General features: G+C 71.3%; 55 protein-coding genes (1 of these 55 only partly in view). 36 read left to right on the forward strand and 19 right to left on the reverse strand.

What is annotated here, in order from left to right; translation table 11 throughout:
* The 8 genes from Q392_RS12735 to Q392_RS12765 form a co-directional block, all read left to right on the forward strand.
* Positions 1–811, forward strand: partial view of a methyltransferase domain-containing protein gene (locus tag Q392_RS12735; protein ID WP_038207569.1) — the 3' portion only. Its footprint begins 98 nt before the window's first position; the window shows 811 of its 909 coding nt (coding positions 99–909); its start codon lies off the left edge, out of view; it ends in the stop codon at positions 809–811.
* 142 nt (positions 812–953) lie between these two features.
* Positions 954–1,430: a DUF2244 domain-containing protein gene (locus tag Q392_RS12740; protein ID WP_038207571.1), complete on the forward strand. Its 477-nt coding sequence runs from the start codon at positions 954–956 to the stop codon at positions 1,428–1,430.
* A 67-nt stretch (positions 1,431–1,497) separates the two neighbouring features.
* On the forward strand, positions 1,498–2,667 hold the full coding sequence (gene coxB, locus Q392_RS12745; RefSeq protein WP_038207573.1) for a cytochrome c oxidase subunit II: 1,170 nt from the start codon (positions 1,498–1,500) through the stop codon (positions 2,665–2,667).
* A 34-nt stretch (positions 2,668–2,701) separates the two neighbouring features.
* Positions 2,702–4,342 carry a cytochrome c oxidase subunit I gene (gene ctaD, locus Q392_RS12750; RefSeq protein WP_038207577.1) on the forward strand — a complete coding sequence of 547 codons (1,641 nt, stop codon included), beginning with the start codon at positions 2,702–2,704 and terminating at the stop codon, positions 4,340–4,342.
* 28 nt (positions 4,343–4,370) lie between these two features.
* Positions 4,371–4,481: a cytochrome oxidase small assembly protein gene (locus tag Q392_RS33635; protein ID WP_211260236.1), complete on the forward strand. Its 111-nt coding sequence runs from the start codon at positions 4,371–4,373 to the stop codon at positions 4,479–4,481.
* Between the two features lie 4 nt (positions 4,482–4,485).
* Positions 4,486–5,106 (forward strand): cytochrome c oxidase assembly protein, encoded by a 621-nt coding sequence (locus tag Q392_RS12755; protein ID WP_038207579.1) that lies wholly within the window; start codon positions 4,486–4,488, stop codon positions 5,104–5,106.
* Positions 5,103–5,294 (forward strand): DUF2970 domain-containing protein, encoded by a 192-nt coding sequence (locus Q392_RS12760; protein ID WP_038207582.1) that lies wholly within the window; start codon positions 5,103–5,105, stop codon positions 5,292–5,294. The genes Q392_RS12755 and Q392_RS12760 overlap by 4 nt, the downstream gene beginning before the upstream one ends.
* Before the next feature lie 75 nt (positions 5,295–5,369).
* Positions 5,370–6,251 (forward strand): cytochrome c oxidase subunit 3, encoded by an 882-nt coding sequence (locus tag Q392_RS12765; RefSeq protein WP_038207585.1) that lies wholly within the window; start codon positions 5,370–5,372, stop codon positions 6,249–6,251.
* A gap of 88 nt (positions 6,252–6,339) precedes the next feature.
* Here Q392_RS12765 and Q392_RS12770 read toward each other — a convergent pair whose 3' ends face one another.
* From Q392_RS12770 to tsaE, 3 genes are all read right to left on the reverse strand, one after another.
* Positions 6,340–6,645 carry a glycine zipper domain-containing protein gene (locus Q392_RS12770; protein WP_051953394.1) on the reverse strand — a complete coding sequence of 102 codons (306 nt, stop codon included), beginning with the start codon at positions 6,643–6,645 and terminating at the stop codon, positions 6,340–6,342.
* A 165-nt stretch (positions 6,646–6,810) separates the two neighbouring features.
* The gene (locus Q392_RS12775) at positions 6,811–8,250 is read right to left on the reverse strand and encodes an N-acetylmuramoyl-L-alanine amidase (protein ID WP_051953396.1); all 1,440 of its coding nucleotides are present in this window, start codon (positions 8,248–8,250) and stop codon (positions 6,811–6,813) included.
* A gap of 61 nt (positions 8,251–8,311) precedes the next feature.
* The gene (tsaE, locus tag Q392_RS12780) at positions 8,312–8,836 is read right to left on the reverse strand and encodes a tRNA (adenosine(37)-N6)-threonylcarbamoyltransferase complex ATPase subunit type 1 TsaE (protein WP_038207589.1); all 525 of its coding nucleotides are present in this window, start codon (positions 8,834–8,836) and stop codon (positions 8,312–8,314) included.
* Between tsaE and queG the strand changes: the two genes are divergently transcribed.
* Positions 8,819–9,997, forward strand: coding sequence for a tRNA epoxyqueuosine(34) reductase QueG (queG, locus tag Q392_RS12785; protein WP_084217038.1), 1,179 nt, complete (start codon positions 8,819–8,821; stop codon positions 9,995–9,997). The genes tsaE and queG overlap by 18 nt on opposite strands.
* Here the strand turns inward: queG and Q392_RS12790 are convergent.
* Positions 9,910–10,824, reverse strand: a complete 915-nt coding sequence (locus Q392_RS12790; protein WP_084217039.1) for an AEC family transporter — start codon at positions 10,822–10,824, stop codon at positions 9,910–9,912. The genes queG and Q392_RS12790 overlap by 88 nt on opposite strands.
* Before the next feature lie 137 nt (positions 10,825–10,961).
* Between Q392_RS12790 and Q392_RS12795 the strand changes: the two genes are divergently transcribed.
* The 4 genes from Q392_RS12795 (at position 10,962) to Q392_RS12810 (ending at position 14,230) form a co-directional block, all read left to right on the forward strand.
* Positions 10,962–11,939, forward strand: coding sequence for a tripartite tricarboxylate transporter substrate binding protein BugE (locus Q392_RS12795; protein ID WP_038207592.1), 978 nt, complete (start codon positions 10,962–10,964; stop codon positions 11,937–11,939).
* Between the two features lie 146 nt (positions 11,940–12,085).
* The gene (xerD, locus tag Q392_RS12800) at positions 12,086–12,991 is read left to right on the forward strand and encodes a site-specific tyrosine recombinase XerD (protein WP_038207595.1); all 906 of its coding nucleotides are present in this window, start codon (positions 12,086–12,088) and stop codon (positions 12,989–12,991) included.
* Positions 12,966–13,754 carry a DUF72 domain-containing protein gene (locus tag Q392_RS12805; RefSeq protein WP_038207598.1) on the forward strand — a complete coding sequence of 263 codons (789 nt, stop codon included), beginning with the start codon at positions 12,966–12,968 and terminating at the stop codon, positions 13,752–13,754. The genes xerD and Q392_RS12805 overlap by 26 nt, the downstream gene beginning before the upstream one ends.
* Positions 13,751–14,230 (forward strand): MaoC family dehydratase, encoded by a 480-nt coding sequence (locus Q392_RS12810; protein ID WP_038207601.1) that lies wholly within the window; start codon positions 13,751–13,753, stop codon positions 14,228–14,230. Before Q392_RS12805 ends, Q392_RS12810 begins: the two co-directional genes overlap by 4 nt.
* Here the strand turns inward: Q392_RS12810 and Q392_RS12815 are convergent.
* Entirely contained in the window at positions 14,196–15,017 is an 822-nt protein-coding gene (locus tag Q392_RS12815) for a ferritin-like domain-containing protein (RefSeq protein WP_038207604.1), read from the reverse strand. The genes Q392_RS12810 and Q392_RS12815 overlap by 35 nt on opposite strands.
* 51 nt (positions 15,018–15,068) lie before the next feature.
* On the opposite strand from Q392_RS12815, the gene Q392_RS12820 reads away from it, so the two are divergent.
* Both Q392_RS12820 and hslO read left to right on the forward strand, forming a co-directional pair.
* Entirely contained in the window at positions 15,069–15,593 is a 525-nt protein-coding gene (locus Q392_RS12820) for a gamma carbonic anhydrase family protein (protein ID WP_038207606.1), read from the forward strand.
* 5 nt (positions 15,594–15,598) lie between these two features.
* The gene (gene hslO, locus Q392_RS12825) at positions 15,599–16,585 is read left to right on the forward strand and encodes an Hsp33 family molecular chaperone HslO (RefSeq protein WP_038207609.1); all 987 of its coding nucleotides are present in this window, start codon (positions 15,599–15,601) and stop codon (positions 16,583–16,585) included.
* Between the two features lie 10 nt (positions 16,586–16,595).
* Here hslO and Q392_RS31310 read toward each other — a convergent pair whose 3' ends face one another.
* The 6 genes from Q392_RS31310 to Q392_RS12855 are packed head-to-tail and all read right to left on the reverse strand — an operon-like array spanning position 16,596 to position 21,529.
* A complete protein-coding gene (locus Q392_RS31310) occupies positions 16,596–17,078 on the reverse strand; it encodes a hypothetical protein (protein ID WP_051953398.1) in 483 nt (160 codons plus the stop codon).
* A gap of 15 nt (positions 17,079–17,093) precedes the next feature.
* Positions 17,094–17,372, reverse strand: coding sequence for a septum formation initiator family protein (locus tag Q392_RS12835; protein WP_038207612.1), 279 nt, complete (start codon positions 17,370–17,372; stop codon positions 17,094–17,096).
* A gap of 33 nt (positions 17,373–17,405) precedes the next feature.
* A complete protein-coding gene (eno, locus tag Q392_RS12840; RefSeq protein ID WP_038207615.1) occupies positions 17,406–18,692 on the reverse strand; it encodes a phosphopyruvate hydratase in 1,287 nt (428 codons plus the stop codon).
* A 25-nt stretch (positions 18,693–18,717) separates the two neighbouring features.
* A complete protein-coding gene (locus Q392_RS12845) occupies positions 18,718–19,008 on the reverse strand; it encodes a DUF1330 domain-containing protein (RefSeq protein ID WP_038207618.1) in 291 nt (96 codons plus the stop codon).
* Positions 19,005–19,862, reverse strand: coding sequence for a 3-deoxy-8-phosphooctulonate synthase (kdsA, locus tag Q392_RS12850; protein WP_038207629.1), 858 nt, complete (start codon positions 19,860–19,862; stop codon positions 19,005–19,007). The genes Q392_RS12845 and kdsA overlap by 4 nt, the downstream gene beginning before the upstream one ends.
* Positions 19,859–21,529, reverse strand: coding sequence for a CTP synthase (locus Q392_RS12855; protein ID WP_038207631.1), 1,671 nt, complete (start codon positions 21,527–21,529; stop codon positions 19,859–19,861). The genes kdsA and Q392_RS12855 overlap by 4 nt, the downstream gene beginning before the upstream one ends.
* A gap of 96 nt (positions 21,530–21,625) precedes the next feature.
* Between Q392_RS12855 and coaBC the strand changes: the two genes are divergently transcribed.
* The 4 genes from coaBC to Q392_RS12875 all read left to right on the forward strand — a co-directional run bounded on the left by coaBC (position 21,626) and on the right by Q392_RS12875 (position 24,431).
* A complete protein-coding gene (coaBC, locus tag Q392_RS12860; RefSeq protein WP_038207637.1) occupies positions 21,626–22,855 on the forward strand; it encodes a bifunctional phosphopantothenoylcysteine decarboxylase/phosphopantothenate--cysteine ligase CoaBC in 1,230 nt (409 codons plus the stop codon).
* A complete protein-coding gene (locus tag Q392_RS12865; RefSeq protein WP_038207643.1) occupies positions 22,852–23,277 on the forward strand; it encodes a hypothetical protein in 426 nt (141 codons plus the stop codon). The genes coaBC and Q392_RS12865 overlap by 4 nt, the downstream gene beginning before the upstream one ends.
* A gap of 29 nt (positions 23,278–23,306) precedes the next feature.
* Complete coding sequence (gene dut, locus Q392_RS12870; protein ID WP_038207649.1) at positions 23,307–23,753, forward strand: dUTP diphosphatase; 447 nt, start codon at positions 23,307–23,309, stop codon at positions 23,751–23,753.
* A 156-nt stretch (positions 23,754–23,909) separates the two neighbouring features.
* A complete protein-coding gene (locus Q392_RS12875; protein WP_038207654.1) occupies positions 23,910–24,431 on the forward strand; it encodes an outer membrane lipoprotein in 522 nt (173 codons plus the stop codon).
* A 101-nt stretch (positions 24,432–24,532) separates the two neighbouring features.
* Here the strand turns inward: Q392_RS12875 and Q392_RS12880 are convergent, their stop codons facing one another.
* A complete protein-coding gene (locus Q392_RS12880; protein WP_038207660.1) occupies positions 24,533–25,057 on the reverse strand; it encodes an FKBP-type peptidyl-prolyl cis-trans isomerase in 525 nt (174 codons plus the stop codon).
* A gap of 19 nt (positions 25,058–25,076) precedes the next feature.
* On the opposite strand from Q392_RS12880, the gene Q392_RS12885 reads away from it, so the two are divergent.
* On the forward strand, positions 25,077–26,204 hold the full coding sequence (locus tag Q392_RS12885) for a JmjC domain-containing protein (protein WP_038207768.1): 1,128 nt from the start codon (positions 25,077–25,079) through the stop codon (positions 26,202–26,204).
* A complete protein-coding gene (locus Q392_RS12890) occupies positions 26,194–26,697 on the forward strand; it encodes a hypothetical protein (protein WP_038207667.1) in 504 nt (167 codons plus the stop codon). The genes Q392_RS12885 and Q392_RS12890 overlap by 11 nt, the downstream gene beginning before the upstream one ends.
* A 1-nt stretch (position 26,698) precedes the next feature.
* Here Q392_RS12890 and Q392_RS12895 read toward each other — a convergent pair whose 3' ends face one another.
* The 6 genes from Q392_RS12895 to Q392_RS12915 form a co-directional block, all read right to left on the reverse strand.
* Positions 26,699–27,478, reverse strand: a complete 780-nt coding sequence (locus tag Q392_RS12895) for an MBL fold metallo-hydrolase (protein WP_038207674.1) — start codon at positions 27,476–27,478, stop codon at positions 26,699–26,701.
* A gap of 190 nt (positions 27,479–27,668) precedes the next feature.
* A complete protein-coding gene (gene bamC / locus Q392_RS12900; protein ID WP_038207677.1) occupies positions 27,669–28,763 on the reverse strand; it encodes an outer membrane protein assembly factor BamC in 1,095 nt (364 codons plus the stop codon).
* 110 nt (positions 28,764–28,873) lie between these two features.
* A complete protein-coding gene (dapA, locus tag Q392_RS12905; RefSeq protein WP_038207680.1) occupies positions 28,874–29,764 on the reverse strand; it encodes a 4-hydroxy-tetrahydrodipicolinate synthase in 891 nt (296 codons plus the stop codon).
* A 39-nt stretch (positions 29,765–29,803) separates the two neighbouring features.
* Entirely contained in the window at positions 29,804–30,406 is a 603-nt protein-coding gene (locus Q392_RS12910; protein ID WP_038207683.1) for a class I SAM-dependent methyltransferase, read from the reverse strand.
* A complete protein-coding gene (locus Q392_RS32800) occupies positions 30,403–30,564 on the reverse strand; it encodes a hypothetical protein (RefSeq protein WP_157007978.1) in 162 nt (53 codons plus the stop codon). The genes Q392_RS12910 and Q392_RS32800 overlap by 4 nt, the downstream gene beginning before the upstream one ends.
* Positions 30,565–30,585: 21 nt before the next feature.
* Positions 30,586–31,797 carry an MFS transporter gene (locus Q392_RS12915; RefSeq protein WP_211260237.1) on the reverse strand — a complete coding sequence of 404 codons (1,212 nt, stop codon included), beginning with the start codon at positions 31,795–31,797 and terminating at the stop codon, positions 30,586–30,588.
* A 189-nt stretch (positions 31,798–31,986) separates the two neighbouring features.
* On the opposite strand from Q392_RS12915, the gene Q392_RS12920 reads away from it, so the two are divergent.
* The 6 genes from Q392_RS12920 (at position 31,987) to Q392_RS12945 (ending at position 39,347) form a co-directional block, all read left to right on the forward strand.
* A complete protein-coding gene (locus Q392_RS12920) occupies positions 31,987–33,963 on the forward strand; it encodes a DNA topoisomerase IV subunit B (protein ID WP_038207689.1) in 1,977 nt (658 codons plus the stop codon).
* 64 nt (positions 33,964–34,027) lie between these two features.
* Complete coding sequence (locus Q392_RS12925; protein ID WP_084217040.1) at positions 34,028–34,909, forward strand: lytic transglycosylase domain-containing protein; 882 nt, start codon at positions 34,028–34,030, stop codon at positions 34,907–34,909.
* A 20-nt stretch (positions 34,910–34,929) separates the two neighbouring features.
* The gene (parC, locus tag Q392_RS12930; RefSeq protein ID WP_038207691.1) at positions 34,930–37,299 is read left to right on the forward strand and encodes a DNA topoisomerase IV subunit A; all 2,370 of its coding nucleotides are present in this window, start codon (positions 34,930–34,932) and stop codon (positions 37,297–37,299) included.
* 1 nt (position 37,300) lies between these two features.
* A complete protein-coding gene (locus Q392_RS12935) occupies positions 37,301–37,492 on the forward strand; it encodes a hypothetical protein (RefSeq protein WP_038207694.1) in 192 nt (63 codons plus the stop codon).
* Positions 37,493–37,603: 111 nt separating this feature from the next.
* A complete protein-coding gene (locus Q392_RS12940; protein ID WP_157007981.1) occupies positions 37,604–38,782 on the forward strand; it encodes a GGDEF domain-containing protein in 1,179 nt (392 codons plus the stop codon).
* Between the two features lie 178 nt (positions 38,783–38,960).
* Positions 38,961–39,347, forward strand: a complete 387-nt coding sequence (locus tag Q392_RS12945; protein WP_038207696.1) for a hypothetical protein — start codon at positions 38,961–38,963, stop codon at positions 39,345–39,347.
* A 29-nt stretch (positions 39,348–39,376) separates the two neighbouring features.
* Here the strand turns inward: Q392_RS12945 and Q392_RS12950 are convergent, their stop codons facing one another.
* Entirely contained in the window at positions 39,377–40,444 is a 1,068-nt protein-coding gene (locus tag Q392_RS12950) for an MBL fold metallo-hydrolase (RefSeq protein WP_038207699.1), read from the reverse strand.
* A 365-nt stretch (positions 40,445–40,809) separates the two neighbouring features.
* Here Q392_RS12950 and Q392_RS34045 point away from each other — a divergent pair, with 365 nt between their 5' ends.
* The 9 genes from Q392_RS34045 to Q392_RS12995 all read left to right on the forward strand — a co-directional run.
* Positions 40,810–44,457 (forward strand): patatin-like phospholipase family protein, encoded by a 3,648-nt coding sequence (locus Q392_RS34045; RefSeq protein WP_211260238.1) that lies wholly within the window; start codon positions 40,810–40,812, stop codon positions 44,455–44,457.
* Between the two features lie 146 nt (positions 44,458–44,603).
* Positions 44,604–45,803, forward strand: coding sequence for an imelysin family protein (locus Q392_RS12960; RefSeq protein WP_038207705.1), 1,200 nt, complete (start codon positions 44,604–44,606; stop codon positions 45,801–45,803).
* Between the two features lie 38 nt (positions 45,804–45,841).
* The gene (locus tag Q392_RS12965) at positions 45,842–47,257 is read left to right on the forward strand and encodes a di-heme oxidoreductase family protein (RefSeq protein WP_038207710.1); all 1,416 of its coding nucleotides are present in this window, start codon (positions 45,842–45,844) and stop codon (positions 47,255–47,257) included.
* Between the two features lie 23 nt (positions 47,258–47,280).
* Positions 47,281–48,336 (forward strand): imelysin family protein, encoded by a 1,056-nt coding sequence (locus Q392_RS12970; protein WP_038207712.1) that lies wholly within the window; start codon positions 47,281–47,283, stop codon positions 48,334–48,336.
* Positions 48,329–49,432: a DUF1513 domain-containing protein gene (locus Q392_RS12975; RefSeq protein ID WP_157007983.1), complete on the forward strand. Its 1,104-nt coding sequence runs from the start codon at positions 48,329–48,331 to the stop codon at positions 49,430–49,432. The genes Q392_RS12970 and Q392_RS12975 overlap by 8 nt, the downstream gene beginning before the upstream one ends.
* 121 nt (positions 49,433–49,553) lie before the next feature.
* Positions 49,554–51,695: a TonB-dependent siderophore receptor gene (locus tag Q392_RS12980; protein WP_051953404.1), complete on the forward strand. Its 2,142-nt coding sequence runs from the start codon at positions 49,554–49,556 to the stop codon at positions 51,693–51,695.
* 32 nt (positions 51,696–51,727) lie between these two features.
* Positions 51,728–52,948: a PepSY-associated TM helix domain-containing protein gene (locus Q392_RS12985; protein ID WP_084217043.1), complete on the forward strand. Its 1,221-nt coding sequence runs from the start codon at positions 51,728–51,730 to the stop codon at positions 52,946–52,948.
* On the forward strand, positions 52,945–53,148 hold the full coding sequence (locus Q392_RS12990) for a hypothetical protein (RefSeq protein ID WP_038207717.1): 204 nt from the start codon (positions 52,945–52,947) through the stop codon (positions 53,146–53,148). The genes Q392_RS12985 and Q392_RS12990 overlap by 4 nt, the downstream gene beginning before the upstream one ends.
* A gap of 83 nt (positions 53,149–53,231) precedes the next feature.
* Positions 53,232–54,129, forward strand: an 898-nt coding sequence (locus tag Q392_RS12995) for a TonB-dependent receptor (protein WP_038207720.1), incomplete at its 3' end; no start/stop codon positions are given.

Raw genomic sequence — 54,129 nt, forward strand, 5'->3', positions numbered from 1 at the left:
CGAGGAGGTGGGCCGGCGCATGGAGGAGCGGCTGCAGTGGATCACCGCGCGTCCCGCGCGCTGGGCCGACTGGTCGCCCCTGCGCGGCGGGCTGCAGGCGCATGCGCGCGTGGCGGCGCGCTACCCGCAGGCGCAGCGCCACGTGATCGAGCCGGCGCTAGCGCTGCAGCCGGCGACCGCGCAGGCCCTGGCCGCGCCCTGGTGGAGCGCGCGCCGCTGGCGCGGCGGCGACCCGTTCGCGCCGCCGCCGGCGTCCGGCGTCGACCTGCTGTGGGCCAACATGGCCCTGCATGCCGAGGCCGACCCCGAGGCGCTGATCGCCCGCTGGCACCGCCTGGTCGCCGTCGACGGCTTCCTGATGTTCTCCTGCCTCGGCCCCGACACCGTGCGCGAGCTGCGCGCGCTGTACGCGTGCCTGGGCTGGCCGCCGGCGGGCCACGAGTTCACCGACATGCACGACTGGGGCGACATGCTGGTCCACGCCGGCTTCGCCGAGCCGGTGATGGACATGGAGCGCATCGTGCTGACCTGGTCCACGCCCGAGGCGGCGCTGGCCGAGCTGCGCACGCTGGGCCGCAACCTGCATCCCGCGCGCTTCGGCGCCCTGCGCGGCCGGCATTGGAAGCGCGCATTGCTCAATGCCCTGGCCGGCCTGGCCGTGCCCGGCGAGCACGACGGCCGCATCGCCATGACCTTCGAGGTCGTCTACGGCCATGCCTTCCGGCCGGTCCCGCGTGCCAGGGTGGCTGGCGAGACCGCCGTGCCATTGGATGATCTGCGCGCCATGCTCGGGCGCAACCGGCCCGGCTGAGCGAAGACGCTCACGATGCCCACGCTACAATGATTCGTTGCGTGTACCCCGGGGGATGGTCCCCCGACCAGAGCCCGCCGCATGCCCGTGTTGTGCTTGTGCGTCCGGCCCTGCGCGCCCCATCGATCCGCTGAACTCGTACGTGCCGAATCCCGTGTTCCGCTTCGCCACCGTTTCGGGCCAGACCATCCACTGGTTCCTGAAGCGCAACTGCTCGATCACGCCGAGCCAGCTGGGCTGGCTGTACGCGTCGTTGTGCGTGGTGTCGCTGGCCATCGGCTTCGGCTTCTGGGTTCGCGGCGCACGCCTCGTGCTGCCCTTCGCCTGGCTGGAGCTGGCGGCGGTCGGCGTGGCCTTCCTCTTCTACGCCCGCCATGCCACCGACGGCGAACGCATCGCCCTGCAGGAAGGCCGGCTGGTCGTCGAGCTCGAAAACGGCGGCAGCTGCGAGCGCACCGAATTTCTTTCGCATCAGGTCCGCATCGAACCCCAGGCAGGCGACCGCTCGCTCATCGAGTTGTCGGGTCCGGGGTGTGCGGTGCGGGTGGGCCGCTACGTGCGGCCCGAGTTGCGCCCGGCGCTGGCGAGGGAGATCCGCATGGCCCTGCGCGGCGCCTGAGGCGCGCGGGCCGGCGGGGAGACAAGGCCGGTGGATTCAGTTTGGAAGCATTGAACAAGTGAACACGATGAAGAGCATTTGGACCAAGCCGGCGGGCCTGCTGCTGGCGGCCGGCGCGGCATTCAGCGGCGCGGCGCATGCAGTCAACGACCTGCCCGGCGGCCCGGCCGTGCGCCAGCTCAATCTTCCGGTGGGCGTGACCAAGGTGTCCCAGGAGCAGTACACGCTGCACTGGGGCCTGATGATCCTGTGCACGGTGATCTTCATCGGCGTGTTCTCGGTCATGTTCTATTCGATCTGGAAGCACCGCAAGTCGGTGGGCCACAAGGCCGCCAACTTCCACGAATCGGTGGTGGTGGAAGTCGTCTGGACCATCGTCCCCTTCATCATCGTGATCCTGATGGCGCTGCCGGCCACCAAGCTGCTGGTGGCGCAGAAGGACACCACCAATGCCGACCTCACCATCAAGGTGACCGGCTACCAGTGGAAGTGGGGCTACGACTACCTCAAGGGCGAGGGCGAGGGCCTGTCCTTCATCTCCACGCTGCTGCCCGAGCATCGCCGCCTGTCCGACGAGGGCGCGCGCGGCGAGGTGCCCGACAACTACCTGCTGGCGGTTGACAACCCGCTGGTGGTGCCCGAGAAGCAGAAGATCCGCATCATCACCACCGCCAACGACGTGATCCACGCCTTCGCGGTGCCGCAGTTCGGCATCAAGCAGGACGCCATCCCCGGCTTCGTGCGCGACACCTGGTTCCGCGCCGAGCAGACCGGCGACTTCTACGGCCAGTGCCAGGAGCTGTGCGGCAAGGAGCACGCCTACATGCCGATCCACGTGAAGGTGGTGTCCGCGGCCGACTACACCGCCTGGGTCGACCAGAAGAAGAAGGAAGCCGCCGCCAAGCAGGACGACCCGAACAAGGTCTGGACGCTGCCCGACCTGCTGGCCCGCGGCGAGAAGGTCTATGCCGCCAACTGCGCGGCCTGCCACCAGGCCAACGGCAAGGGCGCCGGCCCGATCAAGCCGCTGGACGGCTCGCAGGTGGTGCTGGACGCCGACCACACCAAGCAGATCCACGTGCTGCTCAACGGCCAGAACAACGGCGCCATGCCCTCCTGGAAGCAGCTGAGCGACACCGACCTGGCGGCCGTGGCCAGCTACACCAAGAACAGCTGGTCCAACAAGACGGGCCAGATCGTGCAGCCGGCCGAGGTGCTGGCCGAGCGCGGCAAGTAAGCCGCGGTGACGAGATAGAGCAAGGAAGAGACCCATGAGCGCAGTCCTCGATCCCCACGGTCACGCCGCCCCCGGCGGTCACGCGCACGACGACCACCACGACCACCATGCACCCACCGGCTGGCGCCGCTGGGTGTTCGCCACCAATCACAAGGACATCGGCACGCTGTACCTGCTGTTCAGCTTCACCATGCTGATGATCGGCGGCCTGCTGGCGATGCTGATCCGCGCCGAGCTGTTCCAGCCCGGCCTGCAGCTGGTCAACCCCGAGCTGTTCAACCAGTTCACCACCATGCACGGCCTGATCATGGTGTTCGGCGCCATCATGCCGGCCTTCGTGGGCTTCGCGAACTGGATGATCCCGCTGCAGATCGGCGCCAGCGACATGGCCTTCGCGCGGATGAACAACTTCAGCTTCTGGCTGATGATCCCCGCGGCCATCATGCTCGTGGCCTCGTTCTTCATGCCCGGCGGCGCCCCCGCCGCGGGCTGGACGCTCTACGCGCCGCTGACCCTGCAGATGGGCCCCTCGATGGATGCCGGCATCTTCGCGATGCACATCCTGGGCGCGTCGTCCATCATGGGCTCGATCAACATCATCGTCACCATCCTCAACATGCGCGCCCCCGGCATGACGCTGATGAAGATGCCGATGTTCTGCTGGACCTGGCTGATCACCGCCTACCTGCTGATCGCGGTGATGCCCGTGCTGGCCGGCGCCATCACCATGACGCTGACCGACCGCCACCTCGGCACGCACTTCTTCAACCCCGCCGGCGGCGGCGACCCGGTGATGTACCAGCACATCTTCTGGTTCTTCGGCCACCCCGAGGTCTACATCATGATCCTGCCGGCCTTCGGCATCGTCAGCCAGGTGGTGCCGGCCTTCGCCCGCAAGAAGCTGTTCGGCTACGCCTCGATGGTGTACGCCACCGCGTCGATCGCGATCCTGAGCTTCATCGTGTGGGCGCACCACATGTTCACCACCGGCATGCCGGTGACGGGCCAGCTGTTCTTCATGTACGCGACCATGCTGATCGCGGTGCCCACGGCGGTGAAGATCTTCAACTGGATCGCCACCATGTGGCAGGGCTCGATGACCTTCGAGACGCCGATGCTGTTCGCGGTCGGCTTCATCTTCGTGTTCACCATGGGCGGCTTCACCGGCCTGATCCTGGCCGTCGCGCCGGTGGACATCCAGCTGCAGGACACCTACTACGTCGTGGCCCACTTCCACTACGTGCTGGTGGCCGGCTCGCTCTACGCCATGTTCGCGGGCGTGTACTACTGGATGCCCAAGTGGACCGGCGTCATGTACAACGAGTGGCGCGGCAAGGTGCACTTCTGGTGGTCGCTGATCTCCTTCAACGTCACCTTCTTCCCGATGCACTTCCTGGGCCTGGCCGGCATGCCCCGCCGCTACGCCGACTACCCGATGCAGTTCGCCGACTTCAACGCGATCGCCTCGATCGGCGGCTTCGCCTTCGGCCTGGCGCAGGTCTACTTCTTCCTGTTCATCGTGCTGCCGTGCATGCGCGGCAAGGGCGAGCCCGCCCCCCAGAAGCCCTGGGAAGCCGCGGAAGGCCTGGAGTGGGAAGTGCCCTCTCCGGCGCCCTTCCACACCTTCGAGAACCCGCCGCGCCTGGACGCCACCGCGACCAAGGTGATCGGCTGAGCCCGGGAACGGTCCGCACGACATGCCGATGACGCCCGAACAGAAGAAGGCCAACCGGAAGATGGGGCTGACGCTGGCCACCATCGCGCTGGTGTTCTTCGTCGGCTTCGTGGTGCGCATGGTCTGGCTGGGGCGCTGAGTACATGGGCCTCGGTACCCGTCTTCGCCGCGAGAACGCCCGCATGGTGGGCAAGCTGGCCGTCGTCGCGGCCGGCATGTTCGCCTTCGGCTACGCGCTGGTGCCGCTGTACCGCGCCATCTGCGAGGTCACGGGCATCAACATCCTGTCGCTGTCGGAGTTGCAGGTGCCCGGCGGGGCCAAGGGCGGCGCCGACGTGCGCGTGCCGGCCAACACGCAGGTGGACACCTCGCGCACCATCACCGTCGAGTTCGACGCCAACGCGCGCGGCCTGTGGGAGTTCCATCCTGCGCAGCGCTCGATGGAAGTTCATCCCGGCGAACTGCACACGGTGATGTACGAGTTCCAGAACACGCAGAACCGCCGCATGGCCGCGCAGGCCATCCCCAGCTACGCGCCGCAGCAGGCAGCGCCGTACTTCAACAAGCTGGAGTGCTTCTGCTTCAACCAGTACACGCTGGACGCCGGCGAGAAGAAGGAATGGCCGGTCGCCTTCGTGATCGATCCGAAGATCTCGAAGGACGTGAAGACGATCACCCTGTCGTACACCTTCTTCGAGGTGGGCGGCAGGACGCCGCCGGCGCCCACGGCAGCCGCCTCGACGGCGACGGAGCCGCGCTCATGAGCAGCCGGTCCTCGCTCTGGCAGACCTTCAAGGCCGTCGGCTGGGGTTTCTTCGGCGTGCGCAAGAACAGCGAATACCAGAAGGACATCGCCCGCCTGTCGCCGCTGCACATCGTCGCGGTGGGCTTCGTGGCGGTGCTGTTGTTCATCGGCGTGCTGATCGCGCTGGTGAAGCTCGCCGTGGCATGAACGCCGCCAGCCGCATGCGAGCCCGTATCGATCGATCGAGAGTCAAGAAGAGAAGAGAAAGCCCCAGGAGCTGAAATGAGTTCGACCACCCACGGCGCCACGCCCTACTACTTCGTGCCCGGCCCCTCGCGGCATCCGGTCATGGCGGCCATCGGCCTGTTCTTCGTCATCCTCGGCGCGGCCCAGTGGATCAACGGCCACACCTGGGGCGCGTATTCGCTGGCCTTCGGCCTGCTGTGGTGGTGGATGGTGCTCTACCAGTGGTTCGGCGACGCCGTGCGCGAGAGCGAGGGCGGCCGGTACGGCCACAAGATCGACCTGTCCTACCGCTGGAGCATGAGCTGGTTCATCTTCTCGGAGGTGATGTTCTTCGGCGCCTTCTTCACGGCGCTGTGGTGGACCCGCACCCACTCGCTGCCGGCGCTGGGCAGCCTGGACAACGCGCTGCTGTGGCCCGACTTCAAGGCCGTGTGGCCCACCGTGCAGGCCGGCGCCACCGGTTCGCCGGCCGGCATCGTCGAGCCCTTCCAGACCGTGGGCCCGTTCTGGCTGCCCACCATCAACACCGCGCTGCTGCTGACCTCCGGCGTGACGCTGACCATCGCCCACCATGCGCTGCGCGCCGACCACCGTGCGCAGTGCATCCGCTTCATGTGGCTGACGGTGCTGCTGGGCTTCGTCTTCCTGTGCGTGCAGGGCTACGAGTACTTCCACCTCTACACCGAGCTGAACCTCAAGCTCAGCTCCGGCGCCTACGGCTCGACCTTCTTCATGCTGACCGGCTTCCACGGCCTGCACGTGTTCATCGGCATGCTGATGCTGCTGTTCATCACCCTGCGGCTGATGCGCGGCCACTTCACGCCCGAGCGCCACTTCGGCTTCGAGGGCGCGGCCTGGTACTGGCACTTCGTGGACGTGGTCTGGCTGGGCCTGTACATCCTGGTCTACTGGATGTAAGGCCACGACGCAGGATGACCCGGCAACAAAAAAGCCGCCCACCCCGCCAAGCGGGATGGGCGGCAGCCGGTGTTTCCGGCGCCCTGCCTCAGTAGCGCGGGCCGTTGTTCGGGTAGTAGCTCGGGCTCGGCGGGTAGTACGGCTGCTGGTACTGCTGCTGGTTGTAGTAGTTGCGTTCGTCGACGTTCCGGCCCACCTGGTTGCCGATGATGCCGCCGATCGCCGCGCCGCCCAGCGTGCTGCCGGTGTTGCCGCCGATCGCATGGCCCACCGCCGCGCCGCCCAGGGCGCCGATGCCGGTGCCCAGGTTCTGGTTGGGACCGCTTGCACAGCCTGCCAGCGCCACGACCGACGTGGCGGCCGCTGCGGCGATCCAGAGACGTGTATTGATCATGAGGTCCACCTTTCAGGAGTGATGACCTCATCATGCGCAGCCCGCCCGGCCCCCCGTGTAGGAACCTGCCGCTGCCGCCTGTGCGACGCCCGGGGCGGTGCGGTGTGCGCACGTGCGCCGCCCGCGCGGATGTGACAAATGAAAGGAAATGCAGCCCCCGCTGGCTCAGAGCTGTCTGCTGCGTGCCAGGGGTGGGTTCTGCGCGAAGTAGCGCAGGATGCCGCGCATCAGCGCGTCGGCCAGGTCCTCCTGGTAGGCCGTGCTGCGCAGGGCGGCCTCTTCCTCCGGGTTGCTGATGAAGGCGGTCTCCACCAGCACGCTGGGGATGTCCGGCGCCTTGAGCACCGCGAAGCCAGCCTGCTCGACGCGGGGCTTGTGCAGCCGCGCGCCGATGCCCTTGATCTCGCCGAGCATGGCGGTGCCGAGCTTGAGGCTGTCGTTGATCTGCGCCGTGGTGCTCATGTCGAACAGCGCGCGGCGCACCTGCACCTCGTGCTCGCCGAAGCTGACGCCGCCGACGCGGTCGGACTGGTTCTCCTTGTTCGCCAGCCAGCGCGCGGCGCTGCTGGAGGCGCCGTGCTGGCTGAGCGCGAACACGCTGGCGCCGCGCGCGGCCGGCGTGGTGAAGGCGTCGGCATGGATGCTGACGAACAGGTCGGCCTGCACGCGCCGCGCTTTCTGCACGCGCACGTGCAGCGGCACGAAGAAGTCGGCGTCGCGCGTGAGGAAGGCGCGCATCGGGTTGCCGCCGACGCTGGACTTGTTGATGCGCTCGCGCAGGCGGTGCGCGACCTGCAGCACGATGTCCTTCTCGCGTGTGCCGCGGGGGCCGATGGCGCCCGGGTCCTCGCCGCCGTGGCCCGGGTCCAGCGCGACGATGATGATGCGGTCGGTGCGGCTGGCGGTGGCCGTCACCGGCGGCGGGCGCGTGACGGCGGTGGACGGCGTGGCGGGCACGGGCCGCGCGGGCGCGGCGGCCACCGCCGGCGGCGCGGGGGCGGGCGTGTCCTGCGGCGCCGGCCGCATCGACCGCCGCGCCATCAGTTCGCCCAGCGGGTCGGCCGGGGGCGCCGCCGACGGCTCGCCCGAACGCGCGGCGGGTGCGCTGCCGGCATCGCGCAGGCGCTCGGCGATCAGCGACTCCAGCGGGTCCACCGCCTGCTGCGGGTACAGGTCCAGCACCAGCCGGTGCTTGTAGGCGGCCACCGGCGCCAGCGAGAACACCTGCGGCAGCACCGCCTGCTTCAGGTCGAAGACGATGCGCACCACCTCGGGCGCGTTCTGGCCGACGCGCAGGCCGGCGATGTACGGGTCGTCGGGCTTGACCTTGCCCACCAGTTCGCGCAGCGCCGGGTTGAGCTGGATGCCGGTGATGTCCACCGCCAGGCGCGGCGGGTTGCCCACGACGAGCTGCTGCGTCTGCAGCCGGCCGTCGGACTCGATGGTGATGCGGGAGTAGTCCTGCGCCGGCCACACGCGCACCGCGACGATGGTGGCGCCGCGCGCGATCTCTGCCGTGCCCAGCAGCAGCACCAGGCTGCCGGCCTTGAGCAGCCGGCGCCGCGCGGCGTCCTGCGAAAGAGGAGAGGGGCGCCCCCGCCTCATTGGATAACCTCCGTGCTTCGCACTGCGGTGCGAGCCCCCTTCGGAGCGGCCGGGCGGGGGCTCATGCGCGGCCGTCCATCAGGTCCAGCAGAGCGCGGCCCTGGGCGGTATGGGCGGTCAGCGTGACGCTGCGGGTGTCGTCGTTGTCGCTCATTGCTTCTATTTTAATAGCGATGTCCTCAATGGGAATGCGCCCCGCGGCATTGCCGGGCCATTCGGCGAGTTTCAGCCCCGGTCCGGCGAAGATGTCACGGAAGCCCGCGTCATCCCATTCGCGCGGATCACCGAAGCGGTAGAAGTCGAAGTGGTGCACCGGCAGACCGCCGGCGGCGGTGTGCGGTTCCACGACCGCGTAGGTCGGGCTCTTGATGCGGCCCTGCACGCCCAGCGCGCGCAGCAGGTGGCGCACGAAGGTGGTCTTGCCCGCGCCCAGGTCGCCGTGCAGCGCGATGAACAGGTCGCGCAGCGCCGACCGCTGCGCCATCGCGTCGGCGATGCGATGCGCGAAGGCGGCGGTGTCTTCCTCGTCGCGCCAGTGCGCGTGAAGGGGCGTTCCTAAAATCGGCGGGTGGTCGTCGGCACTCAACTCGTCACTCGGCTCCGTGCATGGGCGCGTGAGCTGGGATTCTCCCAAATCGGTGTGGCGGGCATCGATCTGTCGAGCGCGGAGCCCGGACTGGCGCGCTGGCTGGCCGACGGTTTCCACGGCGACATGGACTACATGGCGGCCCACGGCATGCGCCGTGCGCGTCCGGCCGAGCTGGTGCCCGGCACGGTGAGCGTGATCACCGCGCGCATGGACTACCTGCCGCGCGACACGCCCGGGGACTGGCAGCGCGTCGAGTTCCAGCGCCTGGAGCGGCCAGGCGAGGCGGTGGTGTCCATCTACGCCCGCGGCCGCGACTACCACAAGGTGCTGCGTGCGCGGCTGCAGAAGCTGGCCGAGCGGCTGGCGGCGGAGCTCGGCCCCTTCGGCCACCGCGTGTTCACCGACTCGGCGCCGGTGCTGGAGGCCGAGCTCGCCTCGCGCAGCGGCCAGGGCTGGCGCGGCAAGCACACGCTGGTGCTGGACCGCGAGGCCGGCTCGATGTTCTTCCTCGGCGAGATCTACGTCGACCTGGCCCTGCCGCCCAGCAAGCCCGTCACGGCCCACTGCGGGAGCTGCAGCGCCTGCATCGACATCTGCCCGACGCAGGCCATCGTCGCGCCGCACCGGCTCGACGCGCGGCGCTGCATCTCCTACCTCACGATCGAGCACAAGGGGCCGATCCCCGAGCCGCTGCGCGCGCCCATGGGCAACCGCATCTACGGCTGCGACGACTGCCAGCTCGCCTGCCCCTGGAACAAGTTCGCGCAGCGCAGCAGCCTGCCCGACTTCGACGCGCGCGAGGAACTGGCCGGCAGCACGCTGGCCCAACTGTTCGCCTGGGACGAGCCGGCCTTCCTCTCGCGCACCGAAGGCAGCCCGATCCGCCGCATCGGCCACGAGCGCTGGCTGCGCAACATCGCCGTGGCCCTGGGCAACGCGCTGCGCGCCGGCGAGCCCGGCGCGGGCGAGGCGCTGGCCGCGCGGCGCGACCACCCGAGCGCGCTGGTGCGCGAGCACGTGGCCTGGGGCCTGGCGCAGGCGCCGCTGGCGCAGGCTGAGCCCGCGCACCGTTACCGCAGGCTGAGCGCGAAGGGCAGGCTCGCCATGCCCAGCAGCGTCGACAGCGTCACCAGCCCGGCGACGAAGGGCCCGTTGTAGCCCATGCGCGCCGCCAGCACGTAGGCGCTGGAGGCGGTGGGCACGGCCGAGAAGGCCAGCAGCACGGCGGCCTGCGCCGGCGCCAGGCGCAGCAGGTGCGCCAGCCCCCAGCCCACCAGCGGCAGCAGCAGGTGCCGGATCGACAGCACCGACACCGCCAGCGCCTTGCCGCGCGCCAGGCTGGCGAACTGCATGCCGGCGCCGGCCGCCATCAGCCCGAGCGGCAGCGAGGCGCCGCCGATGCGGTTGAAGGTGGGCGTCAGCCAGGCGGGAATGCCCAGGCCCAGCAGGTTGGACAGCAGCCCCGCGGCGGTGGCGATGATGAGCGGATTGCGCACCAGCTGCCCCAGGAAGCCCGCGCCCCCGTGGCGCGCCATCGGCCACACGGCCGCCACGTTCATCAGCGGCACGCACACGCCGATGAGCACCGCGATCAGCAGCAGCCCCTCGGCGCCGGCCAGCCGCTCGGCCATCGTCAGGCAGATGAAGGAGTTGAAGCGGAAGCCCACCTGCGCGCTGGCCGCGTGGTCGCGCCGGTCGATGCGCCCGCGCAGGCCGGGCAGCCAGGGCAGGGCGTAGGCCATCGCGATGCCCGCCAGGCTGACCCCCACGCCGCCGACCAGCAGGTGCGAGGTCACGCCGAAATCGATCGGGCTGCGCACGATCGAATGGAACAGCAGCACGGGAAAGAGGAAGTAGTACACCAGGCTCTCGACCTGGTCCCAGACGCGGCGGTCCAGTGCGGTGAAGCGGCACAGCAGCCAGCCGCAGGCGATCAACGAGAAATCGGGAAACAGCAGCTGGGCATAGTTCACCCGATCGAGCATAAACCGGCCCACCCTTGGGTAATCCAGGGCATGGCGGGGCCCGCGGAGCCGCTAGCATGCGGCCTGCATCGCACCTGGCTCCCGGGTGCGTTCCTTTTTTCTTCCCGTTCTCCAACCTCTCACAAGGAGCTTCGACGATGCAACGTCGCCAATGGACCGCTCTGGCGGGCGCCACCGTGCTCGCCACCCTGGCCGCAGGCCCCGCCTGGGCCCAGAACTACCCGGACAAGCCCATCGAACTGCAGGTGCCCTTCGCGCCCGGCGGCACCACGGACATCATCGCCCGCGTGGTGGGCGACCCGCTGGGCAAGACGCTCGGCCAGCCGGTGGTCGTGATCAACAAGGCCGGCGGCGGCGGCGTGGTGGGCGCGGCCGAGACGGCGCGCGCGACACCCGACGGCTACAAGCTGGGCGTGGCCACCGTGTCGAGCACGGCCGCCAACCCGGCGATCAACCCCAAGATCCCGTACAACCCGATCACGGACTTCACGCCCATCATCAACATCGCGGCCACGCCCAACGTGATCGCGGTGAACCCCAACTTCCCGGCCAAGGACTACCAGGCCTTCATCGCCGAGCTGAAGAAGAGCCCGGGCAAGTACTCCTATGCTTCCTCGGGCACGGGCGGCATCGGCCACCTGCTGATGGAGCTGTACAAGAGCATGACGAACACCTTCGTCACGCACATCCCCTACCGCGGCGCCGGCCCGGCGCTGAACGATGTGGTGGCCGGCCAGGTGCCGATCATCTTCGACAACCTGCCCTCGGCGCTGCCCTTCATCAAGGCCGGCAAGCTGGTGCCGCTGGTGGTGGCCGCGCCGCAGCGCCTGAAGGACCTGCCCAACGTCCCCACCTTCAAGGAAGTGGGCCTGGAGCCCGTCAACCGCATGGCCTACTACGGCATCCTCGGCCCCAAGGGCCTGCCGAAGGACGTGGTCGACAAGATCAGCGCCGGCACCAAGAAGGCGCTGGAGGACCCGGCCGTCAAGAAGCGCATCGAGGACACCGGTTCCATCATCGTGGCCAACACGCCCGAGCAGTTCGCGGCGCAGATCAAGGCCGAGTTCGACATCTACAAGGAAGTCGTCCAGAAGCAGAAGCTCACCCTGGAATGAGCCCGCGCGCTGCGCGATGAAGGCCGCCTTCGGGCGGCTTTTTTCATCGTCGGGCCGCCCCAAGATGAAAAAGCACCCCCTCGGGGGATCGGCCAACCGTGAAGCGGTTGGCCGAGGGGGGCATTTCCATTTGCTATCGTCAAGCGATGACCGACGCGGCCGCCGCCACGCTCCCCGAGATCGACGAGTTCATCGACGCGCTGTGGCTGGAACACGGCCTGGCGAAGAACACGCTGGCCGCCTACCGGCGCGACCTGGCGCTGCTGGGGCAGTGGCTGGCCGGGCGCGGCCGGCCGCTCGATGCGGCGCAGGAGAGCGACCTGCAGGCCTACATGGGCGCACGCTTGGCCGAGAAGGGCAAGGCCACCTCCGCCAACCGTCGGCTGACGGTCTTCAAGCGCTACTACCGCTGGGCCGTGCGCGAGCGCCGCATCGCTGCCGACCCGACGCTGCGGCTGGTGCCCGCGCGCCAGGCGATGCGCGTGCCCAAGACGCTGAGCGAGGCGCAGGTGGAGGCCCTGCTCGCCGCGCCCGATATCGACACGCCGCTGGGCCTGCGCGACCGCGCCATGCTGGAGCTGATGTACGCCAGCGGCCTGCGGGTGAGCGAGCTGGTGGCGCTCAAGGCCTTCGACATCAGCCTCGCCGACGGCGTGCTGCGCGTGCTGGGCAAGGGCAGCAAGGAGCGCCTGGTGCCCTTCGGCGAGGAGGCGCGGCGCTGGATCGAGCGCTACATGGCCGATGCGCGGCCCGTCATCCTGGGTGGCCAGCAGACCGAGGACTTCTTCGCCACCGCGCGCGGCGCCGGCATGACGCGCGCCATGTTCTGGGTCATCGTCAAGAAGCAGGCGCATGCGGCAGGCATCCACGTGCCGCTGTCGCCGCACACGCTGCGGCATGCCTTCGCCACCCACCTGCTGAACCACGGCGCCGACCTGCGCGCGGTGCAACTGCTGCTGGGGCATGCCGACATCTCGACGACGACCATCTACACCCACGTCGCGCGCGAGCGCCTGAAGCAGCTGCATGCCGCGCACCATCCCCGTGGCTGACGATCCCGGTCTGCGCGTGGGCTGCGCCGGCTGGAGCCTGCGGCGGGCGCTGTGGCCGCGCTTCCCGGCCGAGGGCAGCCACCTGCAGCGCTATGCGGCACGCTTCGACGCGGTGGAGATCGACACCTCGTTCTACCGCCCGCACCGCACCGAGACCTATGCGCGCTGGGCGGCGGGCACGCCGGCGCATTTCCGCTTCGCCGTCAAGCTGCCCAAGGCGGTCACCCACGACGCGCGGCTGCGGGCCGCCGATGCCCTGCTCGACGATTTCATGGGCCAGGTGGCCGGCCTGGGCGACAGGCTCGGCTGCCTGGTGGTGCAGCTCGCGCCGAGCCATGCCTGCGATGCGCCGGTCGCCGGCCGCTTCCTGGGCGCGCTGCGGCACCGCCATGCGGGCGCCGTCGCGCTGGAGCCGCGCCATGCCTCCTGGTTCACGCCCGAGGCCGAGGCGCTGCTGTCGCGCCACCGCGTCGGGCGTGTGCTGGCCGACCCGGTGCTGCACGCCGGCGGCGAGCGGCCCGGCGGCTGGCCGGGGCTGGCGTACCTGCGGCTGCACTGCAGGCCGCGGGTGTACTGGTCGGCCTACGACGACGCGCTGATGGAACGCCTGGCCGTGCGCCTCGCGCTGGCCCGCCGCGAGGGCGCGGCCTGCTGGTGCATCCTCGACAACACCGCCGCCGGAGAGGCCGTCGGCAACGCGCTCACGCTGCAGGCGAAGCTGGCCGGCCTGGCGCACCCGCCCCGCAAGGAGACATCTTCATGACCGCTGCCCGCCCCGACACGCTGTACCTCGAAGACCTGAAGGTCGGCGACCGCTTCACCAGCCCCGAGCATGCGCTGGACGCGGCGCAGATCGTCGCCTTCGCCCGGCAGTTCGACCCGCAGCCCTTCCATCTCGACGACGAGGCGGCCCAGGCCACCTTCTTCCGCGGCCTGGCGGCCAGCGGCTGGCACACTGCCGCGCTGACCATGCGCCTGCTGGCGACCGGCGGCCTGCCGCTGGCCGACGGCGTGATCGGCTCCGGCGGCGAACTGGCCTGGCCGCAGCCCACGCGCCCCGGCGACGTGCTGCGCGTGGAGACCGAGGTGCTGGAGATCGTGCCCTCGCGCTCGAAGCCCGGCCGCGCGCTGGTGCGGGTGCGCTGCGAGACGCGCAACCAGCGCGGCGAGGTGCTGCAGCGCTTCTCGCCGCGGCTGGTGGTGTTCAGCCGGACAGCGCCCGAAGTTCGTCGTCCGTGAACCCGGCGCGCGAGCGCGCCTCCAGGTTGAAGGGAGGCCTCAGGCGCGGCGCCTCGTGCCGGCGGTACAGCACGCGATAGTGGGCCAGCGGGTCCAGCCCCTGGCGCTCGCACAGCCAGCGGTACCAGCGGTTGCCCACCGCCACGTGGCCCACCTCGTCGCGCAGGATGACGTCGAGGATGCCGATGGCCTCGCGCGCGTCGGGCGTGTCCACGCGGCGCAGCTTGGCCTGGATCAGCGGCGTGGCGTCAAGGCCGCGCGCCTCCAGCGTGCGCGGCACCAGGGCCATGCGGGCGGTGGCGTCGTCCTTGGTCTTCTCGCACATGCTCCACAGCCCATCGTGGCCCGGAAAGTCGCCATAGCGCCAGCCCATGCGCTGCAGGTGGCCGTGGATCAGCGTGAAGTGCAGCGCCTCCTCATCGGCCACGCGCAGCCAGTCGCGGTAGTAGCCGGCCGGCATGCCGTCGAAGCGCCACAGCGCGTCCAGCGCGAGGTTGATCGCGTTGAACTCGATGTGGCAGATGGAATGGATCAGCGCGGCGCGGCCCTCGTCGGTGAAGGGTGAGCGCGCGGGCACCTCCTTGGCCGGCACGCGCACGGGGCGCGCCGGGCGGCCGGGCACATCGGCGTCGTCGCCGGCGGCGCGCACCTTCCGGCACCAGGCTTCGTCCTGCACGGGGCCGGCCGCCACCCCGGCCGCGAGCGCGCGCGTCGCGGCCACCTTGTCCGCGGGGTCGGGCAGGCGAAGTGCCTCCAGGGCGCGCAGACGGGGATGAAGAGGGAGCATGCCTAGAATTCTAGGAATCCCCCACATCCACCATCCCACGGAGACGAACACATGGCCCTCTACGAACTCGACGGCGTGGCGCCGCAACTCGGCGAGGGCGCCTGGGTGGCCGACAGCGCGCAGGTGATCGGCAAGGTGACGATGGCCGAAGGCAGCAGCGTCTGGTTCGGCGCCGTGCTGCGCGGCGATACCGAAGCGCTGACGATCGGCCGCAACAGCAACGTCCAGGACCTGTCCGTTCTGCATACCGACGTCGACTGCCCGCTGACCATCGGCGAGAACGTGACGGTGGGCCACCAGGTCATGCTGCACGGCTGCACCATCGGCGACAACTCGCTGGTCGGCATCCAGGCCGTGGTCTTGAACAATGCCCGCATCGGCCGCAACTGCATCGTCGGCGCCGGCAGCGTGGTGACGGAGGGCAAGGAGTTCCCGGACAACTCCCTCATCATCGGCGCGCCGGCCAAGGTGGTGCGCACGCTGGACGACGCGGCTGTCGAGAAGCTGCGCCAGAGCGCGGAACACTACGTGGACAACGCCCGACGCTTCGCGAAGGGCCTGAAGAAGATCGGCTGACCCCCTTGAGCGAACTGCACACCTTCCTTTTCGACGGCCTGCCGGTGCGCGGCATGCTGGTGCGCCTGGACTCGGCGTGGCAGGAGATCCTTGCGCGGCGGGCCTCGAACACGCACACCGGCGCCTACCCCGAGCCGGTGGCCGAACTGCTGGGCGAGATGGCCGCCGCCTCGGTGCTGATGCAGTCCAACATCAAGTTCCAGGGCTCGCTGATCCTGCAGGTCTTCGGCGACGGGCCGGTCAAGCTGATGGTGGCCGAAGCGCAGCCGGACCTGAGCGTGCGCGCCACGGCCAGCGTGGTGGGCGAGGTGGCGCCGGATGCGCGCCTGCCCGACCTGGTGAACGTGGGCAACAAGGGCCGCTGCGCCATCACCCTGGACCCGAAGGAGCGTCTGCCCGGCCAGCAGCCCTACCAGGGCGTGGTGCCGCTGTTCGGCGACCGGGGCGAGAAGCTCGGCCGCCTGTCGGAGGTGCTGCAGCACTACATGCTGCAGAGCGAGCAGCTCGACACCACGCTGGTGCTGGCGGCCGACGCCAAGGTGGCGGCCGGCCTGCTGATCCAGCGCCTGCCGCTGGCGGGCACCGCCAACCTGGCGGGCCGCGCCGGCGAGCGCGACGAGGACCACATCGGCCGCAACGAGGACTACAACCGCATCGCCATCCTGGCCGCCAGCCTGACCCGCGAGGAACTGCTGACGCTGGACACCGAGACCATCCTGCGCCGCCTGTTCTGGGAGGAGAAGCTGCTGCGCTTCGAGCCGCGCACCGGCATGCTGGGCCCGCGCTTCGCCTGCACCTGCAGCCGCGAGCGCGTGGCGAACATGCTGCGCGGCCTGGGCGAGGCCGAGGCCAAGGACATCCTGGCCGAGCGCGGGCAGATCGAGGTGGGCTGCGACTTCTGCGGCAAGCAGTACCGCTTCGACGCGGTGGACGCGGCGCAGTTGTTCACCGCGCCCGGCGGGCAGGTGCCGGGCAGCAGCGTGGTGCAGTAGCCGCTGCCGCTCAGCCGCCCCTGGCGGCGATCAGGTCGGTGAAGAGGCGGTGCTCGCAACGCGGATCGGAGCAGCGCTCGCAGCCGCCCGCCCAGCCGCGCGCGGCGGCGGGAGCGCCGGGCGCGGCATCGTCGATGGCGCCGACCCGGCGTTCGATCGCGCGCCAGGCGCCGGCCAGCCGGGCCGCGGCATCGCGGCCGTGCACCACGGCGTAGTCCACGCCGGCCTGCGCCAGTGCCGTGCGCAGGCGGGCATCTTCCATCTCTTGATCCGGTGAGCCGTCTCCCGGCGCCAGCAGCAGCGTGTGGCAGGGCTGGCCGGCGAGGGGCGGCAACCCGGCGGCGTCGCTGCCCAGCGCAACGACCTCCGCGTGTGATGCGGCGATGCCGCGCTGGCGCAGCCGCAGCGCCAGGGCCTCGGCCAGCGCATCGACCGCGCGCTCGTCGGCCCCGCAGACCCTGATCCGGCTGCCCGGCGGCAAGGCGGGCGTCATCGCGTTGGGCTCCGGCTACTTCGCGATCTGGACCAGCACTTCGTTGGGCTTGACCATGCCCAGCTCCTGCCGGGCACGCTCCTCGACCATCTCCATGCCTTCCTGCAGGTCCTTGACCTCGGAGGTCAGCCGCTCGTTGGCGGCCTGCGCCTTGGCATTGGCTTCCTTCTGCACGGCCAGTTTGCGCTCCAGAGCAGACGTCTCCGGCACGCTCCCGCGGCCGGTCCAGAGCTGGAACTGCAGCAGGGCCAGCAGGATGGCCAGGACCACCGGAACGACGAAGCGGGAGCGCATGGGGCCCGGGCCGCGCGGAAAAAGCCGCGCGCCTTACTTGAGGTTGTAGAAGGCGGCGCGGCCCGGATAGGCGGCGACGTCGCCCAGGTCTTCCTCGATGCGCAGCAGCTGGTTGTACTTGGCCATGCGGTCCGAGCGCGAGAGCGAGCCGGTCTTGATCTGGCCGGCGTTGGTGCCCACCGCGATGTCGGCGATGGTGGAGTCCTCGGTCTCGCCCGAGCGGTGGCTGATGACGGCCGTGTAGCCGGCGCGCTTGGCCATCTCGATGGCGGCGAAGGTCTCGGTCAGCGTGCCGATCTGGTTGATCTTGATGAGGATCGAGTTGGCGATGCCCTTGTCGATACCTTCCTTCAGGATCTTCGTGTTGGTGACGAACAGGTCGTCGCCCACCAGCTGCACCTTCTGGCCCAGGCGTTCGGTCAGGTGCTTCCAGCCGTCCCAGTCGCCCTCGGCCATGCCGTCCTCGATGCTGATGATCGGGTACTTGTCGCACCAGCTCGCCAGCATGTCGGTCCAGCTCGCGGCCGACAGCTGCAGGCCGCCTTCGCCGGCCAGCACGTACTGGCCGTCCTTGTAGAACTCGCTGGCGGCGCAGTCCAGGCCCAGGGCGATCTGCTCGCCGGCGGTGTAGCCGGCCTTGTCGATGGCTTCCAGGATGAGCTGGATCGCCGCCTCGTGGTTCTGCACGTTCGGCGCGAAGCCGCCCTCGTCGCCCACGGCGGTGGGCATGCCGCGCGAATCGATGATTTTCTTGAGCGCGTGGAACACCTCGGCCCCGTAGCGCAGCGCCTCGCGGAAGCTGGGCGCGCCCACCGGGATGATCATGAACTCCTGCAGGTCCAGGCTGTTGTTGGCGTGGGCGCCGCCGTTGATGACGTTCATCATCGGCACCGGCAGCTGCATGCCGCCCATGCCGCCGAAGTAGCGGTACAGCGGCAGGCCCGATTCCTCGGCCGCCGCGCGCGCCACCGCCATCGAGACCGCCAGCGTCGCATTGGCGCCCAGGCGGCTCTTGTTGTCGGTGCCGTCCAGGTCCAGCAGGGTCTTGTCGAGGAAGGCCTGCTCGGAGGCGTCCAGGCCCAGAACGGCCTCGGAGATCTCGGTGTTGATGTGCTCGACGGCCTTGAGCACGCCCTTGCCCAGGTAGCGGTCCTTGTCGCCGTCGCGCAGCTCGATGGCCTCGCGCGAACCGGTGGACGCGCCCGAGGGTACGGCCGCGCGGCCCATCGTGCCGCTTTCCAGCAGCACGTCGCATTCGACGGTGGGGTTGCCGCGGCTGTCGAGGATCTCGCGGCCGACGATGTCAACGATGGCACTCATGCATTGCTCTCCAAAGACAAGAAAATCACAGACCTTCGACGACGACCATGCGCATGATGGCTGCGCCTTGGCGCGCCGCGCGCGCCTTGCCGTACTCGGGCGAGGTGTCGAAGCGCTTCGCCGCCTCGACGCTGGGGAACTTGAGGATCACGAGGCGCTGGGGTTGCCAGTCGCCCTCCAGCACCTCGACTTTGCCGCCGCGCACGCACACCTCGGCCCCGTGCGCCTGCATGGCGGCGCTGGACCACTTCTTGTACTCCTCGTACTGCGCGGGGTTGGTGACTTCGACGTTGGCGATGATGTAGGCGCTGGTCATGCTGTGAAGTTGTCTTCGAGGAAGGGAGTGGACTTGGTCACGCGGTCCAGCGCCACGAGCGTCTCCAGCAGCGCCTTCATGTGCTTCAGGGGCACGGCGTTGGGGCCGTCGGACAGCGCCTTGGCCGGGTCGGGGTGCGTTTCCATGAACAGGCCTGCCACGCCCACCGCCACCGCGGCGCGCGAGAGCACCGGCACGAACTCGCGCTGGCCGCCCGAGCTGGTGCCCTGGCCGCCCGGCAGCTGCACCGAGTGCGTGGCGTCGAAGACCACCGGCGCGCCGGTCTCGCGCATGATCGCCAGGCCGCGCATGTCCGAGACGAGGTTGTTGTAGCCGAAGCTGGCGCCGCGCTCGCAGGCCATGAAGCTGTCTTCGGGCAGGCCCTTTTCCTTCGCGGCCGCACGCGCCTTGTCGATCACGTTCTTCATGTCGTGCGGCGCGAGGAACTGGCCCTTCTTGATGTTGACCGGCTTGCCCGACTGTGCCGCGGCGCGGATGAAGTCGGTCTGGCGGCACAGGAAGGCGGGCGTCTGCAGCACGTCGACCACCTTGGCGGCCTCGGTGATGTCTTCCTCGGTGTGCACGTCGGTCAGCACCGGCAGGCCCAGCTCGCGCTTGACCTTGGCGAGGATCGCCAGGCCCTTGTCGCGCCCCGGGCCGCGAAAGCTCGTGCCCGAGGAGCGGTTGGCCTTGTCGAAGCTGCTCTTGAAGATGAAGGGGATGCCCAGCGAGGCGGTGATCTCCTTGAGCGTGCCTGCCGTGTCCAGCTGCAACTGCTCGGACTCGACCACGCAAGGTCCGGCGATCAGGAAGAACGGCCGGTCGAGGCCGGCCTCGAATCCGCACAGCTTCATACGACAGCCTTCAGCGGCTGCTTGTCCGCGGCCTGGTGCTGCAGCGCCGCCTTGATGAAGGCGTTGAACAGCGGGTGCCCGGCCCAGGGCGTGGACTTGAACTCGGGGTGGAACTGCACGCCCATGTACCAGGGGTGCATGTCCTGCGGCAGCTCGACGATCTCGGTCAGGTGCTCGCGCTGGGTGAGGGCGGAGATCACCAGCCCGGCCTGGCGCAGCTGGTCGAGGTAGTTCACGTTGGCCTCGTAGCGGTGGCGGTGCCGCTCGGTCACCACGTCGCCGTAGATGCTGTGGGCCAGCGTGCCGGGCGCCACGTCGGAGCTCTGCGCGCCCAGGCGCATGGTGCCGCCCAGGTCGGACTTCTCGCTGCGCGTCTTGATGCTGCCGTCGGCGTCCTTCCACTCGGTGATCAGGGCGATGACGGGGCAGCTCGTGTCGGGGTCGAACTCGGTGCTGTTGGCGTTCTTCAGGCCGGCCACATTGCGGGCGTACTCGATGGTGGCCACCTGCATGCCCAGGCAGATGCCCAGGTAGGGCAGCTTGTTCTCGCGGGCGAAGCGGGCGGCGCAGATCTTGCCCTCCACCCCGCGCTGGCCGAAGCCGCCGGGCACCAGGATGGCGTCGTACTTGCCCAGGCGCGAGACGTTGTCGGGCTGGATGGTCTCGGAATCGACATAGTCGATCTTCACCCGCGCATGGTTCTTCAGGCCGGCGTGGCGCAGCGCCTCGTTCAGCGACTTGTAGCTGTCGGACAGGTCGACGTACTTGCCGACCATGGCGATGGTGACTTCCTTCTGCGGGTGCTCGACCTCGTAGACCAGGTCGTCCCAGCGCTGCAGCTTGGCCGGCGGCGTGTTCAGGCGCAGCTTGTCGCAGATCAGGCCATCCAGGCCCTGCTCGTGCAGCATGCGCGGCACCTTGTAGATGGTGTCCACGTCCCACATCGAGATCACGCCCCACTCGGGCACGTTGGAGAACAGCGAGATCTTCGCGCGCTCCTCGTCGGGGATCGGCCGGTCGGCGCGGCACAGCAGCGCGTCGGCCTGGATGCCGATCTCGCGCAGTTTCTGCGCGGTGTGCTGGGTCGGCTTGGTCTTCAGCTCGCCGGCGGCCGCGATGTAGGGCAGGTAGCTCAGGTGCACGAAGGCGCTGTTGTTGGAGCCGGCCTTCAGGCTCATCTGGCGCACCGCCTCCAGGAAGGGCAGCGACTCGATGTCGCCCACCGTGCCGCCGATCTCGACGATGGCCACCTGCACCTCGTGCGGCGTGCCGACGCCGGCTCCGCGCTTGATGTAGTCCTGGATCTCGTTGGTGACGTGCGGGATCACCTGCACCGTCTTGCCCAGGTAGTCGCCGCGGCGCTCCTTCTCCAGCACCGACTTGTAGATCTGGCCGGTGGTGAAGTTGTTGGCCTTGCGCATGCGCGTCGTGATGAAGCGCTCGTAGTGGCCGAGGTCGAGGTCGGTCTCGGCCCCGTCGTCGGTGACGAACACCTCGCCGTGCTGGAACGGCGACATGGTGCCGGGGTCGACGTTGATGTAGGGATCGAGCTTGATGAGGGTGACAGTCAGGCCGCGGGATTCGAGGAGGGCGGCCAGCGAGGCAGAGGCGATTCCCTTGCCCAGGGAGGACACCACACCACCGGTGACGAAGACGTATTTGGTCATTGCCTTGTGGCGAACGCGCAGGTTCGGCAGTGGGAAATTGCAATTGTATAGGCGGTGCCTGCGCCCCGAGGCGCCCCCGCTGCTACAGTGCGCGCCATGCTGGATCTCGCAGGCAAGCACATCCTCCTGGGCCTCACCGGCGGCGTGGCCTGCTACAAGTCGGCCGAGCTGTGCCGCCTGCTGGTCAAGGCCGGCGCCACCGTGCAGGTGGTGATGACGGAGGCGGCCGCCCAGTTCATCACGCCGGTGACCATGCAGGCGCTGTCGGGCCGGCCGGTCTACGCCTCGCAGTGGGACGCGCGCGAGCCCAACAACATGCCGCACATCAACCTCGGCCGCGAGGCCGACGCGATCGTGCTGGCACCGGCCAGCGCCGACTTCATCGCCCGGCTGGTGCAGGGCCGCAGCGACGAGCTGCTGAGCCTGCTGTGCCTGGCACGCCCGATGGAGCGGGTGGCGCTGCTGGTGGCGCCCGCGATGAACCGCGAGATGTGGGCGCACCCCGCCACCCAGCGCAACCTGCGCCAGCTCGACGCCGACGGCGCCCGCGTGCTGGGCGTGGGCAACGGCTGGCAGGCCTGCGGCGAGACCGGCGACGGCCGCATGCTGGAGCCGGCGCAGCTGCTCGAGGAGATCGTCGCGCACTTCCAGCCCAAGGCGCTGGCGGGCGAGCACGTGGTCGTCACCGCCGGCCCCACCTTCGAGGCGATGGACCCGATCCGCGGCATCACCAACCATTCCTCCGGCAAGATGGGCTTCGCCATCGCCCGCGCGGCCCGCGAGGCCGGGGCCCGCGTGACCCTGGTGGCCGGGCCGGTGCACCAGCCGACGCCGCGCGGCGTGTCGCGCATCGACGTGCTGTCGGCCGAACAGATGCTGCAGGCGGCGCAGGGCGCCGTGCAGGACGCCACCGTCTTCGTCGCCACCGCCGCGGTGGCCGACTGGCGCCCGGCCGACCAGTCTGCGCACAAGATCAAGAAGGACGGCAGCGGCCAGCCGCCGGTACTGCGCTTCGTCGAGAACCCTGACATCCTGCTCGCCATCGCGCGCACGCCCCGCGCGCGGGAGGGCGCCCTGTTCTGCGTCGGCTTCGCCGCCGAGAGCGAGAACCTGGTGGAGCACGCCAAGGCCAAGCGCGAGCGCAAGGGCATTCCGCTCCTGGTGGGCAACATCGGCCCGCTCACCTTCGGGCAGGACGACAACGCGCTGCTGCTGGTCGACGCCGCCGGCGTGCGCGAACTGCCGCGCGCACCCAAGCTGCAACTGGCGCGCGAACTGGTGGCCGAGGTGGCCGCCCGTCTGCCGCGCCCGCGGCCCGCGCCATGAACCCGGACTGGAACACTCCGCCGGGCGGCGACTTCGTGCGCTACGTGGAGCAGCTCACGGCCCGCGCGCTGGCCACGGCCGCCCGATCGGGCGGCGCGGTGCTGCTGGGTGACGACGACGCAACGCCGCCGCCGGTCGCCGCCCGCGTGCTGGAGCCGCCGCGCCCCGTTGCCGCGAAGAAGCAGCCGGACGCCGTCGCGCCGAAGCGGTCCGCCCATCTGGGGCTGAAGCTGCTGATCGGCTGGGCCATCGTCGTCGGCCTGTTCGCCTCCGGCCATGCCGGCCTGTGGACCCTGGCCCTGTTCGCCGCCGCGCTGTGGTTCGTCGGATCGCGGTTCAAGCGCCTGCTGACCGGGTTCGCCGAGACGGCGAAGGCCGAGGCGCGGCGACGCCAGGCCGGGCGCGGCAAGCTGCCCGGCTGAATTCCTCCAAGACGGAAGACAAGGGACCCATGAAGATCGACGTGCGCGTGCTCGACCCCCGGATGGCAGAGCACCTCCCGCAATACGCCACACCCGGCAGCGCCGGCCTGGACCTGCGCGCCTGCCTGGCCGAGCCCCTGGCCCTGGCGCCCGGCGCCTGCGAGCTGGTGGGCACCGGCATCGCCATCCACCTGGCGGACGCCGGCTACGCCGCGCTGATCCTGCCGCGCTCGGGCCTGGGCCACAAGCACGGCATCGTGCTGGGCAACCTGGTGGGCCTGATCGACAGCGACTACCAGGGCGAGCTGAAGATCAGCGCCTGGAACCGCGGCCGCGAGCCCTTCGTCATCCAGCCCCTGGAGCGGCTGGCGCAACTGGTGGTGGTGCCGGTGGTGCAGGCGCAGTTCAATCGGGTCGACGAATTCCCGCCGAGCGAGCGCGGCGAGGGCGGATACGGCTCCACCGGCACGCGTTGAGCCGCCGTTGCATCGGTGAGCAGCAGGTAAAGGCCGGAACCGCCGACGCCAGCCCGGCTCCGATGGAGGTTGACCCGTCATCGCCGCGCGCCCGGCGGCGTTGATGACAGGCAAGGTGAATTGCGGGCCGCATGCCCGCGCGTGGAGTTGAACGTCATGTCCAGGCTGACCCGTCCTCTTTCCGTTGCCGCCGCCGTGGTGGCGGCCTCCCTGCTGGCCACCGCCTGCGTGGCGCCGGCGCCCTACTACTACCCGGCCTACCACCCGGGCTATGCGCAGCCGTACCCGGCCGCCGGCGCCTATCCGGCCCAGGTGGCGCCCACCGGCTACGTCGAGTACGGGCAGGTGGCGAACATCGAGGTGGTGCAGGGTCGCACCGCCGGCTACGGCCCCACCGGCGGGGGCGCCATCGCCGGCGGCCTGATCGGCGGCGTGGTGGGCAACCAGATCGGTCACGGCAGCGGCCGCGCCGCCGCCACCGCGCTGGGCCTCATCGGCGGGGCGCTGGCAGGCAACGCCATCGAGGCGCAGACCAACGCGCCGCGCGTCTACCAGAGCTACCGCATCTCGGTGCAGACGGACCACGGCGCCTGGCGCGTCTTCGACGTGCCGCACCCCGGCGATCTGCGCATCGGCGACCGGGTGCGGATCGAGAACGGCCAGATCTCGAGGTACTGAGTGCCCCCAGGGCCGGGCTGCGCCCAGCCCGCCCCCCGTGGGGGGCAAGAAAACTTGGGGCGGCCCGGCGTTTTCTTGAGAGCCGCCCGGCAGCCAGCGGCTCAGTGCAGTTGCTGGCCGCCCGGCGCCATCGGCTCGACGCGGAAGAAGCCGGTGCCGGCGGTGCCGCGGCCGATCTCCTCTTCCGTCGCCTCGCGCACCGAGCGCACGGTGAGCGACAGGCGCAGGGCGATGCCGGCCAGCGGGTGGTTGCCGTCCAGCACCAGGTGGTCCGGGTAGATCTCGGCCACGGTGTACAGGCCCTGCTTCGGGATCCCGGCGCTCACGCCCTGCGGCAGCGCGGCGCCGTCGAAGGTCATGCCTTCCTCCACCTCGGCCGGGAAGAGGGCGCGCGGTTCCAGGAAGAGCAACTGGTCGTCGAAGTCGCCGAAGGCTTGCTCGGGCTCCAGGTGCAGCGAGACCACGTCGCCCGCCTTGTGGCCCTGCAGCGCCTGCTCGATGGCGTCGAAGAGGTCGTTGCCGCCGACCAGGAATTCCACCGGCTCGTCGAGCACGTCGAGCGTGTCGCCCAGGGTGTCCTTGAGCGTCCAGGTGAGGCCGACCACGCATTGGGGGGTGATGTCCATGGACGAGAATTCTCCCACCATGGACATCACACGACCGCTGCCGCTGCTGGGCGGCCTGAGTCCCGAGCGCTTCATGCGCCGCCACTGGCAGAAGAAGCCCCTGCTGGTGCGCGGCGCCATGCCCGGCGCGCTGCCGCCGGTGCCGCGCGCGCGGCTGTTCGACCTGGCGGCCGCCGAGGACGTCGAGTCCCGCCTGGTGCAGCACGACGCGAAGCGCGGCTGGCAACTGCGCCACGGGCCGTTCGCGCGGCGCGCGCTGCCGCCGCTCTCACGCCCCGGGTGGACGCTGCTGGTGCAGGGCGTCGACCTGCACGACGAGGCGGCCCATGCGCTGCTGGCGCCCTTCGCCTTCCTGCCCGCGGCCCGGCTCGACGACGTGATGATCAGCTACGCCAGCGACGGCGGCGGCGTCGGCCCGCACTTCGACAGCTACGACGTGTTCCTGCTGCAGGTGAGCGGTCGGCGGCGCTGGTCGTGGGGACGGCAGAAGGACCTCGCGCTGCGCCCCGGCCTGCCGCTGAAGGTCCTGGAGCATTTCGAGCCCGAGGACACGCAGGTGCTGGAGCCCGGCGACATGCTCTACCTGCCGCCGCGCTACGCGCACGACGGCGTGGCCGTGGGCGGTGACTGCATGACCTGCTCCATCGGCCTGCGCGCCGCGACCGATGCCGAGCTGGCTGCCGACCTGCTGGCGCGCCTGGCCGATGCCGCCGGCGACGAGGCGGACGGCGGGCGCCGCTACGCCGACCCTGCGCAGGCGGCGGTGGAGGCCACCGGCGCCGTGCCCGAGGCGTTGCAGCGCTTCGCGCGCGATGCCGTGCGCCGCCTGCTCGCCGCCGATGCGGACATCGACCGCGCGCTGGGCGAGTCGCTCACCGAGCCGAAGCCGAACGTTTGGTTCGAAGGCGCGGCCGCGCCGGCGCCGCTGCGCGGCGTGCGGCTGGACAGGCGCACCCGCATGCTCCACGATGCGCGCCACGTCTTCATCAACGGCGAGAGTTTCCGCGCCGCCGGCCGCGACGCGCGGCTGATGCGGCAGTTGGCCGACCGGCGCCGCCTCGGCGCCGCGGAACTGCGCCTGGCCAGCGAGGAGGCGCAGGCGCTGTTGGCGGACTGGTGCGAAGCGGGGTGGCTGCATGGCGAATGACAACGACGGTACGGCGCTGCCCGAGGGCGCCTTCGACGGCCCGGCCGAGTTCGGCGGCCATGTCCGCGCGGCCCTGGCGGCCGCGGCCGGGCAGGGCTGGACCGAGATCGTCCTGAGCGACCCCGACTTCGCCGACTGGCCGCTGGGTGAGCGCGCCGTCGTCGACGCCCTGCAGGCCTGGGCCGCCTCCGGCCGCAGCCTGAAGATGCTGGCGCACCGCTTCGACGTCTTCGAGCGCCACCATGCGCGCTTCGTTCACTGGCGCCGCATGTGGGACCACATCGTGCAGTGCCGCGCGCTGCCGCAGTGGAACGCGGGCGACGTGCCCAGCGCGATCTGGACCCCGGCCTGGTCCCTGCGGCGCATCGACCCCGAGCGCAGCCGCGGCGTGTGCGGCGTCTCGGCGGCCGACCGCGTCGCCTTGCGGCAGCGCCTCGACGAGGGTTTTCAGGCGGGGCGGCCTGGGTTCCCGGCCTCGGTGCTGGGTCTTTGAATCAGACGTCCAGCCACGGGCTGCCACCGGCGGCATCCGCGGTGAGCATCTCTTCCTCGCGGGCGCCCAGCGCCTCGGCCAGCGCATGGCGCACGATCTCCGGGCGGTTGTTCTGCTCGCTCAGGTGTGCGGCCAGCAGGTGCTTCAGGCCGGCGTGGTGCACCGCCTGCGCGATGGCGGCCGCGGCGCCGTTCGACAGGTGGCCGAAGTTGCCGCCCACCCGCCGCTTGAGGAAGGGCGGGTAGCTCGAGCGGGCCAGCAGGTCCGGGTCGTGGTTGCACTCCAGCACGAGGGCGTTCAGGGCCGCCAGGCGCGTCATCACGTACGGGCTGGCGTGGCCCAGGTCGGTCAGCACGCCCAGCGTGCGGGCGCCGTCGGAGCAGCGCAGCTGCAGCGGCTCGCGCGCGTCGTGCGGCACGGTGAAGGGCATCAGCTCCAGCGTGCCGCCGACGTCGATGGGCTGCCCGTCCCGGGCGAAGTGCAGGCGCCCTGCGTAGTCGGGCGCGCCTGTGGCCAGCCAGGTGCCCTCGCTCATCCACACCGCCACGCCGTGGCGCTGCGAGAGCAGGTGCGCGCAGCCGATGTGGTCGCTGTGCTCGTGGGTGATGAAGACGGCGTCCAGCTGGGACGGCGCCAGCGACTCGCGCGCCAGCCGCGCCTCGAGCTGGCGCAGGTTGAAGCCGCAGTCGATCAGCAGGCGCGAGGTGCGCGTGCCGCTGCGCGCCTCCACCAGCAGGGCGTTGCCGGTGCTGCCGCTGCCCAGGCTGCGGAAGCGCAGCATCCTGTTCAGCCGCAAACGGCGGTGAGCCGCATCGCCATGGTCAACGCAGGATTCATCATGGCCTGAGCCTCAATGCGGCGAGCGCAGCGAAGCCCTCGCGGAAGCACCCGCGGAACCGGCTCTGCCGGGCCACCGGGTGCGCCCCTTGAGGGGGATTCGAGCACACGAAGTGAGCGAGAAACGGGGTGGTCTATTTCAAGTCGTCCGCGATGACCTGGACGATGCGCTGCGCGTTGTTGGAGGTCTCGGGCGCGCCGGCCTCGTCGAGCACCGACACCGTGCTCGTCTCGCCCTGGCTCTTGACCAGGATGCGGTACTTCATCGGCTTCTCGGCGCTGCTGCTGGAGCGGCTGAAGAGCTTGCCGAAGAAGCCCGGCTCCTTGCGGTCGGCGTTGGGCGTCACGTAGCGCACGAAGTAGATGCCGGCGCTGCGGTCGCGGTCCTCGACGGTGAAGCCGGTGCGGTCCAGCGCCAGGCCGACGCGGCGCCATGCGCGGTCGAAGCCGTCGCGCACCTGCACCACCGGCCGGCCGTCGACGGTGGCGACCGTCGCCGAGCGGGCCGCGGGCGCTGCCCCGACGGACGCCGCCTGCTGCTTGGACTGCTCCTGCGAGACGCCGAGCTGGACCATCAGGCGGCGCAGGAATTCGGTCTCCAGCTCCGGATCGACGGGGCGCGGCTGCCATGTGGTTTGATCCTGCTGGCGGGTGGTGTAGACCTCGACCATGCCGCGGTGGCTGATGTAGATCTCGGTGCCGTTCGGCGTGCGCTCCATGCGGGTGCGGAAGCGGTCCAGCTCGCCGGTCGAGTAGACCGAGTCGATGAGCTTGCCCAGCGTGGCGCGCAGCACGTCCTGCGGCAGCTTGGCGCGGTTCTCGGCCCAGTCGGTTTCCATGATGCCGAGGTTGCGCTGCTCCATCGACAGCAGGAAGCCGCTTTCCATCCAGAAGTCGCGGACCTTGTCCCACAGCTGCTCGGGCGTCTGGTTGCTCACCACGATCCAGCGCTCGTTGCCGGCGCGCTCCATGCGCACGTCGCCGATGCTGCTGACGGCGGTGGGGATGCCCGGCGCATTGGCACGGCCGGCCTCGTAGGCGTTGGCCGAGACGGCGCCGCCCGGGATGGCGTAGCGGTTCTCGCGCGAGAGCTGGGTCAGGTCCGGCGGCACCTCCAGCGAGGGCGCCTTGCCGGCGCTCTTGTAGTCGATCTTGTCGGACTCCAGCACGGAGCAGGCGGCCAGGCTGGCGGCCAGCGCCAGCAGGGCGAATCGCTTGAGGGTGTTCACTCGTTGTCTTCCTTCGGCGGATGAATGCTTGTCGGGGGAGGGCGGGCGGAGCCGCCGTCTTGGAGTGCGCCGGCACCCGAAGGTGCCGTGCGCGAAAGAAAAGTTCGTCCTCAGCCTTCGAGCAGCCCGCAGGCCTGGAGCGCCGCCTCGACCGTCGGCCGATGGGCCTCGGACAGCTCGGTCATCGGCAGCCGCAGCGCGCCGCCCATGCGGCCCATGCGCGCCAGCGCCCACTTGACGGGGATCGGGTTGGGCTCGACGAACAGGTTGCGGTGCAGCGGCATCAGCTCGAACTGCAGGCGCATCGCCGTGCGCGCGTCGCCGGCAATGGCGGCCACGCACAGCTCGTGCATCTTGCGCGGCGCCACGTTGGCCGTGACGCTGATGTTGCCTTGGCCGCCGCACAGCATGAGCGCCACCGCGGTCGGGTCGTCGCCCGAATAGACGGCGAATTCCTTCGGCACCTCGCGGATGAGCCACTGCGCGCGCTCGATGTTGCCGGTGGCTTCCTTGATGCCGACGATGCCGGGCACCCGGGCCAGGCGCAGCACGGTGTCGTGCGCCATGTCCGCCACGGTGCGGCCGGGCACGTTGTACAGCACCATCGGCAGGTCGCCCACGGCCTCGGCGATGGCCTCGAAGTGGCGGTACTGCCCTTCCTGCGTGGGCTTGTTGTAGTAGGGCACGACCTGCAGCTGCGAGTCGGCCCCCACGCCCTTGGCGAAGCGGGCCAGCTCGATCGCCTCGGCCGTGGAGTTGGCGCCGCAGCCGGCCATCACCGGCACGCGGCCGGCCGCCTGCTCGACCGAGACGCGGATGATCTCGCAGTGCTCTTCGACGTCGACCGTGGGCGATTCGCCCGTGGTGCCCACCACGCCGATGCAGTCGGTGCCCTCGGCGATGTGCCAGTCGATCAGGCGCCGCAGCGCGTCGTAGTCGACACTGCCGTCTTCATGCATCGGCGTGACGAGCGCGACGATGCTGCCAGTCAGTTGCTCCAAGGAGGTCCTGCCTTTGTCGGAAAAAGGTAAACCGCGATTCTACTGAGGCCCGGAAGGGGGCTTCAGAGGGTATCGCGGGGGGCTGTCCGGCGCCCCATCGGCCTCGCGCACGGCGGCGATGCGCTGCACGAAGCGGGGCGCGCCGGCGTCGAGGAAGCCGTCCTCGTACGCCACCACGCGCAGGCCGGCGGCCGCGGCCTGGCGCAGCAGCTCGCCGGGGGCCAGCAGGAACTCGGGGCGCGCCGGCCGGCCGATGCTCTCCTGCCCGCGGGCGAAGGTCTCGTACAGCAGCACGCCGCCCGGCGCCACGGCGGCGGCGATCTCGGCCAGGCGCGCGCGCCAGAGGTAGTTCGTCACCAGCACCGCTTCGAAGCCGCGGCCGGCGAAGGGCCAGGGGCCGTCCTCGATGTCGGCCTGCACGATCTCGGCGCCGGCCGCCGCCAGCGGGGCCAGGGCAGCGATGGCGGCAGGGTCGCGGTCGACGCCGGCCACCCGGAAGCCTTGTGCGTGCAGCCAGTACAGGTGCCGGCCGGCGCCGCAGGCCACGTCCAGCACCCGGCCGCCGGGGGCGATCAGGTGCGCCCAGCGCAGCAGCCAGTCGGAAGGGGCGGGCAGCGGCTGCGGCGGCGTGGGCCCGCTCATCCGAAGCAGGCCCAGATCATGTTGCCGAGCATGACGAGGAAGTCCGGCTGGCGGTAGAGCAAGAACACGCCGCCCAGCACCGCGGCCACCGCCGCGGCCGCGCCCACGCGCGGCCACAGGTGCGGGCGGGCGTTGGGCGAAGCGGGCGTTTCGGACATGGCAATGCAGTGGCAGGCAGGTCAGGCCGGCTGCGGCGCGCCGCGCTGGATGGCGCCTTCCTTGACCGGCAGGTTCACCAGCGCCGCGAACACGCCCAGCGCGATGGCGATGTACCAGACGATGTCGTAGCTGCCGGTGCGGTCGTACAGATAGCCGCCCAGCCACACGCCCAGGAAGGAGCCCACCTGGTGGCTGAAGAACACGAAGCCGCCCAGCATCGACAGGTGCGCCACGCCGAAGATCTGGGCGATGATGGCATTGGTCGGCGGCACCGTCGAGAGCCACAGCGAGCCGATCACCGCGGCGAAGACGTACACCGAGACCGGGCTGAGCGGCGCCCACAGGAACAGCGCGATCGCCACCGCCCGGCCCAGGTAGATGAAGGCCAGGATCTTGCGCTTGGCGAGCCGCTGCCCCAGCGAGCCGGCCGCGTAGGTGCCCACCACGTTGAACAGGCCGATCAGCGCCAGCGCGTAGCTGGCCACCTGCGGCGGCAGACCGTGGTCCTTCAGGTAGCTGGGCATGTGCACGCCGATGAACACGACCTGGAAGCCGCACACGAAGTAGCCCGCCATCAGCAGCCGGAAGCTGGGGTAGCGGAAGGCCTCGGCCACGGCCTGGGCGATGGTCTGCTCGCGCCGCACCGCGCCGGTGGTGTGGGCCGGCTCGCGCAGGCCGAAGGCCAGCGGCACGATGACCAGGGCCAGCACCGCCAGCGCCAACAGGGCGTTCTGCCAGCCCGTCTGCAGGATGAGCTGGCCCTCCACCGGCACCATGAAGAACTGGCCGAAGGAGCCGGCCGCGGCGGTCACGCCCATGGCCCAGGAGCGCTTGTCGGCCGGCAGCTGCCGGCCGATCACGCCGTAGACCACCGCGTAGGTGGTGCCGGCCTGCGCCGCGCCGATCAGCACCCCGGCCGTGAGCGCGAACAGCAGCGGTGTGGGCGACAGCGCCATGCCCGCCAGGCCCAGCGCGTAGCAGGCGGCGCCGATCAGCAGCACGCGGAAGGCGCCCAGCCGGTCGGCCAGCATGCCCGCGAACACGCCGAACACGCCCCACGAGAGATTCTGGATCGCGATGGCGAAGGAGAAGGTCTCGCGCGTCCAGCCCTGGGCCTGGGTGATGGGCTGCAGCCACAGGCCGAAGCCGTGGCGGATGCCCATCGACAGCGTGACGACGAGCGCGCCGCAGATCAGCACCTGGCGCATGGATAAGGGGGCGGGAGAAGGCATGGAACGGCGGGTTGTCGTGGAAAGGGCCGGGCGGCGGCCGGAGCAGCGCGCGATTGTCGGCGCTTTGGCGATGCCGTGCCGGCACGGCATCGGACGGCGGCCGGCCCGGATCGGCCATGCGGCCGTGTCCACGGGATGACTGGATGTGCATCCAGCGTTTTGCATGGTGGCTGACTACAATCCGCCGCCATGGCAACCCCCCCCAAGACAGCACCGGCCTACTCGGAGGCGTCGATCCGCGTCCTCAAGGGACTGGAGCCGGTCAAGCAGCGGCCGGGCATGTACACCCGCACCGACAACCCGCTGCACATCATCCAGGAAGTGCTCGACAACGCCGCCGACGAGGCGCTGGCCGGGCACGGCAAGAAGATCAAGGTCACGCTGCACGCCGACGGTTCGGTGAGCGTGGAGGACGACGGCCGCGGCATCCCCTTCGGCCTGCACCCGGAAGAGGGCGCACCCGTCATCGAGCTGGTCTACACCCGGCTGCACGCCGGCGGCAAGTTCGACAAGGGCGCCGGCGGCGCCTACAGCTTTTCCGGCGGCCTGCACGGCGTGGGCGTGTCGGTGACCAACGCGCTGTCGAAGAAGATGGAGGTGCTCACGCACCGTGAGGGCCAGGTGGCCCGGCTGGTGTTCGCCGCCGGCGACGTGGCCGAGCCGCTGCAACTGCGTCCGCAGGCCGCAGGCGACCGCAGGCAGGGCACCACCGTGCGCGCCTGGCCCGACGCGAAGTACTTCGAGTCGGCCGCCCTGCCGATGCACGAGCTGGTGCACCTGCTGCGCAGCAAGGCCGTGCTGATGCCCGGCGTCACCGTCACGCTGGTCAACGAGAAGAGCGGCGACCAGCAGCAGTGGCTCTACAAGGGCGGCCTGCGCGACTACCTGATGCAGACGCTCAGCGCCGACCCGGTGATCCCACTGTTCGAGGGCGCCGGCCACGCCGACCGCAATGCCGACAACTTCGCCGAGGGCGAGGGCGCCGAGTGGTGCGTCGCCTTCACCGAGGAAGGCCAGCCGGTGCGCGAGAGCTACGTCAACCTCATCCCCACCAGCGCCGGCGGCACGCACGACAGCGGCCTGCGCGACGGCCTGTTCAACGCCGTCAAGAGCTTCATCGAGTTGCACTCGCTGCTGCCCAAGGGCGTGAAGCTGCTGCCCGAGGACGTGTTCGCCCGCGCCAGCTACGTGCTCAGCGCCAAGGTGCTCGACCCGCAGTTCCAGGGCCAGATCAAGGAGCGCCTGAACTCGCGCGACGCGGTGCGGCTGGTCTCCAGCTTCGTGCGCCCGGCGCTCGAACTCTGGCTGAACCAGCACGTCGACTACGGCCGCAAGCTGGCCGAACTCGCCATCAAGGCGGCGCAGACGCGCCAGCGCGCCGGCCAGAAGGTGGAGAAGCGCAAGGGCTCCGGCGTGGCCGTGCTGCCCGGCAAGCTGACCGACTGCGAGAGCAAGGACACGGGCCACAACGAGCTGTTTCTGGTCGAGGGCGACTCGGCCGGCGGCAGCGCCAAGATGGGCCGCGACAAGGAGTGCCAGGCCATCCTGCCGCTGCGCGGCAAGGTGCTCAACACCTGGGAGGTCGAGCGCGACCGCCTGTTCGCCAACACCGAGATCCACGACATCTCGGTAGCCATCGGCGTCGATCCGCACGGGCCCGACGACACGCCCGACCTCTCCGGCCTGCGCTACGGCAAGGTCTGCATCCTGTCGGACGCCGACGTCGACGGCTCGCACATCCAGGTGCTGCTGCTCACGCTGTTCTTCCGGCACTTCCCCAAGCTCATCGAGGCCGGCCACGTGTACGTGGCGCGCCCGCCCCTGTTCCGCGTCGATGCACCGGCGCGCGGCAAGAAGCCGGCCGCCAAGCTCTACGCGCTGGACGACGGCGAACTCACCGCCATCCTCGACAAGCTGCGCAAGGACGGCGTGCCCGAAGGCAAGTGGAGCATCAGCCGCTTCAAGGGCCTGGGCGAGATGAGCGCGGAACAACTGTGGGAAACCACGCTCAATCCCGACACCCGCCGCCTGCTGCAGGTGCGCCTGGGCCGCTTCGACTTCGGCGGCACCCAGGGCGAGATCACCAAGCTGATGGGCAAGGGCGAGGCCGCCGCGCGGCGCGAGCTGATGGAGCTGCGCGCGGACGATGTGGAAGTGGACGTCTGAACGTCCACGACCGCGGACACCCGACCAACCGACGCCTTCCCGCGCTGCCGAGAACGGGAAGGCGATGCCGATGAAACTGCCTGCCGTCCTGTCGTCGCTGAGCCTGGCGCTGCTGCTTGCCGCGGCAGGCCCGCGCGCACATGCCGACATCTACGGCTACGTCGACGAGAACGGCACGGCGCACTTCGCGGCCGAGAAGGTGGACGAGCGCTACCAGTTGTTCTTCAGAAACGGCCAGAGCTTCGACACGGCCGACGGCCTGCGCGTGCTGCCCAAGGGCCGCCTGGGCCGCGGATCGTCCGGCGCCGCCGCGGGCGGCAGCCCGCCGCCGGCCTCGCAGGCGCTGCTGGCGCTGTTCGAGAAGTCGCCCAGCTACAAGGTGGCCAAGTCGGCGCTGCAGGAGGCCTCGCGGCGCCACGCCATCGACTACGAGCTGCTGCAGGCGCTGGTGGCCACCGAGTCGGGCTTCGACGCCGGCGCCATCTCGCCCAAGGGCGCCATCGGCCTGATGCAGGTGATGCCGGCCACCGCCGCGCGCTACGGCCTGCAGGGCGACCGCCGGCGCACGGCCGAGGCCAAGCTGCACGACCCGCGCCTGAACATCGCCACCGGCAGCCGCTACCTGCGCGACCTGATCCACATGTTCGACGGCAGCCTCGAGCTGGCCCTGGCCGCCTACAACGCGGGCGAAGGCGCGGTGCAGCGCGCCGGCAACCGCATTCCGAACTACCGCGAGACGCAGAACTACGTGAAGACCGTGCTGCAGCTCTACGCCTACCTCAAGCCCGGCGCCATGAACATGGCGCGCGGCGGTGGCAAGGTGCCCGGGCGCGTGCGCATGGAGCTGGCGGGCGCCGGCACCGGCGACGACGCTTCGCCCGCCGCCGACCGCCCGGCGGCGCTGCGCCTGGACACCACGCGGCCGCGCCGCGCGCCGGCCCCCTGAATTCCCGAACCGAAGCGACGATGGACGACGATCACCAACCCACCCTGGACCTGCAGGAACCCGAGGATCCGAACGCCCTCACCCTGGCCGACTACGCGCAGACCGCGTACCTCGAATACGCGCTCAGCGTGGTCAAGGGCCGCGCGCTGCCCGACGTGTGCGACGGCCAGAAGCCGGTGCAGCGGCGCATCCTCTATTCGATGGAGCGCATGGGCCTGGGCTACGGCGGCGCCAACGGCACCGTCGGCGCCAAGCCGGTCAAGAGCGCCCGCGTGGTGGGCGACGTGCTGGGCCGCTTCCACCCGCACGGCGACCAGGCCGCCTACGACGCGCTGGTGCGCATGGCGCAGGACTTCTCGCAGCGCTACCCGCTGATCGACGGCCAGGGCAACTTCGGCAGCCGCGACGGCGACGGCGCGGCTGCCATGCGCTACACCGAGGCGCGGCTGGCGCGCATCACGCAGCTGCTGCTCTCGGAGATCGACGAGGGCACGGTCGACTTCATCCCCAACTACGACGGCTCCACCGAGGAGCCGCGCCAGTTGCCGGCGCGCCTGCCCTTCGTGCTGCTCAACGGCGCCAGCGGCATCGCCGTGGGCCTGGCCACCGAGATCCCCAGCCACAACCTGCGCGAGGTGGCCGACGCCTGCGTGGCGCTGATCAAGAGCAACGGCAAGCTCGCTGACGAGGAGCTGTTCGGCCTGATCCCCGGCCCCGACTACCCCGGCGGCGCGCAGATCATCAGCAGCCCGCAGGACATCGCCGAGGCCTACCGCACGGGCCGCGGCTCGCTGAAGGTGCGCGCGCGCTGGAAGATCGAGGACCTGGCGCGCGGCCAGTGGCAGATGGTCGTCACCGAGCTGCCGCCGGGCGTGTCGGCGCAGAAGGTGCTCGAGGAGATCGAGGAGATCACCAACCCCAAGGTCAAGGCCGGCAAGAAGGCGCTGACCACCGAGCAGCAGCAGCTCAAGGCCTCGATGCTGGCGCTGCTGGACGGCGTGCGCGACGAGTCCAGCAAGGACGCGCCGGTGCGCATCGTCTTCGAGCCCAAGACCTCGCGCATCCCGCAGGAGGAGTTCGTCGCCACGCTGCTGGCGCAGACCTCGCTGGAGACCTCGGCGCCGATCAACCTCACCATGGTCGGCATCGACGGCAAGCCGGTGCAGAAGCCGCTACGCCAGATCCTGCTGGAGTGGGTGGCCTTCCGCGAGCAGACGGTGCAGCGTCGCTCGCAGCACCGCCTGGACAAGGTCGACGACCGCATCCACATCCTCGAAGGCCGGCAGCTGGTGCTGCTGAACATCGACGAGGTGATCGCCATCATCCGCGCGTCCGAGGACCCGAAGGCCGCGCTGATCGAGCGCTTCCGCCTCAGCGACCGGCAGGCCGAGGACATCCTGGAGATCCGCCTGCGCCAACTCGCCCGGCTCGAGGCCATCAGGATCGAGCAGGAGCTGGCGAAGCTGCGCGAGGAGAAGACGAAGCTGGAGGAGATCCTCGGCAGCCCGGCCGCGCTGCGGCGCCTGCTGGTCAAGGAGATCGAGCAGGACGCCAGGACCTTCGAGGACCCGCGCCGCACGCTGATCCAGGCCGACAAGCGTGCCGTGGCCGAGGTGCGGGTGGTGGACGAGCCCGTCACCGTGATCGTCTCGCAGAAGGGTTGGGTGCGGGCGCAGAAGGGCTGGAATCCGGAGAAGGCCGAATACAGCTTCAAGGCCGGCGACGGCCTGTACGGCGCTTTCGAATGCCGGACGGTGGATACGCTCCTCGTCTTCGGCACCGCCAAGGACAAGTCGGTGCGCGTCTACACCGTGCCCGTGGCCAGCCTGCCGGGCGCGCGCGGCGATGGCCAGCCCGTCACCACCATGATCGAACTGGAGGCCGGCACGCAGGTGGCGCACTTCTTCGCCGGGCCGCCCTCCGCGCAACTGCTGCTGTCGAACACCGGCGGCTACGGCTTCATCGCCGCGGTGGAGCACATGGTGTCGCGCCAGAAGGGCGGCAAGGCCTTCATCGACGTGGGCGAGGGCGAGCAGCTTACGCGGCCCTCGCTGGTGGGCGGCGCGGGCGGCGCCGAGCCGGTGCCGGCCGCCACGCATGTGTGCTGCGTGGCGAGCGACCGCCACATCCTCACCTTCGACATCGCCGAACTGAAGACGCTGCCCAAGGGCGGGCGCGGCCTGACGCTGATGGACCTGGCGCCGAAGGCGAAGCTGGCCGGTGCCGCCGCCTACACGCGCAGCGTGCGCATCGAGGGCGACTTCCGCGGCAAGCGGCGCGACGAGCAGCTCGACATCCGCACGCTCAACAACGCGCGCGGCACGCGCGGGCGCAAGGGCAAGGCGGGTTCCTTCACCTTCACGCCCGACGTGGCGCAGCGGGTGGAATGAGATGGGCGGCCTGGACATCAGTGCCATCGGCCTGCTGATCGGCGCGGTCGCCGGCGTGTTCAGCTTCTGGCTGGGCCGCCGCCTGCGCGGCAAGCGCCTCGCCCGGCGGCGCGAGAAGGAGCGCGCGCAGCAACTGGCGAACGAGACGCGGCAGCAGCGCCGCGCCCGGGAGCGGCGCGAAGGCCGGCGCTGAGCGTGCCCCCAGGGCCGGACTGCGTCCGGCCCGCCCCCGAGGGGGATGAGGAAACTTGGGGCGGCCCGGCGTTTCCTCACGCACGCGGCATGGCAGGCAGAATGCAGGCCCATGCCGGCTGATCTCCCGTCCGTGCTGGATGTCCGCTCCATCACCGCCGTGTCGGGCGTGCTGGGGCTCGTGATGTCGGCCGTCACCTTCTTCATGTGGCGCAGCTTCCCGGCCAGCATCCGGGGCCTGCACGAGTGGGCCTGGGCGCCGCTGCTGGGCTTCGTCAGCGCGATGCTGTTCGCCGGGCGCGGCGCGCTGCCGGACCTGCTGAGCGTGGTCGGCGCGAACATGCTGCTGTTCATTGCCTCGCTGCTGTACTACGCCGGCAGCCAGCAGTTCCTGCTCGGGCACAGCGACATGCGCCGCTGGATCGGCGTGAGCCTGGCGGTCGGCGCCTGGCTCCTGTGGTTCACCCACGTGCAGCCGGACTACCCGGCGCGGCTGGCGGGCGTGACGCTGATGGTGTGCGTGCTCTACGCCCGGCATGCCGTCCTCTACCTGCGCCAGCCTCCCCGCATCTTCGGCATGCGCCTGATGACGGCGATGCTGCTGGTGCAGGCGGCGGCGGCCGGGCTGCGCCTGGTCAGCGTGGGGCTGGGCGTGGCCGGCAACGGCCTGCTGGAGCCGAACTGGGTACAGATGGTCTACATCACCTCCTACGCGGTCACGGTGCTGATGATGTCCATCACCGCCGTGCTGATGAGCACCGACCGGGCGCGCATGGAGTTCGAGTCGCTGGCGGCGCACGATCCCCTGACCGGCGCGCTCAACCGCCGCGCGCTGCGCGAGGCGGCGCAGGCCGAGCTGCAGCGCGCCCGGGCCAACGGCACCAGCCTGGCGGTGCTGATGCTGGACATGGACCACTTCAAGCCGGTCAACGACCGCTTCGGCCACCAGGCGGGCGACGCCGTGCTGTGCGAGGTGGTGCGCCGCGTGCAGGAGGTGCTGGGCGGGCGCGGGTTGCTCGGGCGCCATGGCGGCGACGAGTTCGTGGTGCTGCTGTCCGGCGCCTCGCGCGAGGCCGCGATGGCTCTGGCCGAGCGCATCCATGCCGCCCTGGCGCGGCCCTACCCGCTGCCGGGCGGGGAGCAGGAGGTGGCCTCGCTGTCCGTGAGCATCGGCATCGGCATGGCCGCCGGCGAGGCGGTCACCGGCGTCGACACCCTGCTGGCGCGTGCCGATGCGGCCCTGTACCAGGCCAAGGCCGGCGGGCGGGCGCGGCTGGCCACGGCCTGCTGATGAGGCTGCGCGGGACACGCTTTTCCGCGCCGGACGGCATTACGACACATTCGGCGACATAGGCCGCCCTCCCGTGAAGGCACACTCGCCGGGCCCGGCCGGGCGCCGCACCGCGGGCCGGCCCGGGTACGTGGGCGACATGCGCTCATCCATCCACCATCTCGAAGGGAGTTGTCCGATGAAAAGGACCCTTGCACTGATTTCCATCACCGCCGTGCTTGCCGCCTGTGGCAAGCAGGAAGCGCCTGCGCCGGCCCCCGCGCCGGCGCCTGCTGCCTCGGCACCTGCACCAGCCCCGGCCCCGGCTCCCGCTGCCGCGGCCCCTGCCGCGCCGACGGTCAGCGACAGCGGCAACGTCCTGCCGCAGGAATGCCAGGCATACCTGGAGAAGGTGAGCGCCTGCGTCGCCAAGCAGAGCGGTGCCGCCGCCGACGCCATGAAGACGAGCGTGGAGCAGGCCAAGGCCGCCTGGGCGTCCTACGGTGCCGACCAGGCGCAGCTCTCGGCGGCCTGCAAGGCCAGCAGCGATGCCTTCGCCGCGCAGGCCGCGGCGATGAAGTGCTGACGAACTGAGCCCGGTGCGGGCGGGGCCGCTCAGCGCAGCCCCTCCCACCAGCGCCGGTTCTCGCGCGGCTGCCCCACGGTCAGCACCTCGCCGATCACCGGCGTGGCCAGTTCGATCCCGCGCTGCCCGGCCAGCGCGGCCAGCCGCTCCATCGGCTCGCGCCAGGGGTGGAAGGCCAGGTCGAAGGTGCTGTTGTGCACGCCGTACAGCACCTTGCCCCGCACGTCCTCGAAGGCCTGCACCGACTGCTCCGGCGTCATGTGGACCGAGGGCCAGTCGTCGGCGTTGTAGGCGCCGTTCTCCATCAGCGCCAGGTCCATCGGGCCCAGGCTCTGGCCGATCTCCCTGAAGCCGGGGAAGTAGCCCGAGTCGCCGCTGAAGAAGATGCGCTGGCCGCCGGCTTCCAGCACCCACGAGGCCCACAGCGTCGTGTCGCGGTCGGTCAGGCTGCGGCCCGAGAAGTGCTGGGCCGGCGCGGCGGTCAGCCGCACGCCCGCGTGCTCGGCGGCCTGCCACCAGTCGAACTCGGTGATGCGCTCGCGCGCCACGCCCATCTGCACCAGCCGCGCCGCCACGCCCAGCGGCACGAAGTAGCGCTGCACCGAATCGCGCAGGTGCTCGATGGTGGGCCGGTCCAGGTGGTCGTAGTGGTCGTGCGAGAGCACCAGGCCTTCGATCGGCGGCAGCGCCTCCAGCGCCAGCGGCGAGGGGTGGAAGCGCCGCGGCCCGGCGAAGCTGAAGGGCGAGACGCGCTCGCCGAACACCGGATCGATCAGCCAATAGCGGCCCTGCAGCTTGAGCAGGTGCGACGAGTGGCCCAGGCGCACGACGTGGTTGGCGTCGGCCGGCAGCGCGTCGAGCTGCGCGCGTGCGAGGGTCTGCACCGGGATCGGGTCCACCGGCACCGTGTCCTGCTTGGTACCGAACAGGAAGCGCGTCCAGATCAGCGCCGCGTTGCGCGAGGCCCGCGCGTCGGGGTTGGGCAGGTTGCGGAAGCGCCCGTCGGCCGCCGAGTACTGCGGCGAGGCGACCAGACGGCGGATGTCGTCCTCCGGCGCCGCGGCGGCGCAGCCCGCGACGCAGGCCGCGGCGACCATCCAGCCGCCGCGCAGCCGGCGCCAGCCGCCGCCTGTCGCGGGTACGGTGGAAGCGGGCGGCGGCGGATCGGCGGGCAGGGCAGGGGGCGTCGGCATGGCGCGATGATGCGTGAAGGCGGTTGCCGCCGCGTTGCAGCCGTGTTTCGCTGCGTCGCGCTTTTTGTCGCCGGGCCGCCCCAAGACAAAAAAGCATCCCCTCGGGGGATCGGACAAACGCGAAGCGGTTGACCGAGGGGTCTTTTTCTTGCGCCTGAACCAGCCCGGGGGGCACCTCCCCACGCGGTGGCAGACCCGCCGCCATAGACCGTTTGCGCAATGGTGCCACGGCGCGATCCGTGGACCATTGCCGGCTCTGGCTGCCGCTGATGGACGAGACGATCGCACACATGGTCCGGCAGCGCCGCGAGGCGCTGCACGGCCGCGACGACGGGCACGGGCCCTGGGGGCTGGCGCTGTCCGGCGGCGGCATCCGCAGCGCCACCTTCTGCCTGGGGCTGCTCAAGGCCCTGGCGCGCCGGCGTCAGCTGCTGCGCTTCGACATCGTCTCCACCGTCTCCGGCGGCGGCTACGCGGGCGCCGCCTGGGGCCGGCTGTGCACCCGCGCCGGCTCGGCCGACGACATGCGCGCCATCGAGGGCGGCCTGGCCGAGATGGATCAGGTGCGCCTGGGCTGGTGGCTGCGGGCCAACGGCCGCTACCTCATCCCCGGCGGCCTGCGCGACACCTTCTTCGCCGTCGCGCTGTACCTGCGCAACCTGCTGGGCACGCACATCGAGATCGCCATCGCCGCGCTGCTGGCCGGTGCGGCGCTGGCGCTGGTCAACCTGTTGGCCTGGGAAGGCATGGCGGCGGCGGTCGACCTGGACGGCGCCGAGACGGCCGCCGCCGTGCCCGCGCCGGCGCTGCTGGCCACGCGGCTGCCGACGCTGTGGCTGCTGCTGGTGGTGCCCTGGGTGCTGTCGATCGTGCTGGCGCAGGCGTATTGGTCGGTGCGCGAGCGGCCGTCGCGGGCCTTCCTGGCCTGGCAGCTCGGCCTGTGGGCGCTGGCCGGCGCCGCCGCCTGGTGGCTGCGGCCGCTGCTGCAGGCGCACTTCGGCGCGCCACCCTGGCTGGTGCCGCTGTTCGCGGCCTTCGCCGCCGCATGGGTGGTGGCGAGCGCGGCCGTGTTCGTGCTGCACCGCGACCCGCGCGGCGCCGGCACGCTGCGCAACCGGCTGACCGACGCGCTGGCGACGCTGCTGACCTGGAGCGCCGCGATCGTGCTGCTCGGCCTGCTGGACTGGACGGGCTGGTGGTTCGCCGTCCACACGCAGGAGACGCGCGCCTCCTGGGGCGGCTGGCTGCTGGCCGCGGCGGCCGGCCTGCGCGCGGTGCTGCCGGTGCTGCTGAGTGGCCAGCGTCAGGCGCCGGGCCTGGGCGGGCGCTTCGCGATGGGGCTGGCCAGCCTGGCCGGGCTGGCGGTGGCCTTCTGCCTGGCCGCCTGGTGGGTGGGCGTGGTGTACGCGGTGGTGCTGCGGCCCGTGTTCCAGCCGCAGGGCCTGGACTTCGGGCGCGGCTGGGTGTGGCTGGCGCTGGTGGGCGGCGGCGCGCTGGCCTATGCGCTGCTCACCGGGCGCAACTTCGCCTTCCTCAACCTGTCGTCGCTGCACATGTTCTACAAGGCGCGCATCGTGCGCGGCTACCTGGGCGCCGCCAATGCCGGCCGGCTGGGCGGCGACCCGCTCTCGCCCGCGCCGGTGCTCGGCCCGCCGGAGGTGCCGGTGGGGCAGGTCCACGACGACGACGACCTGCCCATGCAGGCCTACGCCCCGCATCGCCGCGGCGGGCCGGTGCACCTGGTCAACGTGTGCATCAACCAGACGCACGACCCGAAGCAGCGCCTGTTCAACCGCGACCGCAAGAGCCTGCCGCTGGTGGTCGGCCCGCAGGCGTGGATGCAGGCCGGCGGCGCGCCGTGGACGCAGGCGCGCGGCGACGGCGCGCTGACGCTGGGCGCCTGGGCCGCGATCTCCGGCGCGGCCTTCGCGCCGGGGCTGGGCCGGCTCACGCGGCGCGGGCTGGCGGCGCTGTCGATGTTCGCGGGCCTGCGCCTGGGCTACTGGTGGAACAGCGTGGCCGCCGGCGTGGCGCAGCTCGGCGCGGGCCGCCGCCGGCGCTTCGCGCCGCTGCGCAAGACGCGCTTCCTGCTGTTCGAGTGCATCGGCGCCTTTCCCGGCAGCAGCTCGCCCGACTGGTACCTGAGCGACGGCGGGCACTTCGAGAACACCGGCGCCTACGCGCTGCTGCAGCAGGAGGCGCAGCTCATCGTCATCGCCGACTGCGGCGCCGATCCGGAGTACCGCTTCTGCGACGTCGAGAACCTGATCCGCCGCGCGCGCATCGACCTGCATGCCGACATCTGCTTCCTCAAGCCGTGCACCAACGCCGGTGTGGGCATCGACGGTGTCTTCGGCTCGCTGGGCGACCTGACGTCGCAGAACAGCCAGGCCTGCCTGGCGCTGGCCGAAGTCACCTACGCCAGCGGCCGTACCGGCCGGCTGGTGCTGGTCAAGCCCAACATGTCGGCGGCGCTGCCGGTGGACCTGGTCAACTTCAAGGCCGCCAACCCGCTCTTTCCGCAGCAGCCCACCACCGACCAGTTCTTCGACGAGGCGCAGTGGGAAAGCTACTTCCGCCTGGGCACCGAGATCGGCCGGCGGCTCGAGGGCGTGACGCTGACGCGGCTGGCGCAGGGCGTGGAGGGCCTCTTCATGCCGGACGACGGCCAGGCGGCCGCGCCCGCCGCGCCGCCGGCCGAGGCAGCGGCCGCCAAGCCCTCTGCCGCCGGCGAGGCTTCGGTGGCGGGTGTGGCGGCCGCGGCCGCCACCCGGCTGCAGGCGCGGGTGCTGCGCGCCGGCGCGGTCACCGCCTCGCTCGGGCTGGGCACGGCCCTGACGCTGGGCGTGGCAGCCTGGCAGGGCATCGAGGCCTGGCGCACGCAGACGGCGCAGAAGCAGCAGGCGCAGAGCCTGGCCTTCAAGGACCTCACCGAGCGCTGGTCGCGCCTGCGCGTGGACGCGCCGCCGGGCGAGGCGCCGGCTTCGCTGGCGGCCGAACTGCTGCGCACCGGCGACCTGCTGTGCCGCCAGGGCGGCGAGAACTTCATGGCGAACTTCCGCCTGTCGGTGCGCATCGTGGACGACGCCCGCGCCGCCTGCCGCGAGGCGCTGGAGCGGGCCGGCGGCGCCACGGCCGATCCTGCCTCGGGCCTGAGCAGCAACCCGGCCTGCGCGCGCCTGCTCGATCCCGGCAGCGGCATCGACTGCCTGCAGTCGGCCCAGCCGGCGGCCTGCGCGCCGCGCTACTGGGCACGCGACTACTCCGGCGCCACGCCGCCGCAGGCCAACTGCAGCGGCTTCGCCTCCGGCGCCAGCACGCTGGCCGGGGCGCTGTGGAAGCGGCTGCGGGCGCCCTTCGAGGTGCGCTTCCGCGAGGCGGCCGTCGTCGCTGCGCCGGACGGCGGGGGCGCGGTCACGACGGCGCCATCCGCGCCGTCCGCGATGCCGGTGCCGGTGCCGGTGCCGGCGCCGCCGTCCTCCCCGTCCTGGGCGCCCGCGCCTCCCACCGCGGCCGCACCGCCGGCGCCCGAGCCCGTGCCGCCGGACGCCTGCCGCGGCCGGCGCGTCTACATCCAGATCCACGGCCCGGCGCAGCAGGCGCAGGCGGCGTCGATGCGCCCGCCGTGGCGGCGGCTGGGCGCCGTCGTGCCGCCGGTGGAGGACGTGCTGGCCAGCGCCCGCGCCGCCGGCCGCGCACCGCCGGCGGGCTATGCGCGGCCCACCATCCTCTGGCACGACGCCGGCTCGCAGGCCTGCGCACGGCTGATGGCGCAGCGCCTGCCCAGCCCGGTGGGCGGCGCCTGGCAACTGCGCGCCCTGCCGGCGCGGCTGGTGCCGACGCCGGGCACGCTCGAGGTCTGGCTGCCCCGGCCCGACCTGGCATCGGCCGCCGCCGGCGAGCGCGCCGGCCAATAGGCGTCCGCCGGTGGGTGGAATTGCCAGATTGAGAATTACTCGTAAATAGAATCCCGCGCTCCACCCGTGCGCCGCACCGCGCCGGCCCGGGGTTGCCGCCTGCCGGCCCGCCCCGCATCCATCACCCAATCCTGGAGGAGCGCTGCATGAAGCCCCTGGCCCTGGCCCTGGCCGTCTCGACCCTGACCGTCCCGCTGTTCGCGCCGCCGCAGGCGCTGGCGCAGCAGCAGCCCGCCGCGCAGGCGGCGCCGGCGGCGGCCACGCCGGCGCGCGTGGTGGCGCACTACGCCCGGCTCGTGCACGCCGGCTACGAGGACTCGCTGGCCGGCGCGCAGGAACTCCAGAAGGCGATCGCCGCCTTCACCGCCGCGCCCTCGCAGGCCGGCCTGGAGGCGGCGCGCAAGGCCTGGCTGGAGGCGCGCGAGTTCTACGGCCAGACCGAGGCCTTCCGCTTCTACGGCGGCCCCATCGACGACGACAAGGGCCCCGAGGGCCGCATCAACGCCTGGCCGATGGACGAGTCGTACGTCGATTCGGTCGAGGGCAACCCGACGGCCGGCATCATCAACGACCGCAAGGTGAAGATCACCAAGCAGCAGCTCGCCGGCCTGAACGAGAAGGACGGCGAGGAGAACATCGCCACCGGCTGGCACGCCATCGAGTTCCTGCTGTGGGGCCAGGACCTGAGCGAGACCGGCCCCGGCAACCGCTCCTTCGAGGACTTCGTGGACGGCAAGACGCGCAACGCCGACCGCCGCCGCCAGTACCTGACGGTGGTGACCGAGCTGCTGGTGGACGACCTGCGCTTCCTGGTGCGCGCCTGGGCGCCGGGCCAGAAGAACAACTACCGCGCGAAGTTCGAGCGCGGCGGCAACGAGTCGCTGCGCAGGATGCTGGTGGGCCTGGGCTCGCTCTCGCGCGGCGAACTGGCCGGCGAGCGGCTGGAGGTCGCCCTGGCCAGCCAGGACCAGGAGGACGAGCACTCCTGCTTCTCCGACAACACGCACCGCGACGCGGTCGCCAATGCCAAGGGCATCCAGAACGTGTGGACGGGCAGCTACCAGCGGCGCGACGGCAGCACGCTGGCCGGGCCCTCGCTGCGCGACCTGGTGGCGGCGAAGAACGCGGCGCTGGCCGAGCGCGCGACGGCGCAGATCGCCGCCTCGGTGGCCGCCACCGAGGGCATCCAGGCACCCTTCGACCGCGAGATCGTCGGCGGCAAGGACGCCCCGGGCCGCCAGCGCGTGCAGAAGGCGATCGACAGCCTGACGCAGCAAAGCAAGGACATCGTCGAGGCGGCCGGTGCCATCGGCATCACGCGCCTGACGCTGGTCAACCCGGAGTGAGCAGGCCCGGACCCCGCTGGCGGCGCCGGCTGGCCGCGATGGGCGCCGCCGCGGCGTTCGTGGGCCTGCCGCCGGCAGCCATCGCGACCGCCGAGGCCGAGGTCTCCGAGGAGGAGCGCACCGGCGGCGCCGCCACGGTGCATGCCACGGGGCGCAACGCCTTCTCCTTCCCGGCCGCCAACCTGCCCGACGCCGAGCGCACGCGCTTCGTCATCGGCAACTCCTTCTTCCGCCGCAACTGGGTGCAGGCGCCGGCCTCCACCAAGGCGCGCGACGGGCTGGGGCCGCTGTTCAACGCGCGCTCCTGCGGCGGCTGCCACGTGCAGGACGGGCGCGGCCAGCCGCCGGACTTCACGCGCGGCCTGTCCGAGCAGCCGGTGGCGCTGCTGATGCGCCTGTCGGTGCCGGGGCAGGGGCCGCACGGCGGGCCGGTGGACGAGCCGACCTACGGAGGCCAGTTCCAGAACTTCGCGGTGCAGGGCGTGCCGCCCGAGGGCCGCGTCGACATCCGCCACACCACGGTGCGCGGGCGCTTCGCCGACGGCACGCCCTACGAACTGCTCAAGCCCGAGTACCGCCTGAGCCGGCTGGCGCATGGCCCGCTGGCCAAGGGCACCATGCTCGGCCCGCGCATCGCGCCGCAGGTCATCGGCGTGGGGCTGCTGGAGCTGATCCCGGTCGCCGAGATCGAGCGCAACGCCCGCGAGCAGGCGGCGGCGCCCGGCCCGATCAAGGGGCGCGTCAACCGCGTGTGGGACGCGCCCTCGCAGCAGGTGCTGATCGGCCGCTTCGGCTGGAAGGCCAACGCCGCCACGCTGGCGCACCAGACGGGCGCGGCCTTCCGCGACGACATCGGCATCACCTCCGCCGCCTTCCCGGAGGAGGGCTGCACTCCGGCGCAGAAAGCCTGCGCCGCCGCACCGCGCGGCGCCCAGGGCAAGGCGCCCGAGATCGACGACAAGACCTTCCGCGACGTGGTCTTCTACCAGGCCACGGTGGCGCCGCCGGCCCGGCGCGATGCGCGCGACGCGCAGGTGCTCAAGGGCCAGCAGCTCTTCCGGCAGGCGCAGTGCGCCACCTGCCACCGGCCCAGCTACACCACCGCCGGCGAGCTGTTCCCGCCGTTGTCCGAGCAGGTCACCAGCCGCGCCCTGACCGGGCAGGCGATCCACCCCTACACCGACCTGCTGCTGCACGACATGGGCGAGGGCCTGGCCGACGGGCGGCCCGACTTCCTGGCCGGCGGGCGCGACTGGAAGACGCCGCCGCTGTGGGGCATCGGCCTGATCCCCGAGGTCAACGGCCACCAGCGCCTGCTGCACGACGGCCGCGCCCGCGGCGTTCTGGAGGCCATCCTCTGGCACGACGGCGAGGCGCGCGACGCGCGCGAGGCGGTGCTGCGCATGGACAAGGCCGAGCGCGAGGCGCTGGTGCGCTTCGTCAACTCGCTGTGAACCGATCGAATGGAGCCTTCCCGATGACACCGGCACCCAGCCGCAGGCGATCCGGCCTGCATCGCCGCGCCGCCTGCTGCGCCCTGGTCCTCGGGGCCGTTCTGGTGGGCGGCGCGCGGGCCCAGGTCCCCGATCCCGTGCCCGCGCCGCGGCCGGGCACGGTCGACATGCTCTCGGCCGCCTACGCCACGCGCCTGGCGCCCGCCGCGCAGGCTTTCGCCCGCGCATCCGCCGAGCTGACCGGCGCGGTGGCCCGCTGGTGCGAGGGCGAGGCGGCCCAGGGCGCCGCCGGCCTGGAGGCGGCACGTGCGCAGTGGCTGCGCACCACCGCCGCTTGGGACCGCCTGGCCGGCGTGGCCGTCGGCCCGCTGGTCAAGCGCCGCGCGCTCACCGCGCTGGACTTCAACCCCACGCGCCCGGCCACCATCGAGCGGGCCATCAAGGCCGCGCCCAGCGGCCCCGAGGCGATGGAGCGCATCGGCACCCCCGCCAAGGGCCTGCCCGCGCTGGAATGGCTGCTGTGGACGCATGCGCCGCAGCCGGGTTCGCCCGGCTGCCGCTACACCCGCGAGGTGGCGGCCGACCTGCAGCGCGAGGCCGGCGCCATCGCCGCCGACTTCGCGCAGCAGGCGGCCACGCCCTGGGCCGACGACCACACGAAGACCTACCTGGCCCTGCAGGAACTCATCAACCAGTGGCTCGGCGGCGTCGAGCGCCTGCGCTGGACGCAGATCGACAAGCCGCTCAAGGCGGCCGAGACGGGCAGCCGGCCGCCGGCCTTCCAGCGCGCCGCCAGCGGCGCCACCGGCGCCACCTGGGCCGGCCAGTGGGAGGCGCTGCGCGGCCTGGGCGGGCCGGTGGCCGACGCGCTGCGCGCCCGCGGGCAGGGGCCGCTGGCCGAGCGGCTGGGCCGGACGCTCGCCCAGGCCGACGCGGCGATGGCGAAGGCCGACCCGGCGCAGCCGGCCACGCTGGCGCCGGCCGTCAGGGAACTGGGCGCCCTCAAGAAACTGATCGAGGCCGACGTCGCGCCGGCGCTCGACGTCACCATCGGCTTCTCGGACGGCGACGGTGATTGAGGCCCTGCCGAACCGCCGTCGCTGGCTGGCGCAGGTCGCGGCGCTGGGCGCGGCCGCGGGGCCCGCCGCCTGGGCGGCGGGCGCGCAGGACGACGGCCCGCTGCGCATGGCCGCCGCCTGGGAGGCGCTGGACGCCGCCGGCGGCTACCGCGTCGGCGTGCTGGAGCGCCGGGGCACGCGCATGGCCGTCGCTTCGGCACTGGAAGTACCCACCCGCGCGCACGGCGTCTGGGCGGAGCCCGGCGGCACGCTGCTGGCGGCCGCGCGCCGCCCGGGCGACTGGCTGGTGCGCCTGCGCGCGGCCGACGGCAAGGCGCTGGCCTGGAACTGGATCGAGGGCGGCCGCGCATTCAACGGCCACGTCATCGCCAGCGCCGACGGCCGGCACCTCTACACCACCGAGACCGACCTGGAGACGGCGCAGGGCCTGGTCGGCGTGCGCGATGCGGCCTCGCTCGAGAAGGTCGACGAATGGCCGACCCACGGCATGGACCCGCACGAACTGCTGCTGGACGCCGACGGCAGCCTGCTGGTGGCCAACGGCGGCATCCCGACCCTGCCCGAGACCGGCCGCGTCAAGGTCGAACTGCACCGCATGGATGCATCGCTGGTGCGCCTGGCCGCCGGCGACGGCCGCCTGCGCGGCCAGTGGCGGCTGGCCGACCGGCGCCTCAGCCTGCGCCACATCGCCTGGGGCGAGGCGGGCGGCCGGCGCGTGCTCGGCATCGCCCTGCAGGCCGAGCACGAGGACGCCGCCGCCCGGCGCGGCGCGCCGCTGCTGGCGCGCTTCGACGGCCGGCAGCTCACGGCGCACGGCGCCGGCCATCTGCTCAACGGCTACGGCGGCGACATCGCCTTCGCCGCCGGCCGCTTCGCCGTGAGTTGCCCGCGCGCCGACGGCGTGGCGCTGTGGCAGGCCGACGGCCGATGGGACGGCTTCGCGCCCTTGCCCGAGGCCTGCGCCCTGGCGGCCGGCCGCGGCGGCGCCGCGTTGTGGGCCGGCGGACGCGACGGTGCGGCGCAGTTGCCCCGGCCGGCGGACGGCCCTGCCATCGAAGGCCTGCGGGTGGACAACCACTGGCTGATGCTGGGGTAGGGGCGAGCGCCTCCGCCGCGCCTCATTCGAGAAACGATTCGTTGACAAATTCGCTGGCAGCAGCGAATCGTTTGATAATGAGAACGGTTTTTGTTCATATTCAATTTTTCTTTTCCGACCGATGCACGCTGCCGGCCTGACGACTTTCCGACGCCTCCCCATCACTTTGGCCGCCGCCGCCCTGGCGGCTGCCGCGGCACCGGCCGCCGCCCAGACCGCCGAGCCGCCCCAGACGCCGGAGAACACCCTGCCGGTGATCCGCGTCGATGCGCAGGCCGAGCGCGAGACCGCCACCTCGCCGGTGATCGGCTACCGCGCCCGCAACGCCGCCACCGCCACCAAGACCGACACGCCGCTGGCCGAGACGCCGCAGTCGGTCACGGTGGTCACGCGCGACCAGATCGTCGACCAGGGCGCGACCAACCTGCAGGACGCGCTGACCTACGCCGCCGGCGTGCGCTCCGACGGCTACGGGCTGGATTCGCGCGCCGACAGCTTCATGGTGCGCGGCAGCGAGCCGTCGCTCTATCTGGACGGGCTGCAGATGTACTCGTCCGGCTGGTACACCGCGACCGCGCGCCCCGACCCCTACACGCTGGAGCGCCTGGAAGTGCTGCGCGGCCCGGCCGGCATGCTGTTCGGCGCCGGCACCGCGGCGGGCGTGGTCAACATGGTCAGCAAGCGGCCGCAGCCGGTGGCCTCGCGCGAGGTGGGCGTGCAGTTCGGCTCCTGGGGCCGCAAGCAGATCCAGGCCGACCTGACCGGCCCGCTGACGGCCGACGGCACCTGGTCGTACCGCCTGGTGGCGCTGCACCGCAAGGCCGACACGCAGGTGGACCACGTGCCGGACGACCGCTCGCTGGTCATGCCCTCGCTCACCTGGCAGCCCAGCGCGGCGACCTCGCTGACGCTGCAGGGCCTGTGGCAGAAGGACAAGACGGGCAGCACCTCGCAGTTCTTCCCCTGGCAGGGCACGATCCTGCCGAACGTCAACGGGCCGCTGCCGACCAGCCGCTTCATCGGCGAGCCGGGCGACGGCTACGACACCGAGCGCAAGACCTTCGGCTGGCTGTTCGAGCACCGCTTCAACGACCAGTGGACCTTCCGCCAGAACGCGCGCTTCGCGCGCACCTTCAACGACTCGCACTACCACTGGGCCGATTTCTTCTCGATCACCGGCGGCTGGGGAGAGGACCCCTTCGGCCAGCGCCTGCTCGGCCGGTACAACGACAAGTCGCTGACCTGGACGCGCATGGCCGGCATCGACAACCACGTCGAGGGCCACTTCGACACCGGCCCGGTGCGCCACACGATGCTGATCGGCGCCGAGTACTCGCGCCAGCGGCAGGACAAGCGCGAGGGCTCGGTGTTCAGCGTGATCGACGCCTATGCGCCGGTCTACGGCCTCGGCTACGTGCCGGTGACGGAGCTGACCGACCAGCCCCGCACCACGCAGCGCAACGCCGGCATCTACGTGCAGGACCAGATGAAGTGGGGCAACTGGATCTTCGTGGCCGGCCTGCGCCATGACCGCAGCACCGCCGGCACGGCGGGCAGCGCGTCGGAGACGACCAAGGCCACGACGCGCCGCCTGGGCGCGATGTACGTGCTGCCCTCGGGCTGGTCGCCCTACCTGAGCTACACCGAGTCCTTCACGCCGCTGGCCGGCACCGACGCCAACGAGCGCCTCTTCAAGCCGCTGCGCGGCGAGCAGGTGGAGGCGGGCGTGAAGTACCAGCCGGTCGGCTCGGACACCAGCTTCACCGCCTCGGTCTACTCGCTCAAGGAGAAGAACCGCATCGTCTCCGACCCCACCAGCCCGAACGACGGCCGCCAGCTCGACGCGACGAAGAACAAGGGCCTGGAACTCGAGTTCAAGACCACGCTGGCGCGCGACGTCGACCTGATCGCCAACTACAACTACATCGACGCCGATCCCAAGCTCGGCGGCATGCCGCGCAACCAGGCCGCGGTGTGGGGCAAGTACCGCTTCGCCATCGCCGGCGTGCCGGGCTTCTCGGCCGGCGCCGGGGTGCGCTACATGAGCGCGTTCCGCGACGGCATCGGCGCCGAGGCGGGCCCGCGCGTGCCCTCGGTGGCCCTGCTCGACCTGATGTTCGCCTACGAGTCGGAGCAATGGCGCCTGGCCCTGAACGTCAACAACGCCACCGACAAGGTGTACTTCAGCACCTGCCTGGCCCGCGGCGACTGCTGGTGGGGCGCGCGCCGCAACGTCGTCGCCACCGCGACCTACAAGTTCTGACGGCGATCGCCAGGGAGAATCCGGCCATGTCCATGACCACCCGCACCATCAAGACCTGGGCCTGGGTGCACAAGTGGAGCAGCATCGTGTGCACGGTGTTCATGCTGCTGCTGTGCATCACCGGCCTGCCGCTGATCTTCCACCACGAGATCGGGCACCTGCTCGGCACGGAGGTGGAGGCGCCGAAGATGACCGAAGGCACGCCGCACACCAGCCTGGACAAGGTGCTGGAAGTGGCGCGCGCCAAGTACCCCGACCGGGTGGTGCAGTTCGCCTCCAAGGACGAGGACGACGACAACCTGTGGTTCGTCACCCTCACGCCCACGCCGGCGCCCACCGACGACTTCCGCTCCGTCGCCGTCGATGCGCGCACCGCCGAGGCGCTGCCCACGCCGCGCTTCGACGAGGGCTTCATGTGGATCATGTTCAAGCTGCACGTGGACCTGTTCGCCGGCCTGGCGGGCAAGCTCTTCCTGGGGTTGATGGGCCTCTTGCTGCTGGTGGCCATCGTCAGCGGCGTGGTGCTGTACTCGCCCTTCATGCGCAAGCTCGACTTCGGCACCGTGCGCCGCGACAAGCGCACGCGCCTGAAGTGGCTGGACCTGCACAACCTGCTGGGCATCGTCACGCTGGTGTGGCTGTTCGTCGTCGGCGCCACCGGCATGATCAACACCTGGGCCGACCTGATGATCAAGTACTGGCAGTACGACCAGCTCAGCACGCTGCTGGCGCCGTACAAGGGCCAGCCCACGGTGCCGGTGGCCGAGCGCGCCTCGGTGCAGCGTTCCATGGAAGTCGCGGCGGCCCAGGCGCCCGGCACCAAGCTGGCCTTCATCGCCTTCCCCGGCACGGCCTTCTCCAGCCCGCACCACCACACCTTCTTCCTCAAGGGCAACGAGCCCTTCACCTCGCGCCTGCTGCAGCCGGTGCTGGTGGACGCGAAGACGGCCGAGGTGACGGCCGCGCCGAAGCTGCCCTGGTACCTCACGGCGCTGCTGGTGTCGCAGCCGCTGCACTTCGGCGACTACGGCGGCATGCCGATGCAGATCATCTGGGCGCTGCTGGACATCGCCACCATCATCGTGCTGGGCAGCGGCCTGTACCTGTGGCTGAAGAAGGGCAACCCGGTGCACGAGCACAAGCCGCGCACCGGCCCCGAGGCGGCCGCGCCGCCGCCGCATGCGCCGGCGCCGGGCCAGGCGCCGCAGCCGGTGGGTGCCAATGCCGCGGCGCGGCTGGAGGGGGCGCCATGAACACCCCCGCGCAACGCAGCAGCAATGGTGTGTGGGCCATGTGGGGCTGGCCCATCGTGCTGGGCGTGCTCACCGCCGTCGGGCTGGTGTCGGCGCTGTTCAGCGACGGCGGCGCCGGCGATGTCGTGGCCTGGGTGACACTCGGCATCCCGGTGGCGGTCTGCGTCTGGTACGGCTGGCTGCGCCGCAGCCGTTCCTGAGCGCCCCTGCCACGCAGGCGCCCCGGCGCCCATCGCGGGCAACCCTGTGCCGCGGCCGCGGCCCGGCATGACAACATGCGCGCATGTCGTCGTCGTTCCGGAGCCCGTTCGCAGGCTGGCCGCTGTTCCTCCTGCCCGGCCTGGTGCTGGCGCAGCCCGCGCCCGAGGTGCAACAACTGCCCGCTGTCACCGTCAGCATGCCGCGCGGCGAGGTGGTGCCCTTCGAGGTGCCGGGCTCGGTGGAGCGGGTGGAGGGCAGCGAGATCCGTGACGGTCGCCTGCAGTCCCAACTGAGCGAAGGCCTGGCGGGCGTGCCGGGCCTGCAGCTGCAGAACCGCTACAACTACGCGCAGGACCTGCAACTGTCCATCCGCGGCTTCGGCGCACGCTCCACCTTCGGCGTGCGCGGGGTGCGCCTGTACGTGGACGGCATCCCCGCCACGCTGCCCGACGGCCAGGGCCAGACCTCCAACATCGACATCGCCTCGCTCGATCGCATCGAGATCCTGCGCGGGCCCTTCTCCGCGCTGTACGGCAACTCCTCCGGCGGCGTGGTGCAGGCCTTCACCGCCCGCGGCGAGGGCCCGCCCCGGCTGGCCTACTCGGTCGCCGGCGGCAGCGCCGGCACCTGGCGCCAGGGCGTGCAGGCCAGCGGCTCGCAGGGCCGCGTGGACTACCTCCTGAGCGCCAACCGCTTCCACACCGACGGCTGGCGCGATCACAGCGCCGCCACGCGCGACCTCGTCAATGGCAGGCTGGGCATCGCCCTGGACAACGGCAGCCGCCTGACGCTGGTGGCCAACCGCGTGCGCATCGACGCGCAGGACCCGCTGGGCATGACGGCCGAGCAGTTCGCCCGCGCCCCGCGCGCGGCGCCCCTGGCCGAGCAGTACGACACCCGCAAGAGCGTGCTGCAGAGCCAGGCCGGCCTCTTGTGGGAGCACCGCCTCGACCAGCGCCAGCAGCTACGCGTGATGCTCT

Source organism: Xenophilus azovorans DSM 13620 (assembly GCF_000745855.1).
Classification (GTDB): domain Bacteria; phylum Pseudomonadota; class Gammaproteobacteria; order Burkholderiales; family Burkholderiaceae_C; genus Xenophilus; species Xenophilus azovorans.

Excerpts from the sequence above, each read along its gene's own strand:
- Q392_RS12945 (WP_038207696.1), top strand. The coding sequence starts at position 38,961 with ATGAAAAGGACCCTTGCACTGATTTCCATCACCGCCGTGCTTGCCGCC.
- Q392_RS12880 (WP_038207660.1), bottom strand. The coding sequence starts at position 25,057 with ATGGACATCACCCCCCAATGCGTGGTCGGCCTCACCTGGACGCTCAAG.
- Q392_RS12770 (WP_051953394.1), bottom strand. The coding sequence starts at position 6,645 with ATGATCAATACACGTCTCTGGATCGCCGCAGCGGCCGCCACGTCGGTC.
- coaBC (WP_038207637.1), top strand. The coding sequence starts at position 21,626 with ATGCTGGATCTCGCAGGCAAGCACATCCTCCTGGGCCTCACCGGCGGC.
- Q392_RS12935 (WP_038207694.1), top strand. The coding sequence starts at position 37,301 with ATGGGCGGCCTGGACATCAGTGCCATCGGCCTGCTGATCGGCGCGGTC.
- Q392_RS12795 (WP_038207592.1), top strand. The coding sequence starts at position 10,962 with ATGCAACGTCGCCAATGGACCGCTCTGGCGGGCGCCACCGTGCTCGCC.
- Q392_RS31310 (WP_051953398.1), bottom strand. The coding sequence starts at position 17,078 with ATGACGCCCGCCTTGCCGCCGGGCAGCCGGATCAGGGTCTGCGGGGCC.
- Q392_RS12810 (WP_038207601.1), top strand. The coding sequence starts at position 13,751 with ATGACCGCTGCCCGCCCCGACACGCTGTACCTCGAAGACCTGAAGGTC.
- kdsA (WP_038207629.1), bottom strand. The coding sequence starts at position 19,862 with ATGAAGCTGTGCGGATTCGAGGCCGGCCTCGACCGGCCGTTCTTCCTG.
- Q392_RS12835 (WP_038207612.1), bottom strand. The coding sequence starts at position 17,372 with ATGCGCTCCCGCTTCGTCGTTCCGGTGGTCCTGGCCATCCTGCTGGCC.
- Q392_RS12920 (WP_038207689.1), top strand. The coding sequence starts at position 31,987 with ATGGCAACCCCCCCCAAGACAGCACCGGCCTACTCGGAGGCGTCGATC.
- Q392_RS34045 (WP_211260238.1), top strand. The coding sequence starts at position 40,810 with ATGGACGAGACGATCGCACACATGGTCCGGCAGCGCCGCGAGGCGCTG.
- Q392_RS12940 (WP_157007981.1), top strand. The coding sequence starts at position 37,604 with ATGCCGGCTGATCTCCCGTCCGTGCTGGATGTCCGCTCCATCACCGCC.
- Q392_RS12965 (WP_038207710.1), top strand. The coding sequence starts at position 45,842 with ATGGGCGCCGCCGCGGCGTTCGTGGGCCTGCCGCCGGCAGCCATCGCG.
- Q392_RS12915 (WP_211260237.1), bottom strand. The coding sequence starts at position 31,797 with ATGCCTTCTCCCGCCCCCTTATCCATGCGCCAGGTGCTGATCTGCGGC.
- Q392_RS12820 (WP_038207606.1), top strand. The coding sequence starts at position 15,069 with ATGGCCCTCTACGAACTCGACGGCGTGGCGCCGCAACTCGGCGAGGGC.
- coxB (WP_038207573.1), top strand. The coding sequence starts at position 1,498 with ATGAAGAGCATTTGGACCAAGCCGGCGGGCCTGCTGCTGGCGGCCGGC.
- Q392_RS12980 (WP_051953404.1), top strand. The coding sequence starts at position 49,554 with ATGCACGCTGCCGGCCTGACGACTTTCCGACGCCTCCCCATCACTTTG.
- Q392_RS32800 (WP_157007978.1), bottom strand. The coding sequence starts at position 30,564 with ATGTCCGAAACGCCCGCTTCGCCCAACGCCCGCCCGCACCTGTGGCCG.
- Q392_RS12910 (WP_038207683.1), bottom strand. The coding sequence starts at position 30,406 with ATGAGCGGGCCCACGCCGCCGCAGCCGCTGCCCGCCCCTTCCGACTGG.
- Q392_RS12990 (WP_038207717.1), top strand. The coding sequence starts at position 52,945 with ATGAACACCCCCGCGCAACGCAGCAGCAATGGTGTGTGGGCCATGTGG.
- dut (WP_038207649.1), top strand. The coding sequence starts at position 23,307 with ATGAAGATCGACGTGCGCGTGCTCGACCCCCGGATGGCAGAGCACCTC.
- Q392_RS12970 (WP_038207712.1), top strand. The coding sequence starts at position 47,281 with ATGACACCGGCACCCAGCCGCAGGCGATCCGGCCTGCATCGCCGCGCC.
- ctaD (WP_038207577.1), top strand. The coding sequence starts at position 2,702 with ATGAGCGCAGTCCTCGATCCCCACGGTCACGCCGCCCCCGGCGGTCAC.
- Q392_RS12950 (WP_038207699.1), bottom strand. The coding sequence starts at position 40,444 with ATGGTCGCCGCGGCCTGCGTCGCGGGCTGCGCCGCCGCGGCGCCGGAG.
- Q392_RS12845 (WP_038207618.1), bottom strand. The coding sequence starts at position 19,008 with ATGACCAGCGCCTACATCATCGCCAACGTCGAAGTCACCAACCCCGCG.
- Q392_RS12985 (WP_084217043.1), top strand. The coding sequence starts at position 51,728 with ATGACCACCCGCACCATCAAGACCTGGGCCTGGGTGCACAAGTGGAGC.
- parC (WP_038207691.1), top strand. The coding sequence starts at position 34,930 with ATGGACGACGATCACCAACCCACCCTGGACCTGCAGGAACCCGAGGAT.
- Q392_RS12815 (WP_038207604.1), bottom strand. The coding sequence starts at position 15,017 with ATGCTCCCTCTTCATCCCCGTCTGCGCGCCCTGGAGGCACTTCGCCTG.
- Q392_RS12925 (WP_084217040.1), top strand. The coding sequence starts at position 34,028 with ATGCCGATGAAACTGCCTGCCGTCCTGTCGTCGCTGAGCCTGGCGCTG.
- Q392_RS12775 (WP_051953396.1), bottom strand. The coding sequence starts at position 8,250 with ATGAGGCGGGGGCGCCCCTCTCCTCTTTCGCAGGACGCCGCGCGGCGC.
- Q392_RS12765 (WP_038207585.1), top strand. The coding sequence starts at position 5,370 with ATGAGTTCGACCACCCACGGCGCCACGCCCTACTACTTCGTGCCCGGC.
- Q392_RS12805 (WP_038207598.1), top strand. The coding sequence starts at position 12,966 with ATGCCGCGCACCATCCCCGTGGCTGACGATCCCGGTCTGCGCGTGGGC.
- Q392_RS12760 (WP_038207582.1), top strand. The coding sequence starts at position 5,103 with ATGAGCAGCCGGTCCTCGCTCTGGCAGACCTTCAAGGCCGTCGGCTGG.
- Q392_RS33635 (WP_211260236.1), top strand. The coding sequence starts at position 4,371 with ATGACGCCCGAACAGAAGAAGGCCAACCGGAAGATGGGGCTGACGCTG.
- Q392_RS12855 (WP_038207631.1), bottom strand. The coding sequence starts at position 21,529 with ATGACCAAATACGTCTTCGTCACCGGTGGTGTGGTGTCCTCCCTGGGC.
- Q392_RS12890 (WP_038207667.1), top strand. The coding sequence starts at position 26,194 with ATGGCGAATGACAACGACGGTACGGCGCTGCCCGAGGGCGCCTTCGAC.
- Q392_RS12885 (WP_038207768.1), top strand. The coding sequence starts at position 25,077 with ATGGACATCACACGACCGCTGCCGCTGCTGGGCGGCCTGAGTCCCGAG.
- xerD (WP_038207595.1), top strand. The coding sequence starts at position 12,086 with ATGACCGACGCGGCCGCCGCCACGCTCCCCGAGATCGACGAGTTCATC.
- Q392_RS12960 (WP_038207705.1), top strand. The coding sequence starts at position 44,604 with ATGAAGCCCCTGGCCCTGGCCCTGGCCGTCTCGACCCTGACCGTCCCG.
- Q392_RS12895 (WP_038207674.1), bottom strand. The coding sequence starts at position 27,478 with ATGCTGCGCTTCCGCAGCCTGGGCAGCGGCAGCACCGGCAACGCCCTG.
- eno (WP_038207615.1), bottom strand. The coding sequence starts at position 18,692 with ATGAGTGCCATCGTTGACATCGTCGGCCGCGAGATCCTCGACAGCCGC.
- Q392_RS12865 (WP_038207643.1), top strand. The coding sequence starts at position 22,852 with ATGAACCCGGACTGGAACACTCCGCCGGGCGGCGACTTCGTGCGCTAC.
- Q392_RS12790 (WP_084217039.1), bottom strand. The coding sequence starts at position 10,824 with ATGCTCGATCGGGTGAACTATGCCCAGCTGCTGTTTCCCGATTTCTCG.
- Q392_RS12875 (WP_038207654.1), top strand. The coding sequence starts at position 23,910 with ATGTCCAGGCTGACCCGTCCTCTTTCCGTTGCCGCCGCCGTGGTGGCG.
- Q392_RS12755 (WP_038207579.1), top strand. The coding sequence starts at position 4,486 with ATGGGCCTCGGTACCCGTCTTCGCCGCGAGAACGCCCGCATGGTGGGC.